General features: G+C 73.0%; 50 protein-coding genes and 2 pseudogenes (1 of these 52 only partly in view). 24 read left to right on the forward strand and 28 right to left on the reverse strand.

From position 1 onward, the window contains the following. Positions 1–247: 247 nt before the first annotated feature. Positions 248–898 carry a DNA-3-methyladenine glycosylase gene (locus tag LG395_RS09255; RefSeq protein WP_171157667.1) on the reverse strand — a complete coding sequence of 217 codons (651 nt, stop codon included), beginning with the start codon at positions 896–898 and terminating at the stop codon, positions 248–250. A gap of 100 nt (positions 899–998) precedes the next feature. Here LG395_RS09255 and LG395_RS09260 point away from each other — a divergent pair, with 100 nt between their 5' ends. The 3 genes from LG395_RS09260 (at position 999) to LG395_RS09270 (ending at position 3,041) form a co-directional block, all read left to right on the forward strand. Further along, the gene (locus LG395_RS09260; protein ID WP_171157665.1) at positions 999–1,781 is read left to right on the forward strand and encodes a sporulation protein; all 783 of its coding nucleotides are present in this window, start codon (positions 999–1,001) and stop codon (positions 1,779–1,781) included. Between the two features lie 45 nt (positions 1,782–1,826). Further along, the gene (locus LG395_RS09265; protein WP_171157663.1) at positions 1,827–2,366 is read left to right on the forward strand and encodes a YbhB/YbcL family Raf kinase inhibitor-like protein; all 540 of its coding nucleotides are present in this window, start codon (positions 1,827–1,829) and stop codon (positions 2,364–2,366) included. A 168-nt stretch (positions 2,367–2,534) separates the two neighbouring features. Next, on the forward strand, positions 2,535–3,041 hold the full coding sequence (locus tag LG395_RS09270; protein WP_225809056.1) for an HNH endonuclease: 507 nt from the start codon (positions 2,535–2,537) through the stop codon (positions 3,039–3,041). A 118-nt stretch (positions 3,042–3,159) separates the two neighbouring features. Here the strand turns inward: LG395_RS09270 and LG395_RS09275 are convergent, their stop codons facing one another. The 3 genes and pseudogenes from LG395_RS09275 to LG395_RS09285 form a co-directional block, all read right to left on the reverse strand. Continuing rightward, the gene (locus tag LG395_RS09275) at positions 3,160–4,119 is read right to left on the reverse strand and encodes an SPFH domain-containing protein (RefSeq protein WP_171157659.1); all 960 of its coding nucleotides are present in this window, start codon (positions 4,117–4,119) and stop codon (positions 3,160–3,162) included. 121 nt (positions 4,120–4,240) lie between these two features. After that, positions 4,241–4,672 carry an NfeD family protein gene (locus LG395_RS09280; RefSeq protein ID WP_225809057.1) on the reverse strand — a complete coding sequence of 144 codons (432 nt, stop codon included), beginning with the start codon at positions 4,670–4,672 and terminating at the stop codon, positions 4,241–4,243. Between the two features lie 327 nt (positions 4,673–4,999). Then, positions 5,000–5,530: pseudogene (locus LG395_RS09285) on the reverse strand (ABC transporter ATP-binding protein); the annotation flags it as partial. A gap of 151 nt (positions 5,531–5,681) precedes the next feature. Here LG395_RS09285 and LG395_RS09290 point away from each other — a divergent pair. Next, complete coding sequence (locus LG395_RS09290; protein WP_225809058.1) at positions 5,682–6,470, forward strand: Rv1486c family protein; 789 nt, start codon at positions 5,682–5,684, stop codon at positions 6,468–6,470. 202 nt (positions 6,471–6,672) lie between these two features. Here the strand turns inward: LG395_RS09290 and LG395_RS09295 are convergent, their stop codons facing one another. The 3 genes from LG395_RS09295 to LG395_RS09305 all read right to left on the reverse strand — a co-directional run bounded on the left by LG395_RS09295 (position 6,673) and on the right by LG395_RS09305 (position 8,871). Beyond that, a complete protein-coding gene (locus tag LG395_RS09295) occupies positions 6,673–6,918 on the reverse strand; it encodes a chaplin (protein WP_171160112.1) in 246 nt (81 codons plus the stop codon). Between the two features lie 173 nt (positions 6,919–7,091). Further along, a complete protein-coding gene (locus LG395_RS09300; RefSeq protein ID WP_225809059.1) occupies positions 7,092–7,733 on the reverse strand; it encodes a response regulator in 642 nt (213 codons plus the stop codon). After that, on the reverse strand, positions 7,726–8,871 hold the full coding sequence (locus LG395_RS09305; protein WP_171157650.1) for a GAF domain-containing sensor histidine kinase: 1,146 nt from the start codon (positions 8,869–8,871) through the stop codon (positions 7,726–7,728). Before LG395_RS09305 ends, LG395_RS09300 begins: the two co-directional genes overlap by 8 nt. Before the next feature lie 252 nt (positions 8,872–9,123). On the opposite strand from LG395_RS09305, the pseudogene LG395_RS09310 reads away from it, so the two are divergent. From LG395_RS09310 to LG395_RS09320, 3 genes and pseudogenes are all read left to right on the forward strand, one after another. After that, positions 9,124–9,225 (forward strand): annotated as a pseudogene (locus tag LG395_RS09310) (short-chain dehydrogenase); the annotation flags it as partial. Between the two features lie 153 nt (positions 9,226–9,378). Beyond that, positions 9,379–10,389, forward strand: coding sequence for an S-adenosylmethionine:tRNA ribosyltransferase-isomerase (locus LG395_RS09315; RefSeq protein ID WP_308071229.1), 1,011 nt, complete (start codon positions 9,379–9,381; stop codon positions 10,387–10,389). Positions 10,390–10,689: 300 nt separating this feature from the next. After that, a complete protein-coding gene (locus LG395_RS09320) occupies positions 10,690–11,439 on the forward strand; it encodes a transglycosylase SLT domain-containing protein (RefSeq protein WP_171157648.1) in 750 nt (249 codons plus the stop codon). 103 nt (positions 11,440–11,542) lie between these two features. Here the strand turns inward: LG395_RS09320 and LG395_RS09325 are convergent, their stop codons facing one another. Next, positions 11,543–14,137, reverse strand: a complete 2,595-nt coding sequence (locus LG395_RS09325) for an ABC transporter ATP-binding protein/permease (RefSeq protein WP_225809060.1) — start codon at positions 14,135–14,137, stop codon at positions 11,543–11,545. A gap of 596 nt (positions 14,138–14,733) precedes the next feature. On the opposite strand from LG395_RS09325, the gene serB reads away from it, so the two are divergent. Beyond that, on the forward strand, positions 14,734–15,945 hold the full coding sequence (serB, locus tag LG395_RS09330) for a phosphoserine phosphatase SerB (protein ID WP_225809061.1): 1,212 nt from the start codon (positions 14,734–14,736) through the stop codon (positions 15,943–15,945). Positions 15,946–16,063: 118 nt separating this feature from the next. On the opposite strand, the gene LG395_RS09335 is transcribed toward serB, so the two are convergent. The 4 genes from LG395_RS09335 to LG395_RS09345 form a co-directional block, all read right to left on the reverse strand. Continuing rightward, positions 16,064–16,582 (reverse strand): SixA phosphatase family protein, encoded by a 519-nt coding sequence (locus tag LG395_RS09335; protein ID WP_171157642.1) that lies wholly within the window; start codon positions 16,580–16,582, stop codon positions 16,064–16,066. A gap of 78 nt (positions 16,583–16,660) precedes the next feature. After that, on the reverse strand, positions 16,661–16,867 hold the full coding sequence (locus LG395_RS09340; RefSeq protein ID WP_225809062.1) for a hypothetical protein: 207 nt from the start codon (positions 16,865–16,867) through the stop codon (positions 16,661–16,663). Positions 16,868–17,145: 278 nt separating this feature from the next. Then, on the reverse strand, positions 17,146–17,265 hold the full coding sequence (locus tag LG395_RS41130) for an SGM_5486 family transporter-associated protein (protein WP_263982356.1): 120 nt from the start codon (positions 17,263–17,265) through the stop codon (positions 17,146–17,148). 56 nt (positions 17,266–17,321) lie between these two features. Then, complete coding sequence (locus LG395_RS09345) at positions 17,322–18,590, reverse strand: CynX/NimT family MFS transporter (protein WP_171160110.1); 1,269 nt, start codon at positions 18,588–18,590, stop codon at positions 17,322–17,324. Positions 18,591–18,722: 132 nt separating this feature from the next. Between LG395_RS09345 and LG395_RS09350 the strand changes: the two genes are divergently transcribed. Continuing rightward, positions 18,723–19,415: a FadR/GntR family transcriptional regulator gene (locus tag LG395_RS09350; RefSeq protein WP_225809063.1), complete on the forward strand. Its 693-nt coding sequence runs from the start codon at positions 18,723–18,725 to the stop codon at positions 19,413–19,415. On the opposite strand, the gene LG395_RS09355 is transcribed toward LG395_RS09350, so the two are convergent. From LG395_RS09355 to LG395_RS09375, 5 genes are all read right to left on the reverse strand, one after another. Further along, positions 19,393–19,743, reverse strand: coding sequence for a hypothetical protein (locus tag LG395_RS09355; protein ID WP_171157636.1), 351 nt, complete (start codon positions 19,741–19,743; stop codon positions 19,393–19,395). The genes LG395_RS09350 and LG395_RS09355 overlap by 23 nt on opposite strands. A 177-nt stretch (positions 19,744–19,920) precedes the next feature. Next, the gene (fabI, locus tag LG395_RS09360; protein ID WP_171157634.1) at positions 19,921–20,688 is read right to left on the reverse strand and encodes an enoyl-ACP reductase FabI; all 768 of its coding nucleotides are present in this window, start codon (positions 20,686–20,688) and stop codon (positions 19,921–19,923) included. 5 nt (positions 20,689–20,693) lie between these two features. Next, a complete protein-coding gene (fabG, locus tag LG395_RS09365) occupies positions 20,694–21,413 on the reverse strand; it encodes a 3-oxoacyl-[acyl-carrier-protein] reductase (protein ID WP_171157632.1) in 720 nt (239 codons plus the stop codon). Positions 21,414–21,595: 182 nt separating this feature from the next. Continuing rightward, positions 21,596–23,089, reverse strand: coding sequence for a hypothetical protein (locus tag LG395_RS09370; protein ID WP_225809064.1), 1,494 nt, complete (start codon positions 23,087–23,089; stop codon positions 21,596–21,598). Beyond that, positions 23,076–29,300, reverse strand: a complete 6,225-nt coding sequence (locus tag LG395_RS09375) for a hypothetical protein (protein WP_225809065.1) — start codon at positions 29,298–29,300, stop codon at positions 23,076–23,078. The genes LG395_RS09370 and LG395_RS09375 overlap by 14 nt, the downstream gene beginning before the upstream one ends. 343 nt (positions 29,301–29,643) lie before the next feature. Here LG395_RS09375 and LG395_RS09380 point away from each other — a divergent pair, with 343 nt between their 5' ends. The 3 genes from LG395_RS09380 to tyrS all read left to right on the forward strand — a co-directional run bounded on the left by LG395_RS09380 (position 29,644) and on the right by tyrS (position 33,894). Next, entirely contained in the window at positions 29,644–31,167 is a 1,524-nt protein-coding gene (locus LG395_RS09380; RefSeq protein ID WP_171157627.1) for a TldD/PmbA family protein, read from the forward strand. After that, positions 31,164–32,558, forward strand: a complete 1,395-nt coding sequence (locus LG395_RS09385) for a TldD/PmbA family protein (RefSeq protein WP_171157625.1) — start codon at positions 31,164–31,166, stop codon at positions 32,556–32,558. Before LG395_RS09380 ends, LG395_RS09385 begins: the two co-directional genes overlap by 4 nt. A 67-nt stretch (positions 32,559–32,625) precedes the next feature. Further along, on the forward strand, positions 32,626–33,894 hold the full coding sequence (gene tyrS, locus LG395_RS09390; RefSeq protein WP_225809066.1) for a tyrosine--tRNA ligase: 1,269 nt from the start codon (positions 32,626–32,628) through the stop codon (positions 33,892–33,894). Between the two features lie 78 nt (positions 33,895–33,972). Here the strand turns inward: tyrS and LG395_RS09395 are convergent, their stop codons facing one another. After that, complete coding sequence (locus tag LG395_RS09395) at positions 33,973–34,254, reverse strand: GlsB/YeaQ/YmgE family stress response membrane protein (RefSeq protein ID WP_171157622.1); 282 nt, start codon at positions 34,252–34,254, stop codon at positions 33,973–33,975. Positions 34,255–34,500: 246 nt separating this feature from the next. Here LG395_RS09395 and LG395_RS09400 point away from each other — a divergent pair, with 246 nt between their 5' ends. Further along, positions 34,501–34,920: a DUF3099 domain-containing protein gene (locus tag LG395_RS09400; protein WP_225809067.1), complete on the forward strand. Its 420-nt coding sequence runs from the start codon at positions 34,501–34,503 to the stop codon at positions 34,918–34,920. 234 nt (positions 34,921–35,154) lie between these two features. Further along, the gene (locus LG395_RS09405; protein WP_014671880.1) at positions 35,155–35,373 is read left to right on the forward strand and encodes a hypothetical protein; all 219 of its coding nucleotides are present in this window, start codon (positions 35,155–35,157) and stop codon (positions 35,371–35,373) included. Between the two features lie 9 nt (positions 35,374–35,382). Here LG395_RS09405 and moaA read toward each other — a convergent pair whose 3' ends face one another. The 3 genes from moaA to LG395_RS09420 form a co-directional block, all read right to left on the reverse strand. Continuing rightward, positions 35,383–36,372 carry a GTP 3',8-cyclase MoaA gene (gene moaA / locus LG395_RS09410; RefSeq protein WP_171157618.1) on the reverse strand — a complete coding sequence of 330 codons (990 nt, stop codon included), beginning with the start codon at positions 36,370–36,372 and terminating at the stop codon, positions 35,383–35,385. 186 nt (positions 36,373–36,558) lie between these two features. Beyond that, positions 36,559–38,214, reverse strand: a complete 1,656-nt coding sequence (locus LG395_RS09415; protein WP_171157616.1) for a monocarboxylic acid transporter — start codon at positions 38,212–38,214, stop codon at positions 36,559–36,561. Then, complete coding sequence (locus LG395_RS09420; protein ID WP_171157614.1) at positions 38,211–38,567, reverse strand: DUF485 domain-containing protein; 357 nt, start codon at positions 38,565–38,567, stop codon at positions 38,211–38,213. The genes LG395_RS09415 and LG395_RS09420 overlap by 4 nt, the downstream gene beginning before the upstream one ends. 285 nt (positions 38,568–38,852) lie before the next feature. On the opposite strand from LG395_RS09420, the gene LG395_RS09425 reads away from it, so the two are divergent. The 3 genes from LG395_RS09425 to LG395_RS09435 all read left to right on the forward strand — a co-directional run bounded on the left by LG395_RS09425 (position 38,853) and on the right by LG395_RS09435 (position 43,499). Next, entirely contained in the window at positions 38,853–40,379 is a 1,527-nt protein-coding gene (locus LG395_RS09425; protein ID WP_225809068.1) for a S8 family peptidase, read from the forward strand. 99 nt (positions 40,380–40,478) lie between these two features. Continuing rightward, entirely contained in the window at positions 40,479–41,996 is a 1,518-nt protein-coding gene (locus LG395_RS09430) for a S8 family peptidase (RefSeq protein ID WP_225809069.1), read from the forward strand. Positions 41,997–42,065: 69 nt separating this feature from the next. Beyond that, positions 42,066–43,499, forward strand: a complete 1,434-nt coding sequence (locus tag LG395_RS09435; RefSeq protein ID WP_225809070.1) for a CoA transferase — start codon at positions 42,066–42,068, stop codon at positions 43,497–43,499. 9 nt (positions 43,500–43,508) lie between these two features. Here LG395_RS09435 and LG395_RS09440 read toward each other — a convergent pair whose 3' ends face one another. Together LG395_RS09440 and LG395_RS09445 are read right to left on the reverse strand one after the other, a co-directional pair. Continuing rightward, positions 43,509–44,555 (reverse strand): zinc-dependent alcohol dehydrogenase family protein, encoded by a 1,047-nt coding sequence (locus LG395_RS09440; protein ID WP_225809071.1) that lies wholly within the window; start codon positions 44,553–44,555, stop codon positions 43,509–43,511. Positions 44,556–44,699: 144 nt separating this feature from the next. Beyond that, positions 44,700–45,410 carry a VIT1/CCC1 transporter family protein gene (locus tag LG395_RS09445; RefSeq protein ID WP_225809072.1) on the reverse strand — a complete coding sequence of 237 codons (711 nt, stop codon included), beginning with the start codon at positions 45,408–45,410 and terminating at the stop codon, positions 44,700–44,702. 258 nt (positions 45,411–45,668) lie between these two features. On the opposite strand from LG395_RS09445, the gene LG395_RS09450 reads away from it, so the two are divergent. The 6 genes from LG395_RS09450 to LG395_RS09475 all read left to right on the forward strand — a co-directional run bounded on the left by LG395_RS09450 (position 45,669) and on the right by LG395_RS09475 (position 53,338). Further along, positions 45,669–48,275 carry an MXAN_6230/SCO0854 family RING domain-containing protein gene (locus LG395_RS09450; protein ID WP_225809073.1) on the forward strand — a complete coding sequence of 869 codons (2,607 nt, stop codon included), beginning with the start codon at positions 45,669–45,671 and terminating at the stop codon, positions 48,273–48,275. A gap of 131 nt (positions 48,276–48,406) precedes the next feature. After that, positions 48,407–49,390 carry a DEDDh family exonuclease gene (locus LG395_RS09455; RefSeq protein ID WP_171157601.1) on the forward strand — a complete coding sequence of 328 codons (984 nt, stop codon included), beginning with the start codon at positions 48,407–48,409 and terminating at the stop codon, positions 49,388–49,390. A 99-nt stretch (positions 49,391–49,489) separates the two neighbouring features. Further along, complete coding sequence (locus LG395_RS09460) at positions 49,490–49,723, forward strand: metallothionein (protein ID WP_059248576.1); 234 nt, start codon at positions 49,490–49,492, stop codon at positions 49,721–49,723. 16 nt (positions 49,724–49,739) lie between these two features. Then, the gene (locus LG395_RS09465) at positions 49,740–50,570 is read left to right on the forward strand and encodes an SURF1 family cytochrome oxidase biogenesis protein (protein ID WP_225809074.1); all 831 of its coding nucleotides are present in this window, start codon (positions 49,740–49,742) and stop codon (positions 50,568–50,570) included. 222 nt (positions 50,571–50,792) lie between these two features. Beyond that, positions 50,793–52,577 (forward strand): glycoside hydrolase family 15 protein, encoded by a 1,785-nt coding sequence (locus tag LG395_RS09470; RefSeq protein WP_225809075.1) that lies wholly within the window; start codon positions 50,793–50,795, stop codon positions 52,575–52,577. Positions 52,578–52,582: 5 nt separating this feature from the next. After that, complete coding sequence (locus tag LG395_RS09475; protein ID WP_225809076.1) at positions 52,583–53,338, forward strand: SDR family oxidoreductase; 756 nt, start codon at positions 52,583–52,585, stop codon at positions 53,336–53,338. A gap of 12 nt (positions 53,339–53,350) precedes the next feature. Here LG395_RS09475 and amaP read toward each other — a convergent pair whose 3' ends face one another. The 5 genes from amaP to LG395_RS09500 are packed head-to-tail and all read right to left on the reverse strand — an operon-like array spanning position 53,351 to position 55,691. Then, entirely contained in the window at positions 53,351–53,938 is a 588-nt protein-coding gene (gene amaP / locus LG395_RS09480; protein WP_225809077.1) for an alkaline shock response membrane anchor protein AmaP, read from the reverse strand. Further along, the gene (locus tag LG395_RS09485) at positions 53,935–54,600 is read right to left on the reverse strand and encodes a DUF6286 domain-containing protein (protein ID WP_171157592.1); all 666 of its coding nucleotides are present in this window, start codon (positions 54,598–54,600) and stop codon (positions 53,935–53,937) included. Before LG395_RS09485 ends, amaP begins: the two co-directional genes overlap by 4 nt. Beyond that, positions 54,597–54,983 carry a hypothetical protein gene (locus LG395_RS09490; RefSeq protein WP_372463219.1) on the reverse strand — a complete coding sequence of 129 codons (387 nt, stop codon included), beginning with the start codon at positions 54,981–54,983 and terminating at the stop codon, positions 54,597–54,599. Before LG395_RS09490 ends, LG395_RS09485 begins: the two co-directional genes overlap by 4 nt. Then, positions 54,980–55,174: a hypothetical protein gene (locus tag LG395_RS09495; protein ID WP_225809079.1), complete on the reverse strand. Its 195-nt coding sequence runs from the start codon at positions 55,172–55,174 to the stop codon at positions 54,980–54,982. The genes LG395_RS09490 and LG395_RS09495 overlap by 4 nt, the downstream gene beginning before the upstream one ends. A 46-nt stretch (positions 55,175–55,220) precedes the next feature. Beyond that, positions 55,221–55,691, reverse strand: coding sequence for an Asp23/Gls24 family envelope stress response protein (locus LG395_RS09500; RefSeq protein WP_171157587.1), 471 nt, complete (start codon positions 55,689–55,691; stop codon positions 55,221–55,223). A gap of 102 nt (positions 55,692–55,793) precedes the next feature. Here LG395_RS09500 and LG395_RS09505 point away from each other — a divergent pair, with 102 nt between their 5' ends. Further along, on the forward strand, positions 55,794–56,481 hold the 5' portion of the coding sequence (locus tag LG395_RS09505) for a nucleopolyhedrovirus P10 family protein (protein WP_225809080.1). It continues 38 nt past the right edge of the window; only the first 688 of its 726 coding nucleotides appear in the window; its start codon is at positions 55,794–55,796; its stop codon lies off the right edge, out of view.

Below are 56,481 nucleotides of genomic sequence, written 5' to 3' on the forward strand. Positions count from 1 at the left end.
CCCTGTCGGCGGGGTGTGTCGGGGTTTTCGGCTTTCGCCGTCCGCCCTTTCGACATTCACTACGTTAGCCGATTCCCTCGGGAACTCATAATCGAGTCTCGCGGGTTCGAATTCGGACGCACGGGTGCGCCGAAAACGACCCCGTTGAGGGGCTGGAGCTAGGTAGTGGGTTGGCCGCTCCGGCTGCAGGTGATCACCGTACCCGGTTCAGCGGCTCGGGCTACATTACGCACCTCGGCGGGCCGCGTCAACTTCGACGGCGCTTCGGTACGTGGGCGCGATAGGGGCTCACCGTCGGGTCGTCGGCGATCCAGAAGCGCCACGGGTGGAGGTCGCCGTCGCCTCCCTCGCCGGCGACGCCGGTGCGGGGACCGCTGCGTACCTGGTCGGAGGGGACCGGTGTCCCCGTGAGCATCTTCAGGGGTGCCTCTCCGGAGGCGCACGCGTCGGCGCCGTCCAGGGCCCGGTCGACCTCCAGGGCTGTGGCCAGCCGGGCCGGCCCCTTGGCCAGTTCCTTGTCGTTCCGGGCCGAAACGCGTCGCTTGCGGGCCAGCTCGGCGCCCTCCACCACCTCGCCCGCGCGCAGCAGGACCCCGCTGGCCCGGCCCTCGGGTCCGCAGACCAGGTTCATGCAGTGCCACATGCCGTAGGTGAAGTAGACGTACACGTGTCCGGGCGGGCCGAACATCACCGCGTTGCGGACGGTGGGGCCGCGGTAGGCGTGCGAACCGGGGTCGTTCGGGCCGTCGTACGCCTCCACCTCCGTGAGGCGGAGGGCGATTGGACCGTCGGGGGTCGTCCGGACCAGGACGCGGCCGAGGAGGTCGGGCGCGACCTCCAGTACCGGGCGGTCGAAGAAGGCTCGGGGCAGTGGCGTACGGTCCGGGGGCGCGATCATGCCCTCCGAGGGTAGTCCAGACGGGGCGGCGCGCCGGCGGAACCGGGTGCGGGCGGATCGCGTTTGTACGGGTCGAGGGTCCATTCGTAAAGGGAGAGTCATGGCGTTCAAGAAGCTGCTCGCGAGCCTGGGGGCCGGCGGGGCGTCGGTCGAGACGGTGCTGACCGAGGTCAACGTCGTACCGGGTGGTGTCGTCCAGGGCGAGGTGCGGATCCAGGGCGGATCGGTGAACCAGGCCATCGAGGGGCTGTCCGTCGGTCTGCAGGCCAAGGTCGAGGTCGAGAGCGGCGACCAGGAGTACAAGCAGGACATCGAGTTCACCAAGGTCCGGCTCGGCGGTGCCTTCGAGTTGCAGGCGGGTGCCGTGCACGCGGTGCCGTTCGGGCTGGAGATCCCCTGGGAGACGCCGATCACCATGATCGACGGACAGGCGCTGCGGGGGATGAACATCGGTGTGACCACCGAGCTGGCGATCGCGCGGGCCGTGGACTCCGGGGATCTGGACCCGATCAACGTGCACCCGCTGCCGGCGCAGAAGGCGATCCTGGACGCCTTCATCCAGCTGGGCTTCCGCTTCAAGAGCGCCGACATGGAGCGCGGCCACATCCGGGGTACGCGGCAGAGGCTGCCCTTCTACCAGGAGATCGAGTTCTTCCCGCCGTCGCAGTACCGGGGGCTGAACCAGGTCGAGCTGAGCTTCGTCGCCGACGAGCACGCGATGGACGTCGTGCTGGAGATGGACAAGAAGGCGGGCCTGTTCAGCGAGGGCTCGGACACCTTCCGCTCCTTCCAGGTGGGCCTGAACGACTGGCAGGGGACCGACTGGGCGGCTTACCTCAACCAGTGGCTGTCCGAGGTCGGCAGCAAGCGCAACTGGTTCTAGGCTCGGGAACCGCTGGTTCCAGATCATCGATCAGGAGGTACCGAGGTGACCGAGCTCAAGCGGCGGCCGCTCCCCCACGACTTCCATCCGCCCGTGCCGTCGTTCACGGTGACGAGCGAGGACATCGAGGAGGGTGCGACGCTCAAGAGCGCCCAGGTGCACGCGGAGGGCAACACGTCGCCGCAGCTGCGCTGGGAGGGCTTCCCGCCCGAGACCAAGAGCTTCGCCGTGACCTGCTACGACCCCGACGCGCCGACCGGCAGCGGGTTCTGGCACTGGGTCCTGTTCGACATCCCGGCCTCCGTGACGGAGCTGCCGGCGGGTGCGGGCAGCGGCAAGTTCGAGGGGCTGCCCCCGGGCGCCGTGCACGTGCGCAACGACTACGGCACGAAGGACTTCGGGGGTGCCGCTCCGCCGCCCGGGGACGGCCCGCACCGGTACGTCTTCACGGTGTACGCGGTCGACCAGGAGAAGCTGGGCCCGGACGCGGACGTCTCCCCGGCCGTCGTCGGATTCAACCTGCGCTTCCACACGATCGCGCGTGCCCAGCTCGTCGGTGAGTACGAGAACCCCGCGCAGGGCTGACGTCACCGCAAGGATTCAGCCAAGGGTTCATTGAACGTTTGCCCGCCTCCGGTCTTGGAAGTGATCGGAGGCGGGCATTTTTTATTGCGTTGTCCATCTCGGCGCGCCCGTCCAGAGTTGATCCGAGCCCGCCGGGGGGTGGGCAGGTGCACACGGGAGGTGGGCTGGATGCGTGACACGCTGGTGCTGAACGCGAGCTTCGAGCCGCTGTCGACGGTGACGCTGAACCGTGCGGTCGTCCTGGTGCTCCGGGACAAGGCCGTCGTCGAGCAGGCCCATCCCGAGCTGCGGATGCGGGGTGCCGATGTCGACATACCGGCGCCTCGGGTGATCCGGTTGTGCCGGTATGTCCGGGTGCCGTTCCGAAGACGAGCTCCGTGGTCGCGGCGGGGGGTGCTGGTCAGGGACCGGCACCGGTGCGCGTACTGCGGGCGGCGGGCGACGACCGTGGACCACGTGGTGCCGCGGTCTCAGGGCGGGCAGGACTCCTGGCTGAATACGGTCGCCGCGTGTGCGGAGGACAACCACCGGAAGGCGAACAGGACTCCGGAGGAGGCCGGGATGGCGCTGCTCCGGGAGCCGTTCGAGCCGACGCCGGCGGACGCGATGCTCCTGGCTCTGGGCGCCGAGGACTTCGACGCGCTTCCTGAGTGGCTCGCTCGGGACGCCGCCTAGGCCTCTGCGCGTCTGCCGCGTCCTGTTGGCCGGCGGCCTCCGGTTGTCCGTCGCTTCTCGCGCGGTTCCCCGCGCCCCCGAGGGGGCGCGGGGAGGAACCCGGCGGTTTTCGTGTGCCTCAGTCGATGCTCGGCTTCTCCCGGCGCTCGGAACCGGCGGAGCCGCCGTTGCCCGATGAGCCGTTGTTGCCCGAACCTCCGCCCAGGGGGCCGAAGTTGCCCATCGCTCCGGAGAGGCCCTTGAGGGCGTCGCCGATCTCGCTGGGGACGATCCAGAGCTTGTTGGCGTCACCCTCGGCGATCTTGGGGAGCATCTGGAGGTACTGGTAGGACAGCAGCTTCTGGTCCGGGTCACCGGCGTGGATGGCCTCGAAGACCGTGCGGACGGCCTGGGCCTCGCCCTCGGCGCGCAGGGCCGCCGCCTTGGCCTCACCTTCGGCGCGCAGGATCTGCGACTGCTTCTCGCCCTCGGCGGTGAGGATGGCGGCCTGGCGCGTGCCTTCCGCGGTGAGGATGGCGGCGCGCTTGTCACGGTCGGCGCGCATCTGCTTCTCCATCGAGTCCTGGATGGAGGTCGGGGGCTCGATGGCCTTCAGTTCCACGCGGTTGACGCGGATGCCCCACTTCCCGGTGGCCTCGTCCAGGACCCCGCGCAGGGCCGCGTTGATCTCCTCGCGGGAGGTCAGGGTCCGTTCCAGGTCCATGCCGCCGATGATGTTGCGCAGGGTGGTGACGGTGAGCTGCTCGATCGCCTGGATGTAGCTGGCGACCTCGTAGGTGGCGGCCCGGGCGTCGGTGACCTGGTAGTAGATGACCGTGTCGATGTTCACGACCAGGTTGTCCTGGGTGATCACCGGCTGCGGCGGGAACGGGACGACCTGCTCGCGCAGATCGATGCGGTTGCGGATGGTGTCGATGAACGGGACCACGATGTTGAGGCCCGCGTTCAGCGTCCGCGTGTAACGGCCGAAGCGCTCGACGATGGCCGCGCTGGCCTGTGGGATGACTTGGATCGTCTTGATCAGGGCGATGAAGACCAACACCACCAGGATGATCAGGACGATGATGACCGGTTCCATCGTCGTTCCCCGTACCCTTCCGCCTCGGCGCTTTCGGCAGATCTCATGACTGTTGAAGATCTTGCTGTCGAGTCTGACAGACCCTCGCGCAACTCGTGAGTCGTTCTCGGTGAGTTGGCCCTCAGATGACGATCGCGGTGGCCCCTTCGATGTCCACGACGTCCACCTCCTGGCCCACTTCGTAGGCGCGGCCGGTGTCGAGGGCGCGGGCCGACCACACTTCCCCGGCTAGTTTGATGCGGCCGCCGGACGCGTCGACCCGTTCCAGGACGACGGCCTGCCTGCCCTTCAACGCCTCCACGCCGGTGGCGAGTCGGGGACTGCGCCGGCCGTGCCGGGCGGCTATGGGCCGGACGACGCCGATGAGGGCGACGGAGACGACGACGAACGTCAGGACCTGGATGACCGCGCCGAAGCCGAGGGCGGAGGCGACCGCGGCCGCCACGGCTCCCACCGCGAGCATGCCGAACTCCGGCAACGCGGTGACCACGAGCGGGATTCCGAGTGCCGCCGCGCCGATGAGCCACCACACCCATGCGTCGATGTCGTTCACATGGTCATGGTAGGGCCGCGGTCGGGCGGCGGACAGGGCGCGCGGGGGAGAGCAGAGGGGTCAGGACAGGGGCAGACCCTGGGCGGTCCAGCGGTCGCCGACCTGCTCCACGACGAGCGGGAGGCCGAAGCAGAGGGAGAGGTTGCGGGAGCTGAGTTCGAGCTCGATCGGGCCGGCGGCGAGCACCTTGCCCTGGCGGATCATGAGGACGTGGGTGAAGCCGGGGGCGATCTCCTCGACGTGGTGCGTGACCATGATCATCGAGGGGGCGATGGGGTCGCGGGCGAGCCGGCCGAGGCGGCGTACCAGGTCCTCGCGGCCGCCGAGGTCGAGACCGGCGGCGGGTTCGTCCAGCAGGAGCAGTTCGGGGTCGGTCATCAGGGCGCGGGCGATCAGGGTGCGCTTGCGCTCGCCCTCGGAGAGGGTGCCGAACTTGCGGTCCAGGTAGTCGCTCATGCCGAGGCGGTCGAGGAAGGCGCGGGCGCGCCGCTCGTCGACCTCGTCGTACTCCTCCTGCCAGTGGGCGGTCATGCCGTAGGCGGCCGTCAGGACGGTCTCCAGCACGGTCTGGCGCTTGGGGAGCTTGTCGGCCATGGCCATGCCGGCCATGCCGATGCGGGGGCGCAGCTCGAAGACGTCGGTGCCGGGCTTGCCGAGGGTCTCGCCGAGGATGGTGGCGGTGCCCTTGCTGGGGTAGAGGTAGCTGGAGGCGACGTTCAGGAGGGTGGTCTTGCCGGCACCGTTGGGACCGAGGATGACCCAGCGCTCGCCCTCCTTCACCGACCAGGAGACCTGGTCCACCAGAGCCCGGCCCTCACGGACCACGGATACGTCCTGAAGCTCCAGAACATCGCTCATGAGCGCGTTGTCTCCCCTTGCAGTGTGGCCGGTCTCGGCTGTCGCGTACGCCTGTGGCTCGGGTCCGCCGCGCCCGTGGGCGCAGCCCTTATGAAATCTACGCCACGAGTGCCCCGCTCCATTCCATCGGTCCGGTCCTTAGGGTGGGGGCATGCTCTCGGAACCGCGTTCAGGACGCCTCGCCGCTTGGGGAAACGCCCTTCTGGCCGGACTTGTCTCTCCGGATGACGCCGTACTCGCCGTCGTGGGCGGGGACGCCGTGCACCGGGTGGAGGGGCTGCCCGGTGAGTCCGCGCCGGTCGGGCTGACCCTCGCTCTGGGGCGGCTGCGCACGCTGGGGGTGACCGGACTGCGGGTGGCTCTGCCCGCGCCGGGGCATCCGCTGGGGCTGAGCGGCCCGCCGGAGTTCAACGCGCGTGCGCTGGAGGCCGAGGAGGCGGTGGTCTGTCACGGCGCCGCGTTCGGGCTGGTGCCCGAGGTGTACGAGGCCGGCCCCGAGGGTGATGTACATGCCGAGGTGCTCTGGCACGTGCTGCCGGTGCGGGAGGCGCCGCCCGCCGACGTGCCGTCGCTGGGCGAGGCCGAGCGGGAGCTGGCGGAGGCGCTGCGGGAGGCGACGGAGGTGCTGTCGAAGCTGGACGTCGCCGGGTCGGGGCCGGTGGCGGAGGCGGCGATCGACGCGTACCGGGCGCGGGCCGAGCGGGGCCGGGAGGTGCTGGCGCCGGGTTACCCGTCGCGTGCCGTGCGGGTGCTGGAGCTGGCGCAGCGGGTGGGGCTGCTGGTGTCCCTGGCCTACGGCAACGGCCACGGGGGCGCGGTGAGCGCCTCGGAGATGGCGGCCCGGGGAGCGGCGCTGCGGCCGGTGGAACGGACGGCCCGGCGGGCGCAGGTCGCGGCGTACAACTCGTTCGTGGAGGAGCGCGAGCGCGGGGTGCGGTGAGCCGCGGCGGGGCCGGCGCGGACGTCCGGGAGGCCCTGGTGCGGCGCGGACGCCTTGCGGTCCCGGGGCCGTCGCGGAAAGACGCCGGCGGCGGCCCTGGGCCGTGCGAGCCGGACGCGACGCCCGGCGGACGCTCCTGCGGTGAGGGGACCGACTGACAGGCCCCCGGTGCGCCGGGGGCCTGCGGTCGTCGCCGACGGTCTCAGTGGTTGAGGCCGAGGTTGCCGAAGGCCGGGTTCAGCACCCCGATGACGTTCACGCTGTCGCCGACGGCGTTCACCGGGACGTGCACCGGGACCTGGGCGACGTTGCCCGAGCCGACGCCCGGGGAGCCGGCGGCCTCGCCGGCCGCGTGGGCGCCGCCGTGGGCCGAGGCCAGACCGGCACCGGCCGCCACCAGGCCCCCGGCCACCATCGTCACGGCCGCCGCCTTCTTCAGGTTCTTCACTGTCTTCCCCTCCTGGTCGTTCACCGCGGTGATCACCGCGGCACGCACGGAAGAACGGCGGAGATCACCGCAAGGGTGCGCCATCCGGGTGACATTCCCACGACGGTATGAAATCCGGGTCCGGACCGTGACGCTCCGTGTCGCCGCGGGCCGGGCGTCGGTCAGGAGGCGGGTCAGCCGGTCACGCCGTGGCGTACGGCCCACAGCGCGGCCTGGGTGCGGTCGGCGAGGTCGAGTTTCATCAGGATGTTGGAGACGTGCGTCTTGACGGTCTTCTCGGACAGGACGAGCGCGCGGGCTATCTCGCGGTTGGAGCGGCCGTCCGCGATCAGGCCGAGCACCTCGCGCTCCCGCTCGGTGAGCGAACCTCCCCTGCCCTGCCCGGTGCCGGCCTCGTCCTGGGAGAGCAGGGCGCCGGCCACCTCGGGCTGGAGCAGGACGTGCCCGGCGTGCACGGAGCGGATGGCCCCGGCGAGGGCGTCGGGATCCACGTCCTTGTAGACGTACCCGGCGGCGCCCGCGCGCAGGGCCGGGACGACCGTGCGCTGCTCGGTGAAGCTGGTGACGATGAGCACGCGCGCGGGGTTGTCGAGTTCCCGCAGTCTGCGCAGGGCGTCGATGCCGTCCATGCCCGGCATCTTGACGTCCATGAGGACGACGTCGGGCCGCAGCTCCTCGGCGCGGGCGACTCCCTCGGCGCCGTCGGCGGCCTCGCCGACGACCTCGATGTCGTCCTGTACCTCCAGGAAGGTGCGCAGGCCCCGGCGGACGACCTGGTGGTCGTCGACCAGCAGGACTTTGATCGGTTCACCCACCGGGGACCTCCATCTCGATCGTGGTGCCCTTGCCGGGCGCGGATTCCACGGTCAGCGTGCCGCCGACCCCGCTCGCCCGGTCCCGCATCGAGACCAGGCCGAGGTGGCGGCCGGCGCGGCGGACCGCCGTGGGGTCGAAGCCACCGCCGTCGTCGGTGACGCGCAGGACGGCTCCGTTGCCGCGCCGGTCCACGGTCACCTCGACCCGGTCGGCGCCGGAGTGGCGCAGGGCGTTGTGCAGGGCCTCCTGGGCGACCCGGAGCAGGGCCTCCTCCTGAGCGGCGGGCAGGGCACGGAAGCCGTTGCTGGTGAAGGTCACGCGCGCGGTGTGGGCGCGGTCGAGGACCCGCGTCTGGGTGCGCAGGGTGGCGATCAGGCCGTCCTCGTCCAGCGCGGCGGGGCGCAGCTCCACCACGGCGGCACGCAGTTCGTCGACGGCCTCGGCGGCGAGGGTGGCCACCTGGTGCAGTTCGCCCTTGGCGCGGGCGGGGTCGCGGTCGACGAGGGCGGCTGCCGCCTGGGCGGTCAGGCGCAGGGAGAACAGCTTCTGGCTGACCGCGTCGTGCAGTTCGTGGGCGAGGCGGGAGCGTTCCTCGGCGATGGTCAGTTCGCGGCTGCGCTCGTAGAGGCGGGCGTTGGTGAGGGCGATGGCGGCGTGCTGGGCGAGGATGGAGAGCAGCTCCTCGTCCTCCTGGGTGAAGCCGCAACTCCCCTCGGGTTTGAGGCAGTTCTTGTTGGCGAGGAACAGGGCGCCGATGACCTCGTCGCCGTCGCGGATGGGCAGGCCCAGGAAGTCGGCCAGGTCGGGGTGGGCGGAGGGCCAGCCCTCGAAGCGGGGGTCCTTGCGCACGTCGGCGAGGCGCTCGGCCTTCGCCTCGTGCAGCATCGCGGCGAGGATGCCGTGCTGGCGCGGGAGCGGGCCGATGGCACGCCACTGCTCGTCGCTGACGCCGTCCACGACGAACTGGGCGAAGCCGCCGTGGTCGTCGGGCACGCCGAGTGCGGCGTACTGCGCGTCGAGCAGCTCGCGGGCGGAGGCGACGATCGTCTTGAGGACGTCGCGCATCTCCAGGTGCCTGCTCATGGCCAGCAGCGCGGAACTCACCGCGGCGAGGCCGGACCGGGGGCCTTGACTCATGTTCCTCACGGTACCGGCGGGGTCCGGCGGCGCGGATCGGACCGGTGACGGCGGGCCCCGGTCCGCTGGGCCTAGGCCCGGTGGCGTAGGCCGCGGGTACCGGGGACGGGGGGTGTAGGCCGCCGGTACCGGGGCGGCGGGCGTACGCCGAAGGGCCCCGGCGCGGCCCGCGTCCGAGGTGGGCCGGGGGTGCCGTTCCCAGGTTGGGGTCACCGCCCGAGGGAGGCGGTGGGCGACGACAGGACGGTAGTCATGCCGGTGGCGCTCGTCACGGGGGCCTCGAAGGGCCTCGGGCGGGCGCTCGCCGAGGCGCTGGGCGCACGCGGGTGGGACCTAGGGTCTCTCGTTCGGACCATGCCGGGCTCGCGGGCCCTGGCACGGCGCCCTGATCCGGCCTGATCCGACGGGGGGAGGTCCCGCGGAGCTGTCCGCGCGTGTGCCCCCGAGCAGCGGGGGCCGGGGCTGGGGCGGGACGCCGTACGGCTGCTGGTGTCGCGCGGGACGGAGGTGGCGCAGCACGCGTTCCGGGAGCTGCCGGGGCTGCTGCGGGCCGGGGATGCGCTGGTGGTGAACACCTTGCCGACGCTGGCCGCCGCGGTGGACGGGCGGATCGGGCACGCGCGCGTGGTGGCGCACTTCTCACGCGCGGGGACGACGGCCGGTGGGCGGTCGAGCCGCGGGTACCGGACGGGCGCGGTAGCACGCGCGCGCGTGCGGGCTCGCTCGCGGGGGAAGAGGCGTCGCTGCGGGGCGGGGGGGCGGCTACTGCTGGAGGAGCCGCTGAGCGCGCGGGGTGGTGAGCGGCTGCGGTGGGCACGGGCCGCCGGGGCGGACGTCCGGGAGGTGCCCGGCGGGCGCGGGCGGCCCATCCGCTATGCCTACCCGGAGCGGGACCAGCCGCTGTCCGCCTACCAGACGGTGTTCGCGCCGCCGTCGCCGGACGGGTGCGGCAGTGCCGAGATGCCGAGTGCGGCGCGGCCCTTCACCGCGCGGCTGGTGGCGAAGCTGGTGAGCCGGGGGGTGGGGTTCGCGCCGGTGACGCCGCACACAGGGGTTTCGTCGGCGCAGGCGCACGAGCCGCCGTATCCGGAGCGGTTCTCGGTGCCGGAGGCGTCGGCGCGGCTGGTCAACCAGGTGCGGGCGGGCCGGGAAGGGTTCGAAGCGCTCCCCTGTAGGGGCGGGGCCGCCGGGGTGGGCGGCCGGGTCATCGCGGTGGGGACGACGGCCGTGCGGGCCGTGGGGCCGGATGGCGTGGCGCGGGCGGCCAAAGGGTGGACGGATCCGGCGGTGACGCCCGAGCGCGGAATACGAGTGGCGGACGGGTTGCTGACCGGTTTGCACGAGCCGGAGGCCTCCCGTCTTCTGATGCTGGAGGCCGTCGCCGGGCGGGTGGCGGTGGACCGTGCCTACGAGGAGGCGCTGCGCGGGCGCTGCCTGTGGCACGAGTTCGGCGATGTCCACCTCGTCCTGCCGGTGGAAAGCCCTCACCGAGAGCATTGCGAGGGCAACAAGCTGTGATATGGCATGGCGCTCGGTGTGAGCCCGCGCATAGGGCCCACATCACGTACGAAAGGGCATAGGAGATAAAAGCCCCCGCATGAACGGGACAGATGGTCCTGTCTGTCCCGTTTTGCCCTTCCCTGATCCACTATCGGGCATCGTACGTCACACCTTTGCCTGGGCATTTTGCGCCCGCTAAGAATTGCTTCCGTCGCTCAGCGCCGCGGGCTTTCCGCCCCGCGGCGTTCGTGCGGGAGGAGTCGATTCCCCCGGCGGACGCAGGAGCGACCTCCGCGCTATCGAAGAGGTCCATCAGCCATGCCCAAGAACATCCTCAACCGTGCTTACAGTCGTCAGCTGACCAAGCACCACAAGATCGCCGTCGCCGGTGTCGCCGCACTCGGCACCGCCGCCCTCGCCTTCTCGGCCGCTCCCGGCAACGCCGGCACGGTCACCACCGGCGCCCCCGCCGCGACCGCGCAGGTCGCCGCCACCGGCACCGTCCTGCAGAACGTCAAGGGCACGGTCACGGACCAGCTCGCCGCCAAGAACATCAAGCTCGACACCCTCGCGGCGCAGAAGAAGGCCGCCGACGCCGCCACCGCCAAGCAGGCAGCCGACGCCGCCGCGAAGAAGGCCGCCGTCGCCGCGGCCGTCACGAAGGCCGCGCAGCAGCACGTCGTCACGGCCGCCGCCGACCGTTCCGCCCAGCGCCCGCAGATGCAGCCGGTCGCCGCGAAGACGTACGCCAACAACCTGGACGGCTGGATCCGCAAGTCCCTGGACATCATGAAGGCCAAGCGCATCCCGGGCAGCTACAACGGCCTGCACCGCAACATCATGCGGGAGTCCTCCGGCAACCCCTACGCCATCAACAACTGGGACATCAACGCCGTCAACGGCATCCCGTCCAAGGGTCTGCTCCAGGTGATCCCGCCCACCTTCCAGGCGTACCACGTCCCCGGCACCTCCTGGAACATCTACGACCCGGTCGCCAACATCACCGCCGCCGCCAACTACGCGGCCCACCGGTACGGCTCCATCGACAACGTCAACAGCGCGTACTGAGGCCCTGGCGCGGGACCTCAACGACGTACGGCCGAAGGGCGGCACCCCCAGCGGGGATGCCGCCCTTCGGCGTCGCGGAAGCGGGTGCCGCGGAGGCGAGCGGCTACTTGCGCATGACCTCCGGCTCGTGGCGGCGCAGGAAGCGGGCGACGAAGAAGCCGCAGAGCGCGCCGAGCGCGAGCAGCGCGATCATGTCCATGCTCCACGCGCCGACCGTGTGGTTCCACAACGGGTCGTTGTCGCCGGCGGTCTCCGGCGGGCTGATCCGGTTGAAGTCCAGCGTGGTGCCGGCCGCGGCGACCGCCCAGCGGGACGGCATCAGGTACGAGAACTCGTTCACACCGACCGTGCCGTGCAGGGCGAACAGGCAGCCGGTGAAGACCACCTGGATGATCGCGAACATGACCAGCAGCGGCATGGTCTTCTCGGCCGTCTTCACCAGCGAGGAGATGATCAGGCCGAACATCATCGCGGCGAAGCCGAGCCCCATGATCGGCAGGGACAGCTCCAGCAGCGTGGCGTGCCCGAGGACGAGGCCCCGGTCGGGGATCTCGCGCCTGCCGAAGCCGATGACACCGACCAGCAGCCCCTGGAAGCCGGTGATCACGCCGAGCACGAACACCTTCGACATCAGGTACGCCGACCGGGACAGGCCCGTGGCACGCTCGCGCTCGTAGATCACCCGTTCCTTGATCAGCTCGCGGACGGAGTTGGCGGCTCCGGCGAAGCAGGCGCCCACGGCCAGGATCAGCAGCACGGTGGTGGCGGTGCCGTTGGGCGCGATCTGGCCGGTCTGCGGGTGGGGGTCGTTGGGCAGCAGACCGTGGTCCGGGTGGATCAGCAGGCTGACCGAGCCGATGACGGCCGGCAGGAGCACCATCAGGGCCAGGAAGCCGCGGTCGGAGGCGATCACCGACACGTAGCGCCGCACCAGGGTGACGAACTGGGACAGCCAGCTCTGCGGCTTGGGCGGCCTGATCACCTGCATCGGCGGCATCTGGACCGCCTGCGGGGCGACCGAGTCGACGTCCGCCGCGTACATCTGGTAGTGCTGCGAGCCCTTCCAGCGGCCCGCCCAGTCGTAGTCGCGGTAGTTCTCGAAGGCGGAGAAGACGTCGGCCCAGCTGTCGTAGCCGAAGAAGTTCAGCGCCTCCCCCGGCGGGCCGAAGTAGGCGACCGCGCCGCCCGGCGCCATCACGAGCAGTTTGTCGCACAGCGCCAGCTCGGCCACCGAGTGGGTGACGACGAGCACGGTACGGCCGTCGTCGGCGAGACCGCGCAGCAGCTGCATGACGTCGCGGTCCATGCCCGGGTCGAGGCCGGAGGTCGGCTCGTCCAGGAAGATCAGCGACGGCTTGGTCAGCAGCTCGAGGGCCACCGACACGCGCTTGCGCTGGCCACCGGAGAGCGAGGTGACCTTCTTGTCCTTGTGGATGTCGAGCTTCAGCTCGCGCAGCACCTCGTCGATGCGCGCGTCGCGCTCCTGCGCCGTGGTGTCGGCCGGGAAGCGCAGCTTGGCCGCGTATTTCAGGGCCTTCTTGACAGTCAGCTCCTTGTGCAGGATGTCGTCCTGCGGGACCAGACCGATGCGCTGGCGCAGCTCGGCGAACTGCTTGTACAGGTTCCGGTTGTCGTACAGCACCTCGCCCTGGTTGGCGGGCCGGTAGCCGGTGAGCGCCTTGAGCAGGGTCGACTTGCCGGAACCGGACGGGCCGATCACCGCGATCAGCGACTTCTCGGGGACGCCGAACGAGACGTCCTTGAGGATCTGCTTCCCGCCGTCGACCGTGACGGTCAGGTGACGGGCCGAGAAGGAGACCTCGCCGGTGTCGACGAACTCCTCGAGGCGGTCGCCGACGATCCGGAAGGTGGAGTGGCCGACGCCGACGATGTCGGTCGGGCCGAGCAGCGCCGAGCCGCCCTTGGCGATCGGCTGGCCGTTGACGTACGTGCCGTTGTGCGAGCCGAGGTCGCGGATCTCGAAGCGGCCGTCGGGCGTGGCGTGGAACTCGGCGTGGTTGCGCGAGACCTGGAGGTCGGAGACGACCAGGTCGTTCTCCAGGGCACGGCCGATGCGCATCACGCGGTCGAGCGCGAACTGGTGGAACGTGGTCGGGCTGCGGTCGCCGTAGACCGGCGGCACCTCCGCACCACCACTGGGCGTTTTCTGTGCGTACTGCTCGGCGGGGCCGGCCTGCTGCGGGAACGCGGGCGGCTGCTGCCAGCCGGCCTGGGCGGCCGGGTACTGCTCGGGCGCCTGGTGCGCGGGCGCCTGGTGGGGTACGGCCTGCTGCGGGGCGGGCTGCTGGTGCCCGGGCGGCTGCTGCCAGCCGGGCGCGCCGGCGCCCTGGTCCGGGTACGGCGCCGCTGCCTGCGGCTGCAGGGCCGGGCCGCCGACCGGTGCCGTGGTCGCCGACAGGGTCAGCCGCGGTCCGTCGGTCGCGTTGCCGAGGTGCAGCGACGAGCCGGGGCCGATCTCCATGTGCTGAACCCGCCGGCCCTGCGCGTACGTGCCGTTGGTGCTGCCGTGGTCCTCGATGACCCAGCTACGGCCGTCGAAGCTGACCGTGGCGTGCCGCCAGGACACCCTGGCGTCGTCGAAGACGATGTCCCCCTGCGGGTCACGTCCGAGGATGTATGCCCTGGATGGATCGAGCATCCAGGTACGTCCGTTTGTTTCGAGTACGAGTTCCGGCACTCCATGCCCCACTGAGTTGTCCCCCGAATTACCCCCGTCGCGGGGAGTCTAGGGATGTCGAACATCGTGGGGAACTATTCCAGGCCCGGCCCCTTGACCGAAACCCGGGCCTTGGCAAGGGGCCTGGGGGCGCGCCGACTCGTGAGTCCGCCCTCCGTGCGTCCCCGCGGATCCCCGCAGTTGGGACGGCGCCGGCCGAACTCCTCGCGGGCACGGGCGTGATGGCCCGGAAGGGCCCTGAGCTTCGCGGCGCCCCCGGAGACGTGGCCGGCCTGGGCGAACGGCCGGCCGGTGCCGGACAGGACGCGTGCGGCAGGCCCGGCGATCACCGGGCCTGCCGGCCGGACACGTGCCCGGCCGGTCAGCGCGCCGCGGCCGGACGCCGCCCGGATGGCCGCGGCGGCCGTCGTCTCCGTCTGCCGTTCGGCCCTGATCGTGGGACCCTCGTGGTAGGGCCGGGCGGTACCGCCCGCGCGGGAGCGGCGCCGTCTTCCGGTGGCAAGATCCTCGACACCGGGTCGACACCCATTGTTCCGTGTCCGTCAGGCGGACCTCGACGGCGGGAGGCACTCGGTGCCGGATACGGTGGTGACACCATGAGCGCTTCGCAGACCCCCGAGGTCCCCACCCTCCTCGTCAAGATCTTCGGCAAGGACCGGCCGGGCATCACGGCCGGCCTCTTCGACACCCTCGGCGCCTACCTCGTCGACGTGGTCGACATCGAGCAGGTCGTCACCCGGGGCCGCCTGGTGCTGTGCGTGCTGGTGACCCAGCCGCCGGCCGGCCTGGAGGGCGACCTGCGGGCCACCGTGCACAGCTGGGCCGAGTCGATGAAGATGCAGGCGGAGATCATCTCGGGGCACGGTGACAACCGGCCGCGCGGCCTCGGGCGCTCCCTGGTGACCGTCCTCGGTCATCCGCTCACCGCCGAGTCGACCGCCGCGATCGCCGCCCGGATCGCGAAGGCCGGCGGCAACATCGACCGTATCTTCCGGCTCGCCAAGTACCCGGTGACGGCGGTCGAGTTCGCGGTGTCCGGCGTGGAGACCGAACCGCTGCGCACGGCCCTGGCCTCCGACGCGGCGGCACTGGGTGTCGACATCGCGGTGGTCTCGGCCGGTCTGCACCGGCGCGCCCAGCGGCTGGTGGTCATGGACGTGGACTCCACCCTGATCCAGGACGAGGTCATCGAGCTGTTCGCGGCGCACGCCGGCTGTGAGGACCAGGTCGCCGAGGTGACGGCGGCGGCGATGCGGGGGGAGCTGGACTTCGAGCAGTCGCTGCACGCACGCGTGGCCCTGCTGAAGGGTCTGGACGCCTCGGTGGTGGAGAAGGTGCGCGAGGAGGTCCGGCTGACGCCGGGCGCACGCACCCTGATCCGCACCCTGAAGCGGCTCGGCTACCAGGTGGGGGTCGTCTCCGGTGGCTTCACCCAGGTGACCGATGACCTGAAGGAGCGGCTGGGGCTGGACTTCGCGCAGGCCAACACGCTGGAGATCGTCGACGGGAAGCTGACCGGCCGGGTCACCGGCGAGATCGTGGACCGGGCGGGCAAGGCGCGGCTGCTGCGCCGCTTCGCCGCGGAGGCCGGGGTGCCGCTGGCACAGACGGTGGCGATCGGTGACGGCGCCAACGACCTCGACATGCTGAACGCGGCGGGTCTGGGTGTCGCCTTCAACGCCAAGCCGGTGGTCCGGGAGGCGGCGCACACGGCGGTGAACTTCCCCTTCCTCGACACGGTCCTCTACCTCCTCGGCATCACCCGGGAAGAGGTCGAGGCGGCCGACATGCACGACGACGAGGGCTGAGCGGGGCCCCGCCCGCACGGACGCGCCGTGGACCGGGCCGGCGTCCGGCCGCGGCCGGGCCCGGCACCCCTCGCGGCGCCGGGTCCGTCCTCGTCCGGTGCGCCGGGCACGCGCCGGGTCACTCGGAGGGCGCCCAGTAGTCCACGAGGGTGGCGACGCCGGGCTCGACGCCCTTCCAGGGGCCTTCGAAGGACAGCAGGGCGAAGGCGGCGGCGGGGAAGCCCCGCCGGTCCATCCGCGCACGGGCGTCGTCGTCGGCGGTGCCGGCCAGGATGTCGGCCAGACCGTGCACGGCGGGGTTGTGGCCGATCAGGATCACGTTCCGCACCTCGTCCGGGACCTCGTTGAGCACGGCGATCAGTTCGCCGGGTGAGGCCTCGTAGACCCGCTCCTCGTAGACGGTCTTCGGCCGGTGCGACAGCTCGTGCACGGCGAGCTTCCAGGTCTCGCGGGTGCGGGTCGCCGTGGAGCACAGGGCCAGATCGAGGGTGATGCCGGTGTCGGCCAGCTTGCGTCCGGCGACGGCGGCGTCCGTGCGTCCGCGCTCGGCGAGCGGGCGCTCGTGGTCGGGGACCTGGGGCCAGTCGGCCTTCGCGTGCCGGAAGAGGACGATCCTGCGGGGTTCTGCGACGCTCATGGGTCCCAGCTTCGCATGAAACAGGGCACCCGGCTCAGGGAGTTGACATGCGGATTCGCCGCGCGAGGGGGCTTGCCGTCAGCGCGCGAGGAGCTGCTGGGCGTGCTCCAGGAGCCGCGTGACCGCCGGGTCGCCGGTCGCCGCCTGGGCGTCCGACGGGTTCAGTATCAGCGCGAGCAGCACGAGGAACGCGAGGGCGGGCAGGGCGAGCGCCCACCAGGGGAGCCTGATGTCGACGCCGCCCGTGGTCGCCGGGTGGGGCCGGGAGTGGGTGCGGGCCGCCATGGTCGCCTCCGTGGGTCCTCGAGCTGGTCCGTGACCGCCCCGTGCGGTCACTCCTCGAAGGTACGGAAGCGGGGGCGGCCAACCCATCCGGAGTTCCACCCAGTTGACCCTGACCCTTGCCCCCTAGGGGATGGGGGGGCCAGCCCCACCATCCGCCCGCCGGCCGTGGAGCACCGCGAGGGTCTCGAGAACAGGGAGGACCGGGCGTATCGGGCGGGTCGGGCGGACCGGTGGGGCAGGGCGCGGCCCAGGCGAAGCCGGCAGCCCCTCGGCCGCCGTCACGGGGACGCGAGGGTCGCCACGACGGCGATGATCACGAAGATGGCGAGGAACGAGCCGAAGACGAGCAGCATCTTCTTCTGGCCGTTCTGCGGGTTCGGGTCGAGCACAGGCTGCATGCCCCCAGTCTCGCACCTCGCCCGCCGCGGCACGGCGCCGGGGCCACCCGGCCGGGTCAGCGCGCCGCCTCGTCCTCCACCGTCCGGTCGCGGCCCGCCAGGAAGCCCACCGCCATCTGCGGCACCATGAGGGCCGCCATGAGGGCGAGCGGCAGACCCCAGCCGCCGCTGTGCTGGTAGAGCACGCCGACCAGCAGGGGGCCCGGGATGGAGATCAGGTAGCCGGTGCTCTGGGCGAACGCGGACAGCTGGGCCACGCCCGGACCGCTGTGGGCCCGCATGCCGACCATGGTCAGCGCGAGCGGGAAGGCGCAGTTGGAGACGCCGAGCAGCAGGGCCCAGGCCCAGGCGCCGGCGGCCGGGGCGAGGTACAGCCCGGCGTATCCGGCGAGGCCGCAGGCGCCCAGGACCAGCACGATCGGGCCCTGGTGGGACAGCCGGGTGGCGACCCTCGGGATGACGAAGGCCAGCGGGACGCCCATCACCATGGTGACGGCGAGCAGCACGCCCGCGGTGCCCGCGGGCACCCCGGCGTCCCGGAAGATCTGCGGCATCCAGCCCATGGTGATGTAGGCGGCGGTGGCCTGGAGGCCGAAGAAGACGGCGAGCGCCCAGGCGGTGCGGCTGCGGGTGATGCGCAGGGGCGCGTGCTGCCGCTCCGCTCCGCGCGCGGACTCCCGCGGGGCCGCGGCGGTGCCCCGGTCGCGGACGAGCGGCAGCCAGGGCAGGACGGCGGCGGCGGCGAGGGCCGCCCACACGGCGAGGCCGGACTGCCAGCCGCCGCCCAGGGCGTCGGTCAGCGGGACGGTCACCGCGGCGGCGACGGAGGTGCCGAGCGCGAGGGCCATCGAGTACAGGCCGGTCATGGAGCCGACCCGGTCGGGGAACCAGCGCTTGACGATGACCGGCATCAGGACGTTGCTGACGGCGATGCCCATGAGGGCGAGTGCGCTGGCGGCCAGGAATCCCGCGGTGTTGCCGACGTACGGGCGTATGAGCAGGCCGGCGGTGATGGCGGCCATGCCGGCGCACACCACGGCGGCGGGTCCGAAGCGGCGGGCCAGGCGGGGCGCGGCGACGCCGAACACGGCGAAGCACAGCGGGGGCACGGAGGTGAGCAGTCCGGCCACGCCGCCGCTCATGCCGAGCCCGTCGCGGACCTCCTCCAGGAGGGCGCCGAGGCTGGTGATGGCCGGGCGGAGGTTCAGCGCGGAGAGCACGATCCCGAGGACGACGAGCCGGACCGCCCACGGGCGCGTGCCGCCCGCGCCGGGCGTCGTCTCCTGGAGGGGCGTCGCGGCCCTGCCGCGTCCGGTCGATGACATCGCCGTACGGGTCTCCACTGTCCGGGTTTCCTCACTAGCCATGGGGTCATCATAGAATCATGGGATGATTGGTTGTCCAACCCCGCGGTACCCGTGGCCCGTACGCCCCGGCCCGTCGTGCGAAGGTGTGCCATGCCTTTGAGTCACCCGCGCCGTTCGGCGCTGTCCGAACAGGTGATCGCCGAACTGCGCCACCAGATCACGTCCGGTGAGTGGCCGGTCGGGTCGCGCATCCCGACGGAGCCGGAACTGGTCGAGCAGCTTGGCGTCGCCCGCAACACGGTCCGCGAGGCCGTCCGCGCGCTCGCCCACAACGGCCTGCTGGACATCCGCCAGGGCTCGGGCACGTACGTCGTGGCCACGAGCGAGCTGGCCGGGGTGATGCACCGCCGGTTCGCCGGCGCCGACCCGCGGCACATCGCCGAGCTGCGGTCCACGCTGGAGTCGGCGGCGGCGAAACTGGCCGCCGAGCGGCGCACCGACAAGGACCTGCGGCAGCTGGAGACGCTGCTGGCCCGGCGCGAGGAGGTCTGGGAGAGCGGTGACACGGAGGCCTTCGTGACCGCCGACGCCACCTTCCACATGGCCGTGGTGGCCGCGTCCCACAACGACGTGATGACCGCGATGTACGCCGACCTGGGCGAGGTGCTGCGGGACTGGCTGCGCGCGGACGTCGGGGCGGGACTGACACCGGATACGTACATGGACCACGCGCGCCTGGTGGACGTGATCCGCGCCGGGGACACGGAGGCGGCGGCGAAGGAGGCCGCGAGCTACCCGTTCTTGTGCAACCCGGGGCGGTTCACCGCACCTTCTGGTGACTGATCCACACCGAGCGCACTTCCTTCCAGCACCGGCCGGTCAGCCGTACGGTCATCGCGGGCCCCGCGTCCACCGGGGCGGTGTCGGTGTCGATGTCCCACCAGCGGTCGCACTCGATGTGCAGCCGCACACGATCGGTGTCCACATAGGGGTTGTGGCAGTACGTCTCCACGTGGGAGCCCCGCACGGCCGTGCGGCACGAGGCACCGAACCGGCTCGGCGCGGGCGGCTTGCCGTCGCTCACGCGCGCGTGCGGCAGCGCGTCGTACGGCAGGGACAGGACGAGGGCGAGGGCCACGGTCACCGGGGCCAGGCTGCGGGACGGACGCACAAGGGGACCTCCTCGGCCGGGCGGCGCGGGGACGAGCGAGGGAGGGCGTGATCCAGCGTGCGCCGTCCGCGCGGCGGCGGCCCGGCCGGAGAGCCGAACGGGTGACGGCCGCGAACGGGCGGCGCCCCGTTCCCCGCCGGCGGCGGGGAACGGGGCGCCGGTGCGGTCCCGCGGCGGTCAGGCGCCGATGGCGTGCAGACCGCCGTCGACGTGGATGATCTCGCCGGTGGTCTTCGGGAACCAGTCGCTCAGCAGGGCGACGATGCCGCGGCCGGCCGGCTCCGGGTCCTTCAGGTCCCACTCCAGCGGGGAGCGGCTGTCCCACACGGAGGCCAGCTCGCCGAAGCCCGGGATGGACTTGGCGGCCATGGAGCCGAGCGGGCCCGCCGAGATGAGGTTGCAGCGGATGTTCTGCTTGCCCAGGTCGCGGGCGATGTAGCGGCTGGTCGCCTCCAGGGCGGCCTTGGCCGGGCCCATCCAGTCGTACTGCGGCCAGGCGAACTGCGCGTCGAAGGTCAGGCCGACGACCGAGCCGCCGTTCTGCATCAGCGGCAGGCAGGCCGTCGTCAGCGACTTCAGGGAGTACGCCGAGACGTGCATGGCGGTGGCGACCGACTCGAACGGCGTGTTCAGGAAGTTGCCGCCGAGCGCGTCCTGCGGGGCGAAACCGATGGAGTGGACGACGCCGTCGAGACCGCCCAGCTCCTCGCCGACCACGTCGGCCAGGCGGGCGAGGTGCTCGTCGTTGGTGACGTCCAGCTCGATGACCTTGGTGGGCTTCGGCAGCTTCTTGGCGATGCGCTCGGTCAGGGTGGGCCGCGGGAACGCGGTCAGGATGATCTCGGCGCCCTGCTCCTGGGCCAGCTTGGCAGCGTGGAAGGCGATGGAGGACTCCGTCAGCACACCCGTGATCAGGATGCGCTTGCCTTCGAGGATTCCGCTCATGGTGATCAGTGACCCATTCCCAGTCCGCCGTCAACCGGGATGACGGCTCCAGTGATGTACGAGGCGTCGTCCGAGGCGAGGAACCGCACGGCCGCGGCGATCTCCTCGGGCTGCGCGTAACGGCCGAGCGGCACCTGCGAGACGATGCTCTGGCGCTGCTCGTCGGTGAGCACCTTGGTCATGTCGGTGTCGACGAAGCCGGGCGCGACGACGTTGAAGGTGATGTTGCGCGAGCCCAGCTCCCGGGCGAGGGAACGCGCGAAGCCGACCAGGGCCGCCTTGGACGCGGCGTAGTTCGCCTGGCCCGCCGAGCCGAGCAGGCCGACCACGGACGAGATCAGGACGACGCGGCCCTTCTTGGCGCGCAGCATGGCGCGGTTGGCGCGCTTGACGACGCGGAAGGTGCCGGTGAGGTTGGTGTCGATGACCGAGGTGAAGTCCTCCTCGGACATGCGCATCAGGAGCTGGTCCTTGGTGATGCCGGCGTTGGCGATCAGGACCTCGACCGGACCGTGCTGGTCCTCGATCTCCTTGTAGGCCTGCTCCACCTGCTCGGGGTCGGTGATGTCGCACTTGACGGCCAGGCAGCCCAATCCCGTCAGGGCGGCCGGCGGCTCACCCGAGCGGTACGTGATCGCGACCTTGTCGCCGGAGTCGGCGAACGCGCGGGCGATGGCGAGGCCGATGCCCCGGTTGCCTCCGGTGACGAGAACCGAGCGGCTCAACGGATCACCCTTTCGATAGCGGTTGCACACATCCGCCCGAACACCTGGATGACAGGCGGCTTCATCGAAAACCTATCGGTACCGGAACGCGCACGGGCAAGCGGGCACCGACAGTGGCTCAGGGGAGACCCTGTGGGGTTCCTACAGTCCGCCGCCCCGCCGGTGCCTCTCCGGCCCGCGGACTAGGTGTCGCGTCCCCATCGCAGATCGGCGGTGGTCAGCTTCTCACAGAGGTCGTCGAGACGGTCGTCGGACAGCACCTTGCGGTGGGCCAGCGTGTTGCGTGCCCTGACCACAGTCGCCAACAGCAGCCGCTCGTCCGCCGGGAGCGAGACGTGGCCCCTGAGACAGGCCCGCTCCAGTTCGGACGCCTCCGCGCACAGGAAGGTCCGCTCCGGGCGGGTGGCGTGGTCCTTGAGGCGGTTGCGCACGTGGAGTTCCACCAGTTCCCGGACCGGCCGGTTCGCGTACGACAGCGCCAGCTCCGCGAGCCGTCGGCGCGCCTCCTCGATCCAGGGCATGAGGACACGGGCCTGCGCCTGGCTGACCAGGACGGTGAGCTGGTCCGGGCGCCCTTCCCCGCCGTCGGCGTGCCACACGGCGGGGTGCAGCCTGGGTCTGCCCTCCCAGGCCTGCACGACGCCTCGCGCCCACGCCTCCCGCAGCGCCGACGGCGGCTTGTGGAGCAGGGCCGACCCGCCGCTCACCGGCGGGCAGCCGACGCCCCGGCCGATGGAGCGGGCCGCCAGGCACGCGCGCAGGCACTCGTCGAGGGACCGGTCGCTGCCGTCCCAGCGGTCGAACAGGTCCACCGCGAGGTCGAGGTCCGCTCCGCACAGCTCACCGACCACCTCGCTGCGCAGCGCTCGCAGGACACGGGTCCGCAGGAGCGTGCCGCCCATGGCCGCCCGGTGGCGGTCGGCGCCCCGGAGCCCGTCGAGGAGCGTCGCGCTGTCCAGCCGGCCCACGGTGCCCCACCACCAGTGGACCGAGGTCGTGGCCAGTTCCAGCTCCAGCTCGTCGGGGAGCTGCGGGGGCAGGTCCCGCAGCCGGCCGGTGACCATCACCCGGGGACGCTGTTCCGGCGGCAGACCGGCATCCTTGACGGCGGCGTCCAGGGCGCGCACCAGGCGGGCCACGTCGTGCCCCCGCTCACCCGCGCTCCCGTGCCGGGTGTCCGGCTCAAGCCACGCCCGTATGCCGATGACGGGCCGCCAGTGCGCGCCCGGGGCGGTCAGCTCGTCGACGGCGCGGCCGGGGTCGGCGGAGAGCGCCTTCGCGAGGCGGGTCATCAGCTCCGAGGGCCCGCCGGCATGGGGCGCGGGCGGCGATTCCCGGCGCGGCCCGGGCAGGTCCCAGCCGATGTCGAAGCCGTCGTCGAACCCCTCCAGCAGCGGGACGTCCGCCGTGAGGTGCGCGTACGGGGAGGGCTCCACGGGCACCGGCTCGGCCCGCACGGCACCGGGCTCGGCCACCTGGAGGTGCTCGGGTGAGCGGGCCAGCACCGTGCGGTGCAGCTTCTCGGCGTACCCCGCGACGACCATGTCGTCCGGCAGCAGCCACAGGCAGTTGCGGCCGGCGGCCAGATCGGCGGTGACGCGGTCGAGCTGGCCGCGCACCCCGGGGAGCGAGGCCAGCTCGTCGCCCGTGAGACCACGGACCTCACTCCCCCGCACGTGCCCGTACCGCCCGGAACGTCACCGGGTCGACCGCGATGCCGTCGGGTACGGCGTCGATGAGGCCGAGCCGGTCCAGCCGGGCGAGCCAGGTCTCGGTCTCCGGCTCGGGCAGTTCCACGGCCTCGGCGACCTGGTCGACGGGAACGCCCTGGCCCTCGCTGACGTAGCCGTTCCACAGGGCGAGCAGATCGAGGTCGCGGGTTTCCAGGCCGGCGGCTTCGCAGTGCCGGTCGAGGTTGTCCGGCCGCCGGATGGCCCGTCCGATCTTGTCCAGGGCGCTGTCGAGCGTGGCGCCGTTGACGGTGACCTCGGCGATGGCGGGCTCCACCCAGGTGGCCCAGCCACCGGTGGTCTGGATCAGCCGGGTGCGGTCGGCCTTGGACACGAAGGGGCATTCGGGCCAGGCCCGCAGGCTCTCCACGGACCAGCGTTCCGGACGCAGGAAGCGGACGGGCAGCGGCTCCGCCCCCCGCGCTTCCCGTATCGCCCCGACGGTCAGCGCGTCGGCCACGACGAACACCGAGCGGTGGTTGGCGCGCTTGCGTCCCTCGGCCTGGTGCACGAGGGCGTCCGCTGCCGGTCCCGCGTGGTCCACGCACAGGCGTACGGCGGACAGCAGCGCGTCGGCGTCGGTGCCGCGCAGGTCGAGCGCGAGGACGTAGTTCCTGCGCAGCCGCGAGGCGTCGGTGAGGGCGGCGCGCAGGTCGTCCTGGGCGCCCACCCTGCGCACCTCCACGCCCCGTGCCTCGGCGAAGCGCTCGGTGGCCGTGATCATCAGCTCGGGGCGGTGCAGCCTGGTCGTGCCGATCACGGTGACGCCCGGCTGTGCCGCCTCGTGCAGCTGGCCCTCGGTGAGGGGGCTGTACCGGGTCACGTAGCGGTGCGGGTCGCTTCCCGTGTACCGGCCGAGGAGGCGGCGTGCCGCGCGCGGGTCGTACTCGTAGGGCTGGCTGAACTCGGTTTCCCGCAGCTCCAGGAGGAGGTCGTCGCGTGTGCCGAGCATGTTCACGACGTTGGGGCTGCGGACGGCGAACCGGGACCGGTCGCCGAGCTGCACCAGCAGGCCGAGGCCGACCATTTCCCTGAGGTAGATCTGCACTTGCTTGACGCCGAGCTCGTGGAAACCCTCCTCCCACGCCTCCCGCGCCCACTGCAGCAGGTCCTCGGCGGAGTAGTCGCCGCGGTAGCCGTCCTGGAGGCTGCGCAGGGCGATGACGAGCGTCAGGACGCGGTAGCGGTCCTCCAGGTTGATGGTGAAGCGCAGCCGTTCGGCCAGCCTCGTCCGTACGGTCTCCGAGGCCGCGACCTCCTGGACGTCCGCCTCGGTGATCGGCGTCGGCCGGGCGTGACCCCGCGGGGAGCGGCCCTGGAGGGTGCGCACGAGTTCACTGCAGAAGATCTGCACCAGGTTGGCCTGGTAGTTGGTGATGGCGAGGATCCGCCAGACGAGTTCCGGTCGCTCGAAGACGAAGCCCAGGGCCGCCATGGGCTCGGTGACCAGCCGAACGGCGGCGGTCGGGTTCAGCGGGCCCACCAGGACGTCGGGGCCGCCGTGCGCGGTGGAGACGTTGGACAGCTCGCCGAACCGCTGCACCTGGTGGAGGCCGGCGAAGACCACCTTCAGCCGCCGGTCCGTCTGTTCCATCAGCTGCTGGAACCGCTTGACGTTCTGGAACGTCGACTCCCCTCCGGAACGGAACACCCGGCGGGAGTCGGCGGTGAGGAACGCGTCCGCCTCGTCGGCGAGGATCAGCATCCGGCGGGAGTCGTCGGCGTCCAGCCAGCCGCGGATGGCGTTGGCGACGTGCTCGGGCTGTGCCTGGTCGGACACCTTCTTGGGGTCGATGACCCGCTGCCGTTTCAGGTCGTCGGCGAGCAGTTTCCAGATGCGCTCGGGCGACTCCGCCTGCCCGATCTCGGCCTTGACCAGGTCCAGGTAGACGGCGACGTTGGCCTCGGAGCGGCGCGGGAACAGTTCCGCCACCCTGCGCAGCAGCGCGGACTTGCCGAGCTGCCGCCCGCCGTAGAGGAAGAGACCGCCGTCGGGGTTCATCACCTCCCGGAGCTCCTGGTCACGGCCGTAGAAGACCTCCGGCGGCACGGCTCCGGCGACGAAGGGCGTGTAGGGGTCGTACGACGTCCAGGGCAGCGTCACCCGCTGCAGCGCGCGGAACGCGCCGGGCGCCCGCGCGGCCATCCAGCCCGCCACGGCCGGGTCGACGACGAGCGCCTGCTGGGCCTTGCGGCGCGAGGCCTCCGCGAGGGCCCGCCGCCCCTCCCGGCCCAGCGGGTGCAGGTAGAGGACGATGTTGGCGTCGACGTCGGAGTCCTCGAGGTGGGCGAGGGGGCCGTCGGCCCGCTGCTCCTCCCAGATGAGCAGAACGGTGTACGAGGTGGCGCGCGATCCCAGTGCGGCCACGTACCCGGGCGCCTCGATGACGCTCGCGCGGCCCTTGAACCGGCGCACCCCCTGTCCCATGGGCTCGGCCTGGAAGTGCCCGAGCGGCTTCAGGCCGAGCAGCCGCAGCACGCGCGGCACGTGCTGGCTCCAGTCGCTGTTGCGGCCCCTCTTGGTGCACAGCGCCTTCCACGAGGCGACGCCCTGCTCCGCGTTGGCGGTGATCTTCGTGCCCGAGCCGTAGTGGTCGACCCACCATCCGGCCGGCACACCGTCCCCGCCGGGCGAGGGGGCCCCGGGACCGGTCAGCCCGGCCAGGAACCCGCGGAGTTCGGCGCCCTCGTCGTCAGGGCGGTCCGGCAGGCGCGCGCCGCTCTCCACGAGGGCCAGGAACTCCTGTGCGGTGACCGTGTCGCCCTCGTCGATCAGGCGCAGGATGCGGTCGTGGTCGGGTTCGGCGAGCGGGCGCTCCGGGTCGAGCCTGAGGGAGTCCAGCCGCTGCCGCAGCCGCTTGGTGGACTCCGCGACCTTCTCCGTCAGCTCGGCGACCAGGTCCCGCAGTGCCTGGAGCGCGTACCGGTAGCGGCCGGCCTCGTCACCGTCCGCGAACTCCTGCAGGCGACCGGTGAACTCCCGTTCCGTGTCGGAGGGCATCAGGTTGAGCGTCCTGATCTGGGCCAGGTGGGAGGCGGCCAGGTCGTGGTGTTCGACGATCCTGCGACGCCAGTCCTTCTCCGCCTCCCGGCAACGCCGTACCGCGTCCTCCAGCCAGTCGGCCTGCGCCGCCGGGTCCGCGGCGGGGCCGTCACCGACCGCGCGCACCAGGGCACGGGCCAGGTGGAGGTCACCGCGGGCCACGTACTGCTCCAGCACGAACTCGGCGGACGGCGGGGACAGCAGTCCGGCCAGGGCGGGGGCCGCGCGGGGGTCGTCGAAGTCGGGGCGGCCGTCGGCGTCCCGGGGCAGGTCCGGCAGCAACAGCAGGCAGTCGTCCGAGGGGACGAGCCTGTCGTCCGCGTCGGCCATCGTCGCCGAGTGGCCCACGCTCTCGGCGGACAGCCACCGGCGCAGCAGACCGAGCGCGGCGCCCCCGACGCCCGGCGGCTCCTCGCAGGGCTCCAGTTCCTCGAGCGCGGTCTCCCACTGGGGCGCCTTCGAGCCGGGTACGGCCTCCCTCGCCTGGGCGGCGGCGGCCACCGCGGCGGCCTTCGCCAGCAGCTCCCCCACCGACCGGATCGTCGCGTGCAGCTGGCGCAGCGCGCCCGAGTGGATCGGTTCCCGCGCCTGCTTGGGGGTGCGGAAGCTGCTGTCGGCCTCCTCGATGAGCCGGTCGACGTACTCACCGCGCCCCAGATTCTCGCCGAAGGTCTTGAGGGCGGAGGCGTCGCCGCTGCCGGAGGCCCAGTCGAGCACCGCGCGCAGTGCCTGGTGCAGTTGCCCGGAGGGACCGGTCAGATACCGCAGGACACGCGACGCGCGCTGGTACTTGATCTTCCGGCGGGGGAGGTCCTCCAGCAGGACGCGGGCGGACTGCTCGAGGTCGCCGACCGTGAGGCGGTGTTCCTGCTCGGTGGAGTCCTCGGCCGCGCCGGGCACGAAGACGTGGCACTCCCGTACCGCCTCCTTCAGCGCCATCAGCAGGTGCTGCCACGGCTGGGAAAGACCCGAGGGCATGGTGAAGTCGCTCAGGACGGCGTGCGGCCAGCCGGCCGTGAGGCCGGAGCGCATCGCGGCGGCCAGCGCCACGAGGTGCGCGTCCCGGTCCTCGACGAGGTCGAGGGAGGTGATGTCGTGCGCCATCTGCACCTGGGTGGCCCCATCCGCGTCGGTGCAGGCGAAGGCGGTCGCGAGGAAGGAGAGGGCCTTGGCGCGGTGCGGGTGGTCGTCCGACACCGCGGACATCCAGTAGGCCTGCGGGAGGTCTCCCCGGGTGACCAGCCGTGCCACGGGCGACGGGCCGTCCGGGGCCGTCCAGACGGAGGTGGTGGCGGCCGGCCGCGGGGGTGAACCGGCGTGGGCGACGGAGGAGGAGGGTGCCGTGCCGGCCGGTGCGCCGTGCCGCTGGGGCGGGAGTACGGAGCCGGGTGCGGGCGAAGCGGTGGACGCCTCGGCCGCCGGTTCCAGGGCGGGCACCGGGTCCGCCGGCGACACGGGCTCCGGGGCGGGCACCAGGGCGGGCACCGGGTCCGCCGGCGACACGAGTTCCGGCTCGCGCTTCGGTCGCGGCGGCGCCACGGACCCCTGCTCGGGGATCTCTCGCGCCGGCGCCACGGACCCCTGCTCGGGGTTCGGTCGCGCAGGCGCCGCGGACCCCTGCTCGGGGTTCGGTCGCGCCGGCGCCGCGGGCTCCCGCTCCGGCCGGGGCACCCGTTCCGGTCGCGGTATCGGCTTCCGCTCCGGGCCGGACACGGGTTCCGCCTGCACCAGGGGCTCCCGTTCCGGCCGCGCCACCGGCTCCCGCTTCTGCTCAGGCACCGATTCCAGTCGCGGCACGGGTGTCATCCTGGGCTCCGGTTCAGCCGCCGGTGCCTGGTGGGCCACTGGGGTCCGGTCCTCCCCCTCCGGCGGAGCCACCGCCACCGGCCCGTGTTCTCCCTGGGGCTCCCGTGGGACCTCCTCGGGCCGCGCGGCGGGTCCGGGCGCGGACCGAAGCGGTTCGCGGGGTACGGCGGCCTCGGGTACCGCTTCCGGGTCCGCCGCCTGCCGCGGGGCCGGCGGCACGGCCGGTTCCGCCGCCCTGCCGGTGGTGGTCTCCCGTTCCGCCGCGGTGGTGCCGCCGGACCCGGTGCCGCCGGCCGCCGCCGTCCGCGCGCCGGGCTCGCCGTCCCCGCGCGCGCCCGCCTCCAGGGCCGTGCCCGCCGGTCCCGCGTCCTGCGCCGCACCGGCCTGACCAGGCAGGGCCGCCCGGTCATCACCCAGCACGGAGGCCAGCTCCGTCATCCGGTCGCGGATGCCGTCGAGGGCCATCCGCAGGCCTTCCGCCTCCGCCTCCGCCTCCGCACCCGCGATCAGCTGCTCGTACTGGGCGGCGCGGTGGCGCAGTTTCCGCAGCTGGGCCTGGACCTCCTGGAGCCGGTCGAGCCGGTCGAGTTCCGCCTCCAGTGCGGCGTACCCGGCGTCGGGGGGCCAGTTCCCCTGCTGCGCGGACAGCAGCCCCGCCACCCGCGCGCGCTCGCGGGACCACGTGGTGAGGAGGACGTCGATCCGTTCCCCGGTCGCGGGCGCCCTGCCGTCCCGCACCGCGGCCGCGGCCTCGTCGAGGACACCGGCCGCTTCCGCGCTGGCCGTGCGCAGGCCGGCCACGGCCCGGCGGACGGCGTCGGTCCCCCGCTCCGCGGAGGAGCCTTCCGTACGCCCTCCGGCCGGTGCCCCCGCACGGTCCTCGCCGCTCCGCCCACCGCTCACGTCCGCCCCCTCGGCACCGTCGTACCGCACCTGTGTCTCCCGTCCCTCCGCGGAGTCCCGCCACTGCTCCGCCGTCCCTGGTGCGCGCGCCGGCGCCGGTCCTGTCCGCCGGGCGTGCGGCGGTGGTTCGCGATCGGCCGCGGCCAGGCAGCGTTCCGGGTACGCCTCGGCCACCTCCGCCGCGGCCAGGCGCCCTCTCGCCTCCGGGGCCAGCAGCCCGTACAGCGCGCAGCGGGCCAGCGCCGGGTCCAGGACCTCCAACATGGTGAGCAGGTCCGGTGCGGAGGGCCGCGCCACCACGTCCCGGGAGAAGCCGTGGGTGCCGACGAGCGCGTGGCAGGCCCAGGCGACACCGCACGCGGCGACCGAGTGCAGCACCGGTTCGCTCGCCGTGGTCAGCCACACGCGTACGGACTGGGCCTCGCGGCGAGAGGCCGCCGGCGCGTCCCTCCCGCCCTCCCTGGCCCGCCGATGGTGTCCGCACCGTCTACGGCGCAGGCACTGATGCCATGTCAACAACCCCCGCATGCCGCGCTCGTCGAGCGACAGCAGCCATGCACGGAACTCCCGCCCCCAACCCTGCATGGAGAGATACTGGCACCGCCGCCGACAGCGACACCGCGATACCGGAAAACTCCGCGGACGACGATCGGACCGTGCGGTGTTCACCCCGGGTTCACCCCGGCGGGAGCATGATTCACTGCCTGGAAAGGTCTTCACAGGCGACAGTCCGAAGGGATGCCCACCCGTGCCCCATGACATCGATCAGTCGTTCCTGGCGCTGCCCCTGAGGGCCCTCGCCGACGCCGCGCTCGCACGCGCGCGTGCGCTGGGGGCCGAGCACGCGGACTTCCGGTTCGAGCGGGTGCGCAGCGCGTCCTGGCGGCTGCGGGACGCCAAGCCCGCCGGGTCGGCGGACACCACCGACCTCGGGTACGCGGTCCGGGTGGTGCACGGCGGGACGTGGGGCTTCGCCTCCGGGGTGGACCTGACCATGGACGCCGCCGCCCGGGTGGCCTCGCAGGCGGTGGCCATGGCCAAGCTGTCCGCGCAGGTGATCAGGGCCGCCGGTTCCGACGAGAGGGTCGAGCTGGCCGACGAACCGGTGCACGCCGACAGGACGTGGGTCTCGGCGTACGAGATCGACCCCTTCTCGGTACCGGACGAGGAGAAGTCGGCGCTGCTCGCGGAGTGGAGCAACCGGCTGCTGGCCGCGCCGGGCGTCGACCACGTGGACGCCTCGCTGCTCACCGTGCACGAGAACAAGTTCTACGCCGACACCGCCGGGACCGTGACCACCCAGCAGCGGGTGCGGCTGAACCCGCAGCTGACGGCCGTGTCGGTGGACGAGTCGAGCGGGGAGTTCGACTCCATGCGCACCATCGCGCCGCCGGTGGGGCGCGGCTGGGAGTACCTGACCGGCACCGGCTGGGACTGGGACGGTGAGCTGGAGCGCATCCCGGAGCTGCTCGCCGAGAAGATGCGGGCGCCGAGCGTGGAGCCGGGCCCGTACGACCTGGTGGTCGATCCGTCCAACCTGTGGCTGACCATCCACGAGTCCATCGGCCACGCCACCGAGCTGGACCGCGCCCTCGGCTACGAGGCCGCCTATGCCGGCACCTCCTTCGCCACCTTCGACCAGCTGGGCAAGCTGAAGTACGGCTCCGAGCTGATGAACGTCACCGGCGACCGCACCGCCGAGCACGGCCTCGCGACCATCGGCTACGACGACGAGGGCGTGGCGGCGCAGTCCTGGGACCTGGTGAAGGACGGCACGCTGGTCGGCTACCAGCTGGACCGGCGGATCGCGCGCCTGACCGGGTTCGAGCGGTCCAACGGGTGCGCGTTCGCCGACTCGCCGGCGCACGTGCCGGTGCAGCGCATGGCCAACGTGTCCCTGCGGCCGGACCCGGCCGGGCTGTCCACCGAGGACCTGATCGGCGGGGTCGACCGGGGCATCTACGTCGTCGGCGACCGGTCCTGGTCGATCGACATGCAGCGCTACAACTTCCAGTTCACCGGCCAGCGCTTCTTCAAGATCGAGAACGGGCGGATCACGGGGCAGCTGAAGGACGTCGCCTACCAGGCCACGACCACGGAGTTCTGGGGCTCGATGGCCGCCGTGGGCGGGCCGCAGACGTACGTCCTCGGTGGTGCCTTCAACTGCGGCAAGGCCCAGCCGGGCCAGGTGGCGGCCGTGTCCCACGGGTGCCCGTCCGCCCTCTTCAAGGGCGTCAACATTCTGAACACCACGCAGGAGGCCGGTCGATGAGCGCCCGTACCCACAAGCCGCACGAGGTCGTCGAGCAGGCGCTGGAACTGTCCCGGGCCGACGGCTGCGTCGTCATCGCCGACGAGCACTCCACCGCCAACCTGCGCTGGGCGGGCAACGCCCTCACCACCAACGGCGTGACCCGGGGCCGTACGCTCACCGTGATCGCGACCGTGGACGGCGCGCAGGGCACCGCCTCCGGTGTGGTGTCCCGGTCCGCGGTCACCGCCGACGAGCTGGAGCCGCTGGTGCGGGCCGCGGAGGCCGCCGCGCGCGGTGCCGGGCCCGCCGAGGACGCGCAGCCGCTGGTCGGCGGGGTGCCGCAGTCCCCCGACTTCACGGACGCGCCCGCCGAGACCTCCTCCGCCGTGTTCGCCGACTTCGCCCCGGCGCTCGGCGACGCCTTCGCACGCGCGCGTGCCGGCGGCAGGGAGCTGTACGGCTTCGCCAACCACGAGCTGGTCTCGACGTACCTGGGGACGTCCACCGGGCTGCGCCTCCGGCACGACCAGCCCACCGGCACGCTGGAGCTGAACGCCAAGTCCCCGGACCGCGCGCGCTCGGCGTGGGCCGGCCGGTCCACGCGGGACTTCAAGGACGTCGACCCGGGGGCCATGGACGCCGAGCTGGCCGTACGGCTCGGCTGGGCGGAGCGGCGGGTGGAGCTGCCCGCCGGCCGCTACGAGACGCTGCTGCCGCCGACCGCCGTGGCGGACCTGCTGATCTACCAGCTGTGGTCGGCGTCGGGCCGGGACGCGGCCGAGGGCCGGACGGTGTTCTCCAAGCCCGGCGGGGGCACGCGGGTCGGTGAGAAGCTGAGCGGGCTGCCGCTGACCCTGCGCAGCGACCCGCACGAGCCGGGCCTTCAGTGCCCGCCCTTCGTGGTCGCGCACTCCTCCGGCGGCGACCAGTCGGTGTTCGACAACGGGCTGCCGGCCCGTGCCACCGACTGGATCTCCGGGGGCGTGCTGAGGCACCTGACCACCACCCGGCACAGCGCGGCCCTGACCGGGCTGCCGGTCGCCCCGGTGCTCGGCAACCTGATCCTGGACGGCGGTGACGACCGTTCCCTGGCGGAGATGGTCGCGGACACCGGGCGCGGGCTGCTGCTGACCTGCCTGTGGTACATCCGCGAGGTCGACCCGGCGACGTTGCTGCTGACGGGCCTGACCCGGGACGGCGTCTACCTCGTGGAGAACGGCGAGGTGACCGGGCAGGTGAACAATTTCCGGTTCAACGAGTCCCCGGTGAGCCTGCTGGGCCGGGCCACCGAGGCGGGGCGGACGGAGAAGACGCTGCCGCGCGAGTGGAGCGACTGGTTCACCCGGGCCGCGATGCCCGCGCTGCGCATCCCGGATTTCAACATGAGCTCTGTCAGTCAGGGCGTATAACCTCGTAGGCGTTCGTGGTCGGGTGTGCACCCGGCTGCCGGAAGATCACCAAGGAGACACGAGAACCGTGACGGACATCGTCGACGAGCTGAAGTGGCGGGGGCTCATCGCCCTCTCCACGGACGAGGACGCACTGCGCAAGGCGTTCGCGGACGGCCCCGTCACGTTCTATTGCGGCTTCGACCCGACCGCGCCCAGCCTGCACCTCGGCAACCTCGTGCAGATCCTGACGATGCGCCGCATCCAGGAGGCGGGCAACCGTCCGCTGGCGCTGGTCGGCGGTGCCACGGGTCTCATCGGCGACCCGAAGCCCACGGCCGAGCGCACGCTGAACGCGCCGGAGGTCGTGGCCGGCTGGGTGGAGCGGCTGCGCGCGCAGATCGAGCCGCTGCTCCACTTCGACGGGCCGAACGCCGCGGTGATGGTCAACAACCTGGACTGGACCCAGGGCCTGTCGGCCATCGAGTTCCTGCGGGACATCGGCAAGTACTTCCGGGTCAACAAGATGATCGCCAAGGAGGCCGTCTCCCGCCGGCTCAACTCCGACGCGGGCATCAGCTACACCGAGTTCAGCTACCAGATCCTGCAGGGCATGGACTTCCTGGAGCTGTACCGGCGGCACGGCTGCACCCTCCAGACCGGTGGCAGCGACCAGTGGGGCAACCTCACCTCGGGCACCGACCTGATCCACCGGGTCGAGCCGGAGGCCGTGGTGCACGCGCTGGGCACCCCGCTGATCACCAAGGCGGACGGCACCAAGTTCGGCAAGACCGAGTCCGGCACGGTGTGGCTCGACCCCGAGATGACCACGCCGTACGCGTTCTACCAGTTCTGGGTCAACGCCGACGACCGGGACGTCTCCAAGTTCCTGCGCATCTTCAGCTTCAGGTCGCGTGAGGAGATCGAGGAGCTGGAGCGGCAGACCGCGGAGCGGCCGCAGGCCCGGGCGGCGCAGCGGGCGCTCGCCGAGGAGCTGACGACGCTGGTGCACGGCGCCGACCAGACGGCCGCGGTGATCGCCGCGTCCCGCGCCCTGTTCGGGCAGGGCGAGCTGGCGGAGCTGGACGAGCGGACGCTGGCGGCGGCGCTGTCCGAGGTGCCGAACGCCCGGGTCACCGAGCTGGCTCCGGTGACCGACCTGTTCGCTGAGGTCGGTCTGGTCGCGAGCAAGTCCGCCGCGCGGCGGACCGTGAAGGAGGGCGGGGCCTACGTGAACAACGTCAAGGTCACGGCCGAGGACGCGGTGCCGTCCGCCGGGGATCTGATCCACGGGCGGTGGCTGGTGCTGCGGCGCGGGAAGAGGAATCTGGCGGCCGTGGAGGTCACGGGCGCCTGAGCGTCAGAGGGGCGCGGGGCCCCCGCACGACTGCGGCCACGTGATGGCTGGTCGTGCGGGACCCGCGCCCCTTCCAGGTCACGCCCGCTGCTGCTTCCGTTTGCCCAGCGTCGCCATGTAGAGGGCGTCCACCGCGGCGACGATGATGATCGCGGCCACGAGCTGGAAGATGTGGCGGCTCCAGTCGATGCCGCGGGTCTCCGCCACGCCGACGGCGCGGGCCACCGCGTTGCCCACGATGGCGCCGAGCATGCCGCAGATGGTGGTCAGCCACAGCGGGCTGTGCTGCTTGCCCGGGATGATCGCCTTGGCGATGAGACCCAGCACGAATCCCACGATGATCGCCCACAACCAGCCCATGGCTGCCTCCTCGTACGGCTCGACGTGAGCATTACGGTCAGTGTGGTTCGCTCCGCCGTACGGCGCATGTCGGGTTCCCCCGTACGCGGCGGGGCTCCCGGGCGTCGTCGCAGGCCGGGGGTGACCCGGTCTCGAAGGCGGCGCGGGCGCGGCGTACCGTGGGTTGTGTCCCCGGCCGGTTCCCCGCCGGCGGTGGACGAGGGTGCGGGTCGGGGAGGGTCCGATGCGGGCGGATGGTGGAATGTGATGCGGAAACAGCACGGCGGCGGCGTCCAGGTGTTCCGGATCACCGGTGCCCGGACCGGACTCGCCGAGGACGTACGGGGCCGGCAGCGGCGGTACGTGATCTCGATGGGGATCCGTACGGTGTCGGTGATCCTGGCGGTCTCGTTGTGGAACGTCGAGCGGTACGTCGCGATCGTCGCGCTCGTGCTCGGCGCGGTCCTGCCCTACATCGCGGTGGTGATCGCCAACGCGGGACGGGAGAAGCCGCCGTCCCTGCCGTCCACGTTCGTCACCGCGCCGATGCGGCCGATGATCGCGCCGTCGGAGACCGAGGACGGGCGGGCGGAATCCGGGTGGCAGTCCGTGCGGGAGTCCGCGACGCAGGACGTGCCGACGAATTCGGCGCCCGGAGCGCGCGGTGAGCGAGCCGATCCCGTCTGAGCACGCCGGACGCATGAGAAGCGGAATGCGGCCGTGCGCCAAGCTCAAGAAAAGCTCAGATCAATCCTGTTGTTCCGGTGCCGGGCGGCGGGGTAGCCGTGACATACTGCGTACGCGCTCCGCATCCCCCGTCGGAGCGATGGACCGACGCCGGGCAGCTCCCCCCGTGGCTGCCCGGCGTCGCCTTGTCTGCGCCCCTTGTCCGTGCCCATGAGACGAACCCGAGACGAACCCGTGAGTGACGAGACCCCGATCTGCTCCGCCAAGGGCTGCCGTGCCGCCGCCGTGTGGGTGCTGGCGTGGAACAACCCGAAGGTGCACACGCCGGAGCGGCGCAAGACATGGCTGGCCTGCGAGGAGCACCGCGAGCACCTGTCGCAGTTCCTCGGGGTGCGGGGTTTCCTGAAGGACGTCGTGGCGTTCGACGAGTGGCGGGCGGCCGAAGGGGCCTAGGTCCTAGCCCTAGCCGCCGATCGCCGACATCGGGCGGTCCGGCTGGACGAACGTCGGGTCGTCCAGGCCCGCTCCCGCCTTCTTGCCCCACATGGCGAGCTTCCAGATGCGGGCGATCTCCTCGTCCGGGGCGCCCGAGCGCAGGGCGGCGCGCAGGTCGGTCTCCTCGGTGGCGAACAGGCAGGTGCGTATCTGGCCGTCGGCGGTGAGGCGGGTGCGGTCGCAGGCCGCGCAGAACGGCCGGGTGACCGAGGCGATCACACCGACGCGGTGCGGGCCGCCGTCGACCAGCCAGCGCTCGGCCGGGGCCGAGCCGCGCTCGTCCGCTCCCTCGGGGCTGAGGTCGAAGCGGGTGCGCAGGGAGGCCAGGATGTCCCCGGCGGTGACCATGCCCTCGCGCTTCCAGCCGTGCTGGGCGTCCAGGGGCATCTGCTCGATGAAGCGCAGCTCGTAGTCGTGCTCCACCGCCCAGGCGAGCAGGTCCGGGGCCTCGTCGTCGTTCAGCCCCGGCATCAGGACCGCGTTGACCTTGACGGGGTTCAGCCCGGCTTCGCGGGCGGCCTCCAGGCCCTCCAGCACGTCCCTGTGGCGGTCGCGGCGGGTGAGCGTCTTGAAGACGTCCGGGCGCAGGGTGTCCAGGGAGACGTTGACCCGGTCCAGGCCCGCCGCCTTCAGCGCGGTCGCGGTGCGCCTCAGACCGATGCCGTTGGTGGTGAGGGACATCTGGGGGCGCGGCTCCAGCGCGGCGACGCGCTCGACGATGCCGACCAGGCCCGGGCGCAGCAGCGGTTCACCACCGGTGAAGCGGACCTCCTCGATGCCGAGCGTGCGGACCGCGATGTCGACGAGGCGGACGATCTCGTCGTCCGTGAGCAGGTCGGGCTTGGCCAGCCACTGCAGGCCCTCCTCGGGCATGCAGTAGGTGCAGCGCAGGTTGCACCGGTCGGTCAACGAGACCCTCAGATCGGTGGCCACCCGGCCGTAGGTGTCGATGAGCACGTAGGCCCCCCTCCCTCTCCCGGTCACTCATTCTCGGTCGCGCGTGCGTCGGGCGTCACCTGCGAGCCTACGTGACGCCGCTGACATCGACAGCGGCACGATCCCACGAGGTACGGCGCGACCGCGTCGTAGGACCGTACAGTCCGTGACGACGCGGTCGCCGGTGCGTACTCTGCGTGGCTCGCCTCAGTGCGCTCCGGTGCCGGTCAGGGACCGCACCTCCAGTTCCGCGTACTTGTCCTCGTCCGGGGTCTCCTTCGACAGCAGGGTGCCCACGATCCCGAGCAGGAAGCCGACCGGGATGGAGATGAGCCCGGGGTTCTCCAGCGGGAACCAGTGGAAGTCGACGTCGGGGAACATCGAGGTCGGCTTGCCGGAGACCACCGGGGAGAACAGCACCAGGCCGACCGCGGTGACCAGGCCGCCGTAGATGGACCACAGGGCGCCCGTGGTGGTGAACCGCTTCCAGAACAGGCTGTAGAGGATGGTCGGCAGGTTGGCGGAGGCGGCGACCGCGAAGGCGAGGGCGACCAGGCCGGCCACGTTCAGGTCGCGGGCCAGGGCGCCGAGCACGATGGACACCGCGCCGATGCCGACGGTCGCCCAGCGGGCCGCGCCGATCTCCTGCTTCTCGCCGGCCTGGCCCTTCTTGATGACGTTCGCGTAGATGTCGTGCGCGAACGAGGACGACGAGGCGAGGGTCAGGCCGGCGACGACCGCGAGGATCGTGGCGAAGGCGACGGCGGAGATGGTGGCGAGCAGGATGGCTCCCCAGTCGGAGTCGACGCCGCCCAGGTGCAGGGCCAGCAGCGGTGCCGCGGTGTTGCCCGCCTTGTTGGAGGCGATGATCTCGTCCGGTTTGATCAGCGCGGCGGCGCCGAAGCCGAGGGCGAGGGTCATCAGGTAGAAGGCGCCGATCAGGCCGATCGCCCAGATGACGGACTTGCGGGCGGCCTTGGCGGTGGGGACCGTGTAGAAGCGGATCAGGATGTGCGGCAGGCCGGCGGTGCCCAGGACCAGGGCGATGCCGAGCGAGAGGAAGTCCAGCTTGGTGGTGCCGGTGGCGCCGTACTTCAGACCGGGCTCCAGGAAGGCGCTGCCCTTGCCGCTGTTGTCGGCGGCCTTGCCGAGCAGGTCGGAGATGTTGAAGTCGAACTTCAGCAGGACCAGGAAGGTCAGCAGCAGGGCACCGATGATCAGCAGGACCGCCTTGACCATCTGCACCCAGGTGGTGCCCTTCATGCCGCCGATGGTCACGTACACGATCATCAGCACGCCGACCAGGGCGACGATGCCGATCTTGCCGCCGTCGCTGGTGATGCCGAGCAGGAGCGAGACGAGGACGCCGGCGCCGGCCATCTGGGCGAGCAGGTAGAAGATCGACACGACGATCGTGGAGGCGCCGGCGGCCGTGCGGACGGGACGCTGGCGCATCCGGTAGGCCAGCACGTCGCCCATGGTGTAGCGGCCGGAGTTGCGCAGCGGCTCGGCGACCAGGAGCAGGGCGACGAGCCAGGCGACGAGGAAGCCGATGGAGTACAGGAAGCCGTCGTAGCCGAACAGGGCGATGGCACCGGCGATGCCGAGGAAGGACGCGGCGGACATGTAGTCGCCGGAGACGGCCAGGCCGTTCTGGAAGCCGGTGAACTGCCGTCCGCCGGCGTAGAAGTCCGCGGCGTCCTTGGTCTGCCGGCCGGCCCAGACGGTGATGACGAGGGTCGCGGCGACGAACACCGCGAACAGGGTGATGATCAGCGTCCGGTGCTCACTGGCCTCGCCGGCGGCGAGCAGGGTGTGCGAGGCCCGGCCGGTGGCCGTCAGGGTGTGCTGCGCGGGGCTCATGCGCCGCCCTCCATCCGGGACTTGATGGCCTCGGCCTTCGGGTCGAGCTTGGCCGCGGCGTGCCGGGCGTACCACCAGGCGATGAGGAACGTGGTGAGGAACTGGGCGAGGCCCAGGACGAGGGCCACGTTGATGTTGCCGGCGACCTTGGTGCCCATGAAGCCGCCCGCGTAGTTGGACAGCAGGACGTACAGCAGGTACCAGGCGATGAAGGCGATGGTCAGCGGGAAGGCGAAGGAGCGGTGGGCGCGGCGCAGTTCACCGAACTCCGCGCTCTGCTGCACCTCGGTGAACTCCTCGGTGGAGGGAAGGGAAGCTGGGTGTTTCGCGGGTGGCGGTGTCTCGGTGGCCACGGGCTCTCCTCGCGTGACGGACGTGCGCTGTCTGGCTTCACAGAACCGGGATCACGTTACCTCTAGTCGCGGGGCGACTCCGTTCTGTGATCACGGTACGAGGGGTGCCCGCTTCGACGGGCCCCCCGTCCACGGTCACGGCGGCCCGCCCGGGCCGGTTCAAGTCCGTCGCGCTCTTTCGGAGATCGGGCGCGGAAGATAGCTTCGGCCTGCACCACCCGCCATGTACCTGCCCGAACACGACCGTGTCCGGGCGGTTTCGTATCCGGATGATGTGGAGATCCCATGGCTCATCTGCGCTCCAGACGCCGGCTCGCGCTCGCCGTGCCCGTCGTGCTGTCGCTGACCGCCTCGCTCGGCTTCCTGCCGTCGGCGGCCTCGGCGGCGCCCGCGGCGGGAACGGTGGCGCGGGCGGCGGACGGCCCGACTCTCGCCTATGTGGTCAACACCCGTACGGACGACCGCACGATCGCGTCCGTGCGGCGGGAGATCGCGCGCAACGGCGGCACGGTGGTGGCCGGTTACGACCGGATCGGCGTCGTCGTCGTCCATTCCGCGAACCCGGACTTCGCCGCGCGGATGCGGGCGGTGCGCGGGGTCGACTCCGCGGGTGCCACCCGGACCGCGCCGCTGAGCGCGGCCGGGACGACGGACGAGGGCGCGGTGCAGGTGCTGTCCCGGGCGGAGCGGGCGCGGATCGCGGCGGGCGCGGCGGCGGGCGAGGAGCCGCTGGAGGCGGACCAGTGGGACCTGCGGGCGATCGGCGCCGACCGTGCCGCGAAGGTGGATCCGGGCAGCCGGAACGTCACGGTCGGGGTCATCGACACCGGCGTGGACGACACGCACCCGGACATAGCCCCGAACTTCTCCGCGTCCCAGTCGGCGAGCTGCGTGAGCGGCAAGGCGGACACGACGTACGGCGCGTGGCGGCCGGCGGACGCCGGCCACTACCACGGCACCCATGTGGCCGGTGAGATAGCCGCCGCCCGCAACGGCATCGGCGTGGCCGGTGTGGCGCCGGGCGTGAAGGTCGCGAGCATCACGGTGGCCCAGCCGGACGAGACGTCGCTGTTCTACCCGGAGAGCGTGGTCTGCGCGTTCGTGTTCGCCGCGGACCACGGCATCGAGATCACCAACAACAGCTACTACGTTGATCCGTGGTTGTACAACTGCATGGACGACCCCGATCAACGTGCCATCGTCGACGCGGTCAACAGGGCCCAGCTGTACGCCCAGCGCAAGGGCACGCTCAACGTCGCCTCGGCGGGCAACTCCAACGACGACCTGGACTCCGACGCCGTCGTGGACGACTCCAGCCCCGACGACTCGACGGCCCGGACCCGCACGATCGACCCGCACGCGTGCTTCGACGTGCCGACCCAGCTGCCCGGTGTGGTCACCGTGAGCGCGGTGGGCGTGAAGGGCACCAAGTCGTACTACTCCAGCTACGGCCGGGGCGTGGTCGACGTGGCGGGGCCGGGCGGCGACAAGTACCAGATCCCGGACACGCCGTCGAGGAACGGCCGCGTCCTGTCCACCCTGCCGAACGACCAGTACGGCTTCCTCCAGGGGACCTCGATGGCCTCCCCGCACGTGGCCGCAGTGGCGGCGCTGCTCAAGTCGGCGCACCCGCACGCCACTCCCGCCCAGCTGCGGGCGCTGCTGAAGGCCCAGGCGGACAACCCGGGCTGCCCGGCCGGGCCGTACGACGGCGACGGCGACGGGGTCGTGGACGCGACCTGCGCCGGCGGCAAGCGGGTCAACGGCTTCTACGGCTTCGGTGTCGTCAACGCGCTGCGCGCCGTCGAGTAGCCGGCCGGCGGCCCGCACACCGCCGTCGTCGTCCGACGGCGCTTCACCAGATGTCCCGCACGACGCGCTCGCACCGCGAACGAACTGGAGAGAACAGCCATGACCGCGCCCAAGCCGCGCCACCGCCGCGCCCTCGCCCTCCCCGCCGGGATGGCCCTGGCCACGGCCCTCGCGTTCCTGCCCGGCGTCAACGCGTCCGCCGCCACCGGCACCCCGGCGGCCTCCGCCGACGCGCCCGCGCTCAGCTACGTCGTCAACGTCCGCCCCGGACACGCCGCCTCGGCGCGTGTCCAGAAGGCGATCGCCGAGGCCGGGGGCTCGGTGGTGGTCGCGTACGACCGGATCGGCGTGATCGTCGCCCACTCGTCGACCCCCGGCTTCGCCCAGCGGATCCGCGCCGTACGCGGAGTCGACTCGGCCGGGGCCACGCGCAACGCGCCGCTGCCCGCGCAGTCCACCACCGACATGGGCACGCCGAAGGCACTGACCGCCGAGGAGGCCGCCCGGGTGACGGCGGCCGACGGCCAGGACCCGCTGGAACCGCTCCAGTGGGACCTGCCCGCCATCAAGGCTGACAAGGCGCACGAGAAGACGCTGGGCAGCCGGGACGTCACGGTCGCCGTCATCGACACGGGCGTCGACGACACCCACCCGGACATCGCGCCCAACTTCGACCGCGCCGCGTCCGCCAACTGCGTGTCGGGGAAGCCGGACACGACGGACGGCGCCTGGCGGCCGAGCGCGTCGGAGAGCCCGCACGGCACGCACGTGGCGGGCGAGATCGCCGCCGCGAAGAACGGCGTGGGCGTCACCGGCGTGGCACCGGGCGTCAAGGTCGCCGGCATCAAGGTCGCCAACCCGGACGGCTACTTCTACACCGAGGCCGTGGTCTGCGGTTTCGTGTGGGCGGCCGAGCACCACGTCGACGTGACCAACAACAGCTACTACACCGACCCGTGGTACTTCAACTGCACCACCGACCCGGACCAGAAGGCGCTCGTGGACGCCATCACCCGGGCCTCGCGGTACGCGGAGCGCAAGGGCGCGGTCAACGTCGCGGCGGCGGGCAACGAGAGCTACGACCTCGCGTCCGACTCGATCACCGACCCGGTGTCCCCGAACGACGGCACGCCCTCGGACCGGGTGATCGACCCGCACGAGTGCTACGACATACCGACCCAGCTGCCGGGTGTCGTGACGGTGGCGGCCACGGGCGCCAAGGGCCTCAAGTCGTCCTTCTCCAACTACGGTCTCGGCGTCATAGACATCGCCGCGCCGGGCGGCGACTCGACCGCGTACCAGAAGCCGGAGCCGCCGGCGACCAGCGGCCTCATCCTGGGCCCGCTGCCGGGCGGCAAGTGGGGCTACATGGCCGGGACGTCCATGGCGACACCGCATGTCGCCGGCGTTGCCGCGTTGATCAAGTCAACCCATCCGCACGCCTCCGCGGCCCTGGTCAAGGCGCTGCTGTACGCCGAGGCCAACGCCACCCCGTGCACGGACCCGTACGACATCAACGGTGACGGCAAGGTGGACGCGGTCTGCGAGGGGTCGAGGAACTACAACGGCTTCTACGGCCGGGGCACGGCGGACGCGCTGGCCGCGGTGACCCGGTAGCCCCCACCCCGAGGACCGCACGGCGGCACCCTGCACATATTGATTCACTCAATAATGCATAGTGCAGTCATGACGACTATCACGTACGCGTGGTCCGCTCTGGGCGGCGATCCCGCTCGTCTCGCCCGGCTCACCACCGTCGGACGGGAAGGCGCGCTCCCGGCGCGTCTTCCCGTCCGGCAGCTCGCCCGGGCGTGCGTCGGCGCCTGCGCCCTGGCCGCGGCGGAACTGGCGGCCCACCGGGCCGGACGCGCCGAGGTGCCCGGCGTCCTGGTCGACGACGGCGCGGTCGCCACCGCCTTCCACAGCGAGCGGGTCCTCCAGGTGGACGGCCGTGCGCCGACGCTCTTCGCACCGCTGTCGCGGTTCTGGCGCACGGCCGACGGCTCGGTGCGCACCCACGCCAACTACCCGCACCACCGGGTCCGGCTGCTCGGCGCGCTGGGACTGCCGGCGGACGCCTCGGCCGAGGATGTCGCCGGCCGCCTCGCCGAGCGCTCCGCCCGGGAGACCGAGGAAGCCGTGCTCGGCGCCGGTGGCCTCGCCGTGGCCCTGCGCACCCCGCGGGAGTGGCGGGCGCACCCGCAGGCCGCCGAGGTGGCGGCACGGCCCCTCGTCGAGCGCGCCCGGCTGGACTCGGCACCCGCGCGCGTGCTGCCGCCGCTGGACCCGGCCGCCGCCGTCCTGCTGCCCGCCGCCGGGCTGCGCGTCCTGGACCTGACCCGGGTGCTGGCCGGCCCGGTCGCCACCCGCACCCTGGCCCTGCTCGGCGCGGACGTGCTGCGCGTGGACGCACCCTGGCTGCCGGAACTGCCGGACCAGCACGCCGACACGGGCTTCGGCAAGCGGTCCGCCACGCTCGACCTGACCGCCGGCCGGGACACCTTCGAGGAGCTGCTGCGCACCGCCGACGTCGTAGTGACCGGGTACCGCCCGGGCGCGCTCGACCGGTTCGGGCTCGCACCGCGCGCGCTGGCCGAGCGGCACCCCGGCCTGGTCGTGGCCCAGGTGTCGGCGTGGGGCGGCTACGGGCCCTGGGGCGGCCGGCGGGGCTTCGACAGCCTGGTGCAGGTCGCGACCGGCATCGCGGTCACCGAGGGCTCGACGGACCGGCCCGGCGCGCTGCCCGCGCAGGCGCTGGACCACGGAACCGGCTATCTGCTGGCGGCGGCGGTGCTGCGGGCGCTGACCGAGCAGTCGTACGACGGCGGGAGCCGGCTGGTCCGGCTGGCGCTGGCCCGGACCGCCCACTGGCTCACCGAGGGCACGGGGGTCCGTCGTGCGGATCAGGCCCCTGAGCCCGGCGTGATCCAGCCGGGAGGCCCTCGGCCGACGGCGGCCGAGGGGGCGCCGTACGCGGGCCCCGACGCCTGGCTGGCCGAGACGGACGGCCCCCTGGGCCGCCTCCGGCACGCCCGCCCGGCCGTGTCCTTCGCCGGCGGCCCCACCGACTGGGCGCGGCCCCCGGTGCCGTGGGGGTCGGACCCGGCCACGTGGCGCTGACGGGCCGGTTCAGCCGTTGGTCACCAGCACCTTGAGCGCGGTGCGTTCGTCCATGGCCTTGTAGCCGGCGGGCACGTCCTCGATGCCGACGGTCATGTCGAACACCGGCGAGGGGTCGATCGTGCCGTCGAGCACGTCCGGCAGCAGGTCGGGGATGTAGGCGCGGACCGGCGCGACACCGCCGCGCAGGGCGAGGTTCCGGTCGAACATCACCCCGAGGTCCAGGCCGGTGCCGCTGCCGTGGGGCACGCCGACGAAGCCGATGGCGCCGCCGTCGCGGGTGATGCCGACGGCCGTCCGCATGGACTGCTCGGTGCCCACCGCCTCCACGACGGCGTGGGCACCCTGGCCGCGGGTCAGCTCGCGGACGGCCTCGACCGCCGCGTCCCCGCGTTCGGCGACGACGTCGGTGGCGCCGAACCGGCGCGCGATGTCGGTGCGCACCTCGTGCCGGCCGAGCGCGATGATCCGCTCGGCGCCGAGCCGCCTGGCGGCCAGGACGGCGCACAGGCCGACCGCGCCGTCACCGACGACGGCGACCGTGGCGCCGGGCCGCGCACCCGCGCCGAGGGCCGCGTGGTGACCGGTGCCGAGGACGTCGGAGAGGGTCAGCAGGGCCGACAGCAGGTGGTCGTCGGAGGCCGCGTCCTTGGGGAGCCGGACGAGGGTGCCGTCCGCGAACGGCACGCGGACGGCCTCGCCCTGGCCGCCGTCGTAGCCGACGGAACCCCAGAAGCCGCCGTGCTGGCAGGACGTCGTCAGGCCCTCGCGGCAGTAGTCGCAGACGCCGTCGGACCACATGAAGGGCGCGACCACCAGGTCACCGCGCCGGACGGTGCTCACCTCGGAGCCGGTCTCCTCCACGACGCCGAGGAACTCGTGCCCGATGCGCTGACCCGGCTGCCGGGCCGCCTCGCCCCGGTAGGCCCACAGGTCGCTGCCGCAGATGCAGGCCCGCAGCACCCGCACCACGGCGTCGGTGGGCAGCTGCACCACGGGCTCGGGCACGTCCTCCACGCGCAGCTCGAACGGGGCGTGGATGGTGGTGGCGCGCATGGCGGGGATCCTTCTCGTGGAGGTCGTACGGGAGTGTGCGGGGTGGCACAGGGTCTTACGGTCATCGAGCCCGGGGTGCCGGGCCCACTTCACCGTACGCCGGGGCCACCGCCGGCCGCGCGGCCAGGGGGGTGGCCCGCGCGGTCACGCCCCCACCGCCCCCAGCAGACTTCCCGCCACGTACGTCACCGCCATCGCCAGGGCGCCGCCCGCCGCGTTCCGCAGGACCGCGCGTCGCGGGGCCGCCGCGCCGAGGCGGGCACTGCTCCAGCCGGTGAGGGTCAGGGCGGCCAGGACCGAGACGACGGTGACGGCGAGCCGCCAGCCGGCCGGGGGCAGGACGATGGCCAGCAGGGGCAGCAGCGCGCCCACGGTGAACGACAGGAAGCTCGCCCAGGCCGCGTGCCAGGGGTTGGTCAGCGCGTCCGGGTCGATGCCCAGCTCCACGCGCGCGTGGGCCCGCAGCGCGTCCCGCGCGGTGAGCTGTTCGGCGGCCTCGCGGGCCACCTCGCGGGACAGGCCGCGCTGCTCCAGCAGCTCGGTCAGCTCCCGCAGTTCGGCCTCCGGCTGCTCGCGCAGCTCCTGTTTCTCCACGGCCAGCGCCGCCATCTCGGAGTCACGCTGGGTGGAGACGGAGACGTACTCGCCGGCCGCCATGGACATCGAGCCGGCGAGCAGGCCGGCCAGCCCGGCGGTGAGCAGGGCGCTGCGGCTGCCGGTCGCGCCGGCCACCCCGACGACCAGTCCTGCGGTGGACACGATGCCGTCGTTCGCGCCGAGCACGGCGGCCCGGAGCCAGTTCAGCCGGACACCGAGCGTGCCGCCGTGGGGCTCGTCATGGGTGGGTTCCGTCACACCAGGGAGGATCGCATCCCGCGCTCACGCCCGCCGCACCGACGCCCCGCGCGCGGGCAGCGGGCCGCTCGCGCCGGCCGCCGGCACCCGCCGGTGCCGCCCCGGAAATTCGCTGGCGCCCGAACTGCCGTACGCCTACCGTTCCTGAGCGCGGGGGCGGCTCCGCCGGCGTGCTTCCTTCTCTTCACCCTTGGAATCCACAGCGCGCCCACTCTCCGCCCCCGCCCCACCTTCTTCTCCGCACCCGGGGGATTCCGCTTGTCCGAACTGGCGTCCGTGCTGCTCCGCCGTCTCCGTACCGTCTACGTCGACCAGGCCGGACCACGCCCGGGCGACCCGTCGACGGCGGAGGGGCTCACCGCCCTGGAGGGCGAACTGCTCGACCGGGGCTTCGCGCCGACGGCGCGGCTGCGCGCGGCCCTCGCCTGGCTGGGCCCCGCCGGGCTCGCGGACGCCGGCCGGCGGCTGATCCGGCACCTGGACGCCGAACTGGGCGCGGACCGCACCCACATGCCGCTGTTCCGCTCCTTCCCCGTCTCCGTGCCGGACGACACCTTCGGGCTGTACGTCGACCGGGTCTTCGCCCTGCTGCTGCAGTGGCCCGCCCAGCCGTGCGTGCTGTGCGGCACGGTGGGCACCGTGCACCCGGTGGCGCCGTGCGCCCATCTGGTGTGCCGCGCGTGCTGGGACGGCGCGGACTACACCGGCTGCCCGCTGTGCCGCCGCCGGATCGACCCCGCCGACCCGTTCCTGGTGCCGGGCGAGCCGCGCCGCCCCCGGAAGGTGCCCACCGGCCCGCTGAAGCCGCTCGCGCTCGGCACGGACGTCCGCGCGGACACGGTCCACGCGCTGCGCACGCTGCTGGCCCGGCGCACTCCCCTGCCCGCGCAGGACCGCGCCGACCTGACGGTGCTGCTGGCGCACGCGCCCGCGGACCTCGGCTGGTTCCCGGCGGACATCCCGGTGCGGGAGACGAAGGCGCTCGTGCTCGGCAGCCTGCTGCGCGACCGGCACACGCGCGTGGCGGCCACCGCCCTGCTCGGCACGCACCTGACGACCGCGACGGACGTGCTGCGGCTGCTGTGCGTGTGGTCCGGCGGCGCGGCGGACCTCATGGCGCCGCCCCGGCTGCGCTCGCTGCCCCGCGCGCTGCGCCGCCGGCTGCTCGGCCTGCTCGACTCCTTCGCCGTGCCCTCGCTGGTGGAGGACGTCCTGCGGCACCCGGCCGCGTGGAAGCGGGCTGCCGAGACGCTGCACCCCTTCGAGCACCACGCCCGGCATCCCGGGGCCGTCCTCGCCTTCGCCGTGCTGCGCGGCACGGCCGTCGTGCCCGGCAGCGCCCTGGGCGAGGCCCTGCTGCGCACGGCCGCCGCGCACCCGGAGGCCGTCCGGGTCGCGGACGGCCGGATCCGGGCGGCCACCTGGCGCGCGCGTACGGAACAGGCGCTGGCCGGGCGGGACACCGGCGCCGCGCTCGACCTCCTTCGGCAGCGGCCGGGCGAGCTGCTGCGCCGCCTCGACCACCTGCTGCGGCTGCGCGAACTCGACGTACTGCCCGAGGAGTTCGACGAGGTGCTGCGGCGGGCACTGCCCGGGGCCGGTCCCGGCCCGCTGCTGGCCGCGCTGGGCCGGCTGCGCGTGCGTCATCTGCCCGGCGGCCGGCGGGTGTTCTTCCCGCGCGGTCGGGTCACGCACGCGTACACGGCCGACGACACGCGCCCGCCGTTCACCGAGGCGGTCACCACACGCGTGTGCGCGCTGCTGGAGGCGGAGGCGCTGCGCCGCCTGGGCGCAGGATCTCGGTTCGACCTGGCGGTGCTGGACTCGGCGCTCGCGGGGCTCGCGGTGCCGTCCGCCGAGCGTGCCGCCGCCAAGGCGCTGGTGTCGGTGCCGCGCGGCAGCGCCCAGCCGCTGCCCGCCGGGGAGGTGCTGCGCCTGTTCCTGCACTGGACGGAGCCCGCGGGGACCCGGGTGGACCTGGACCTGTCGGTGGCGCTGTACGACGAGGACTGGGAGTTCGCCGGCCTGTGCGACTACACGAACCTCGTGTACGGCGACCGGTGGGCCGTCCACTCCGGCGACCTGACGTCGGCTCCGGCTCCGGACGGCGCCACCGAGTACGTCGACCTGGACCTCGGCGCGCTCGGCGGGCGGGGCGTGCGGTACGCGGTGCCGGTCGTCCTCAGCTTCAACGACATCCCGTTCGAGGAACTGCCCGACGCCTTCGCGGGTTTCATGGCGCTGCCGTCGGCGGCGCAGGAGGCGCGCGGCGCCGGGTACCACCCGCGCGCGGTGCGGCAGCGCTACGACCTGGAGGGCGACTCGCGCATCCACGTGCCGATGCTGGTCGACCTGCGCCGGCGCACGTTCCTGTGGACGGACCTGCATCTGCCGTCGGCCGAGGGCTACCACGACGTGACCCGGCACCGGGAGGACCTGGGCCGTATCGCCCGGGACCTGTCCGGGTACTTCGCCCGCGGCCGTACGACGCTGTGGGACCTCGCGGTGTGGCACGCGGCGGCGCGGGGCGACGAGGTACTGGTCGTGCGGCGCGCGCCCGTCGAGGGCACCGTTGACGAGCTGTGGCACTACCGGCGCCGGGACGGGGAGGCGGACGCCGCGTTCGCCGCGCGGATCCGGGTCCTTGAGGCGCCGGAGCGGCGGGAGCCGGCGGGCAGCGCCGCGGACGCCGACGCACGCGCGGGTGAAGCGGCGGCGAACAAGCGCGTGTTGCTGGCCCTGGTGCACGGCGGGGTGGCACCGCAGGGCGCGACCGGGGAGGTGTACCGGCTGCTGCCCGGCCCCGCCGACGGCTGCGGGCTCGTGCCGCTGACGGCGGGGGACCTGGTGGCGGCGCTGGGGTGAGCGCCGGGCGGCGGTGAATCCGCCGCCGCTCGGGCACGGGTGTGCGGTGGCCGAGCGGGAGGGCGAGCCCGGGCGTGCGAACGGGACCTGAGGGACCGTGCTGTCAGTCGTGGCCCGTATCCTCAGTGACCATGCTCGAAGACCGTGCGCCCGCAGTGTCCTCCGCCACCGAGTGGCCGGCCGCGTATCCGCTGGGATACGCGGTCGTTGACGTGGAGACCACCGGCCTGGCCCGGGACGACCGGATCATCTCCGCGGCCGTCTACCGGCTGGACGCGCGCGGTGAGGTCGAGGACCACTGGTACACGCTGGTCAATCCGGAGCGGGACCCGGGCCCCGTGTGGATACACGGTCTGACGAGCGAGACGCTGGCCGGCGCGCCGCTGTTCGCGGACATCGCCGAGGAGTTCGCCGCCCGGCTGGAGGGCCGGGTCCTCGTCGCGCACAACGCCGTCTTCGACTGGCAGATGATCGCGCGGGAGTACGCGCGCGTGCGGCGCGAGGCGCCGGTGCGGCAGCGGCTGTGCACCATCGCCCTGTCGAAGGAGCTGGGGCTGCCGCTGCCCAACCACAAGCTGGAGTCCCTGGCGGCGCACTTCGGGGTGGTGCAGCAGCGGGCGCACCACGCGCTGGACGACGCGCGCGTGCTGGCGGAGGCGTTCCGGCCGAGCCTGCGGGCCGCGGCGGCGGGCGGCGTACGGCTGCCGCTGCTGGAGTGCCGGCCGCTGACGGAGTGGTCGGACCGGCCCGTGCCCCGGCAGGCCTCGGGTGGCTACGGCGGCTACCGGACCGGCGGTTGGCGTCCTTCGCGCAAAAGGCCCGCTTGCCCCTATCCCAACCCGGGTCGTTACGAAGACGGCAAACGTCTCAAACAGGGCATGCGGGTGGCCTTCTCCGGCGACACCTCGACCGAGCGCGAGCTGCTGGAGGACCGGGCCGTGGAGGCCGGGCTGCACGTCGCCACCAGCATCTCCCGGCTGACCAGCCTGCTGGTGACCAACGACCCCGACTCGGGCACGTCGAAGACGGTGAGGGCCCGGCAGTACGGCACGCCGATCGTGGACGAGGCCGCGTTCGGGCAGCTGCTGGGGGACGTCGAGCCCGCCGACGGGTGAACGCGCCGCGTGTCGGGTCGTCGTACGATCGGGTGATTGCCGGACGACTCACCCGGCGCCCGCTCGCCGGGGCTCCGGCGACGGCTCACCCTGTGGCGCATGGCGACATGTGAAGTGTGCGGCAACGACTACGGCATGACCTTCGAGGTGCACGCGCAGGGCGCGGTGCACGTCTTCGACTGCTTCTCCTGTGCGATCCACCGCATGGCCCCGATCTGCGAGCACTGCCGGGTGCAGATCATCGGCCAGGGCGTGGAGGTGGAGGGCCACTGGTACTGCGGCGCGCACTGCGCCCGCCAGGAGGGGAGGACGGGGATCGTCGACCGGGTCTGACCCGGTACCCGCCTGAATGCGCCCCGCGGCTCGGAGGTACCGTCGTGGGGTGCACCGCTACCGCTTCCTGTTGTCCCGCCAGTGGGTGATCCTCACCCTCGTCGCGATCGCGCTGATCCCGACGATGATAAGGCTGGGCTTCTGGCAGCAGCACCGCTACGAGGAGCGCACCGCCCGCAACGACCTGGTCTCCGCCGCGCTGCACGCCGAGCCGGTCCCGGTCGAGCGGCTGACCTCCCCCGGGCACGCTGTGACCCGCGCCGAGAAGTACCGCACGGTCACCGCGACCGGCACCTTCGAGACCGCGAAGGAGGTCGTGGTCCGGCGCCGGACGAACGCCGACGGCGAGGTCGGCTTCCACGTCCTCACCCCGTTCGTCCTCGACGACGGCAAGGTGCTGCTCGTCAACCGCGGCTGGGTCCCGGCGGACGGCGCGCAGACCGCGTTCCCGAAGATCCCCGCCCCGCCGGCCGGCCGGACCACCGTCACCGGGCGGCTGATGGCCGACGAGACGACCTCGGCGAGCGGGATCAAGAACGTCGAGGGCCTCCCCGACCGGCAGATCATGCTGATCAACAGCGAGGAGGAGGCCCGGCGACTCGGCGTGCGCGTGCTCGGCGGCTACATCCAGCAGACGGCGCCCGACCCCAAGGGCGGCTCCCCGGAGCAGATCTCCGACCCGGGCAGCGAGGACGCGCCGCTGAACTACGCGTACATGATCCAGTGGTGGCTGTTCGCGGCGGCCGTGCCCGTCGGCTGGTGGTTCCTGGTCCGACGGGAGATCCGCGACCAGGAGGAGGCCGCGGCCCAGCAACAGCCGGAGGAGCCCGAACCGGCCACGGTGTGAACGGGGGCTTCCCGGCAGACCGCCACCGTGCCAGCGGCCGGGCCTCCGGACGCGCCGTCTGGATTCAAGCCAGCCGCGCCTCCCGGCAACCCGCCCGGGTCCGAGCGGGCCACGCGTCCCGGCCCTCCGGTCGCCGTGTCCTGTGCCGCCCACCGGCCGTGTGCGTCACTCCCCTGGCGTTCCAGCTGATTGGCCTCCTGGTCGCCCGGGAAACCGCATCCCGTGAAGGCGCGCATCGAGGACTACGCCCTCATCGGCGACGAACAGACCGCGGCCCTGGTCGGCAAGGACGGCTCGATCGACTGGCTGTGCCTGCCGCGCTTCGACTCCGGTTCCTGCTTCGCCCGGCTGCTGGGCGACGAGGACCACGGCCACTGGCGGATCGCGCCGAAGGGGGCGGACGTCTGCACCCGCCGCGCCTACCGAAGCGACACCCTGGTGCTCGACACCGAGTGGGAGACCGCCGACGGCGTGGTGCGCGTCACCGACCTGATGCCCCAGCGCGACCGCGCCCCCGACGTCGTGCGGATCGTGGAGGGCGTCAGCGGCCGCGTCACCGTCCGCAGCACGCTGCGCCTGCGCTTCGACTACGGCTCGGTCATGCCGTGGGTGCGCCGCTCGGACGGCCACCGGGTGGCCGTCGCCGGGCCGGACTCCGTCTGGCTGCGCGCCGAGCCGTCCGTGCGCACCTGGGGCGAGGACTACGGCACCCACGCCGAGTTCACCGTCGCGGAAGGCGAGCGGGTCGCGTTCGTGCTCACCTGGCACCCCTCGCACGAGAGACGCCCGCCGCTCATCGACCCGTACGAGGCACTGGAGAGCAGCGTCACCGACTGGCGGCGCTGGGCCCGCCAGTGCCGGTACGACGGACCGTACCGGGACGCGGTCGTACGGTCCCTCATCACCCTCAAGGCCCTCACCTACGCCCCGACCGGCGGGATCGTCGCCGCGGCCACCACCTCACTGCCCGAACAGCCGGGCGGCGTGCGCAACTGGGACTACCGCTACTGCTGGCTGCGCGACTCCACCCTCACCCTCGGCGCGCTGCTCGCGGCCGGCTTCCAGCAGGAGGCCGAGGCCTGGCGCGACTGGCTGCTGCGCGCGGTCGCCGGCGACCCGGCCGAGCTGCAGATCATGTACGGCGTCGCGGGCGAGCGGCGGCTGCGGGAGACCGAGCTGCCCTGGCTGCCCGGCTTCGCCGGCTCCTCCCCCGTACGCATCGGCAACGGCGCCGTCGACCAGCTCCAGCTGGACGTGTACGGCGAGGTGATGGACTCGCTGTCGCTGGCCCGCTCCTCCGGCCTGCCCACGAAGCCGCACATGTGGGCCATGCAACGCTCGCTGATGACGTTCCTGGAGTCGGCGTGGCGCCAGCCGGACGAGGGCCTGTGGGAGGTGCGCGGCGGGCGTCGCCGATTCGTGCACTCCAAGGTGATGGTGTGGGTGGCCGCCGACCGGGCCGTGCGGACCCTGGAGCGGTACTCGCAGCTGCGGGGCGACCTGGAGGGCTGGCGCCGGCTGCGCGACGAGGTGCACCGGGAGGTCTGCGAGAAGGGGTTCGACCGGGAGCGCAACACGTTCACCCAGTACTACGGCTCCCGGGAGCTCGACGCCTCCCTGCTGCTCATCCCGCGCGTCGGGTTCCTGCCGCCGGACGACCCGCGGGTGGTCGGCACGGTCGACGCGGTCCGCGACGCTCTCGCCCACGACGGCTTCCTGCGCCGCTACGACACCGGGGACTCGGTGATCGACGGTCTGCCGGGCGGCGAGGGCGCCTTCCTGGCCTGCTCGTTCTGGCTGGCCGACGCGCTGCACCTGACCGGCCGGACGAAGGACGCGCGGGAGCTGTTCGACCGGCTGGTGGGCCTGTGCAACGACGTGGGCCTGCTGGCCGAGGAGTACGACCCGGTGGACGGCTGCCAGCTGGGCAACTTCCCGCAGGCTTTCAGCCACGTCGGCCTGGTGAACACCGCGCTGATCCTCCACGCGGACGACGGGGCAGGATAGGGACCATGGATCTTGGACTGAAGGACCGGGTGTACGTGGTCACCGGAGCGACGCGCGGGCTGGGCAACGCCACCGCGCGGGAACTCGTCGCCGACGGGGCGAAGGTGGTCGTCACCGGCCGGGACGAGCAGCGGGTCGCCGAGGCGGCCGCCGAACTGGGCCCGAACGCGGTGGGCGTGGCCGTGGACAACGCCGCCCCCGAGGCTCCCGAGCGGCTGATCGCCGCCGCCCGGGAGAACTTCGGCGGCTTCCACGGCGTACTGGTGAGCGTGGGCGGGCCGCCGCCGGGGTTCGTCGCCGACAACACCGACGAGCAGTGGCGCGCCGCGTTCGAGTCGGTGTTCCTCGGCGCGGTACGGCTCGCCCGGGCGGCGGCGGCCGAGCTTCAGGAGGGCGGTGTCATCGGGTTCGTGCTGTCGGGCTCGGTGTACGAGCCGATCCCGGGGCTGACCGTGTCCAACGGGCTGCGGCCCGGACTGGCCGGGTTCGCCAAGTCGATCGCCGACGAGCTGGGGCCGCGCGGGATCCGTGTGGTGGGCCTGCTGCCGGGACGCATCGCCACCGATCGCATGCGGGAGCTGGACGGGCTGTCCGCGGACCCGGAGGCCACCCGGGCCGCGAACGAGTCCCGCATCCCGTTGCGCAGGTACGGGACGCCCGAGGAGTTCGGACGGACGGCGGCGTTCCTGCTGTCCCCGGCGGCCTCCTACGTGACGGGGGTCATGGTGCCGGTGGACGGCGGAACGCGGCACGGGTTCTAGGAACCACGGCCCTCACGTCACCCTCTCCGCGCGGTGTCCGACCTCGCCCAGCCGGACCTCCGCCGGAAGTGACGCCAGACCCGCCGACTCGCGCGCGTGGGCCAGCGTTCCGGTGGCGAACGCGGTCAGGGCCCCGGCCGGTGCCGCGTCCGCTTCCAGCCGGAGCCGGGCCCGCACCATCGGAGCCCTGCGACGGCCGCCCAGGAGGACGCGCGCCCGCGCCACGCCCGGCTGGGCCGCCGCTTCGGCCGCCATGGCGCTCTGCAGTGCCGTGCCCCGCAGGTAGGCGTCCGCGCCGTCGCCGGTGTCGACCAGCAGCCCGGTCAGCCGGCGGCGGCGCAGCGCCGCCGTGAGCCACGCCAGGGCGAGCAGGACGAGGACGGTCAGGGCGGCGATGACCGCCGGCCACCACCAGGGGGCGTCCCGGTAGTGGGTGCGTTCGGCCCTGCTGAGCAGGACGTCGTGCGGACCGGTGTGCGGCCACCAGGAGGGAAACCGCACGCCCAGGCCGACGGCCAGGACCGCGCCGCCGAGCGCGAGCAGCAGCAGACCGGCGAGGGCCAGCAGGACGCGGTTGAGTCCGCCGCGCACCGCGCTCATCCCTTCCGTCCGGGCCGGGCCACGCGCACGGCCGCTCTGGGCGGGCGGGCCAGGGCGAGGTCCCGGATCGCCTCGGCGAGCACGGTGTCCAGGTCGGCGCGTACGTCGTCCAGGTCCCGGAAGTGCGAGACCACCCGGACGTCGGCCCTGCGGCGGCCCATCCGCACGCGTACCGCGCGCACGCCGGACACCTCCATGACCCGGTCGCGCACGAACAGTGCCGCCGCGCCGCGCCGGATCGCGGCCCGGACGCCGGGGTGCGGGCGCCGCATCGGCAGCAGGTCGCGCAGGCCGGGGGTGACCGCGAGGACGATCAGCCACAGGCCGAGCGCGGCGGAGACACCCGCGCCGACGCGTACCCAGGTGTCGTCCAGAGGGCGTTCGGCGAGCTGGCGGGCGAGGGCGCGGCGCCAGTGCATCGCGGGGCGGTGGGCGCGTACGGCGGCGACGTCGTACAGCAGGAGGCCGGCACCGGCTGCCAGCAGGGCGGCGACGAGCGCGGCGGGGACGCGGCGCGGCGACCAGAACCGGCCGCTGCCCTTGCCGGCGGGCGGTGCGACACCGGGCGGCTCGGCGACCGCCGGGCTGCCCGGCGTCCCGCTCACCGGCCCGTCCCTCGACGCGTCGTGCTCTTCGGCCGGTCCCTGTCCCGTCATGCTCATCGGCCGGCCCCCTGGCCCGTCGTCGGATGCAGTCGTTCCACCTCTACGGCGACCTCCGGCACCTTCAGGTCCGTCAAGGCTCCGACACGCGAGGTGACACGACTGCGCACGGCGGCGCACCGGGCGCCGATGTCACCGGGGTAGCCGAGTTCCACACGGACGCGGACCCGGGCCGTCTGCTGGGCCACGAGGACCGTGGCGTGCGGCGCGGCTGCGGCACCGGGCAGCGGTGCGAGGGCCTCGCGGGCGGCCTGCGCGGCGATCTTGGCCACGACCCGGTCGGCGATCCGGGTGGCGCCGCGCTCGGCCGGCGGCACGGGGGGCGGCGAGGGACGCGGTGTGCCGGTGGCGGCTGCGCCGGTGCCGGCTCTCACCGGGGTCACCGCCGCCGGTCCCGCCGCTCGTCGCGGGTGCGGAACACGTCCCCGAGTTCCAGGTCGCCGTCGGCGAACCGGCCGGCGAGGAAGCCGACGGCGCCCAGCGCGGCGACCAGGATGAATGCGCCGAAGCCGCCGAAGTAGCCGGCGAACCCCAGCGCCATTCCGGCGATCATGCCGGCCACGGCCATGCTCATGCGGCGCTCCTCAGCTCGTCGGGCGTACGGTTCCGGGTGCCGGGTGTCACTGGATCCGCAGCTCCTCTTCCTCTTCCTCCTCCTCGGGCAGCTTGACGTCGCTGACCGCGATGTTGACCTCGACCACCTCCAGGCCGGTCATGCGTTCCACGGCGGCGACCACGTTCTCCCGCACGGCGCGGGCGACGTCGGCGATGGCGACGCCGTAGTCCACGACGATCTCCAGGTCCAGCGCGGTCTGCACCTCGCCGACCTCGGCCTTGACGCCCCGGGTCACCGACTTGCCGCCGCCGGGCACCCGGTCGCGTACGGCGCCGAAGGTGCGGGCGAGGCCGCTGCCCATGGCGTGGACGCCGACCACGTCCCGGGCGGCCAGGCCGGCGATCTTCTCCACGACGCCGTCGGCGATGGTGGTGCGGCCCCGGGTCGCCGGGTCGCCGCCGCCGCGCCGGGTGGCCCTACGGGCCGGCGCCTGCGGTTCGTGGCCGCCTTCAGGGGTCATCGTCGTGTCGGTCATGGCCGTACGTCCCTCTCGGTCGTCGCCCGCTCGGTCGTCTCCCTTCGACCACGGTATGCAAGGTTGCGCCGTCGCGCGCCGTGGATACGGCAGGCTGGTGGAATGACGGTGGACCGGTGGGCACAGGCGGTGCGGCATCAGGTGGGGCTGGGCAGGCTGTTGCCGCTCGGTGGCCCGCGCGACGGCGCGTGGATCACGGAGCAGGCGGCCGGGGCGGTGCTGCGGCGCGCGGCGGCGGACGGGGCGCCGGGCGTGCGTCTGGGCGCGCTGCGGATCGCGCTCGCCGATCCGCGGGACCTGCCGGAGCCCGTCGTACCGGCGCCGCCGAGCGCCCTGCCGCCGGGCCCGCTGCGGGTGACGGCGGACTTCGCCGCGACGGCCGCCGAGCCGTTGCCGACGACGGCGTCCCGGCTGCGGCTCGTCCTGGCGGGGGCCGCGACGGAACGGCTCGGCCTCGCGGTGACGGAGATCGACCTGCGGGCGACGGAGCTGCTGGAGCCGGACGCCCCGCCCGCCCCGGCGGCCGGCGTCCCGCAACCGCCGCCGGCCCAGGAGCCGGTGGGCACGGACGCGACCACGGTGGCGGAGGCGGCCCTGGCCGTCCCCGGGGTGCTCCGGCTGACGGGGTCCCTCGGCGGTGTGGGCCGGGCGGTGCGCATCGAGGAGCACGCCGACGCGACGGCCCTGCCGCGCCGTCACGTCCGCGTGGAACTGGCCACCGGCGCGAGCCGGCGAGCCGTGGACGTGGCCCGGCAGGTCCGCGTGGCCGTACGGGACGCCCTGCCGGACC

Origin of the sequence: Streptomyces spinosus (assembly GCF_020400655.1) — a bacterium.
GTDB classification, from domain to species: Bacteria; Actinomycetota; Actinomycetes; order Streptomycetales; family Streptomycetaceae; genus Streptomyces; species Streptomyces argyrophylli.

Excerpts from the sequence above, each read along its gene's own strand:
- LG395_RS09255 (WP_171157667.1), bottom strand. The coding sequence starts at position 898 with ATGATCGCGCCCCCGGACCGTACGCCACTGCCCCGAGCCTTCTTCGAC.
- LG395_RS09260 (WP_171157665.1), top strand. The coding sequence starts at position 999 with ATGGCGTTCAAGAAGCTGCTCGCGAGCCTGGGGGCCGGCGGGGCGTCG.
- LG395_RS09270 (WP_225809056.1), top strand. The coding sequence starts at position 2,535 with ATGCGTGACACGCTGGTGCTGAACGCGAGCTTCGAGCCGCTGTCGACG.
- LG395_RS09275 (WP_171157659.1), bottom strand. The coding sequence starts at position 4,119 with ATGGAACCGGTCATCATCGTCCTGATCATCCTGGTGGTGTTGGTCTTC.
- LG395_RS09290 (WP_225809058.1), top strand. The coding sequence starts at position 5,682 with ATGCTCTCGGAACCGCGTTCAGGACGCCTCGCCGCTTGGGGAAACGCC.
- LG395_RS09305 (WP_171157650.1), bottom strand. The coding sequence starts at position 8,871 with ATGAGTCAAGGCCCCCGGTCCGGCCTCGCCGCGGTGAGTTCCGCGCTG.
- LG395_RS09320 (WP_171157648.1), top strand. The coding sequence starts at position 10,690 with ATGCCCAAGAACATCCTCAACCGTGCTTACAGTCGTCAGCTGACCAAG.
- serB (WP_225809061.1), top strand. The coding sequence starts at position 14,734 with ATGAGCGCTTCGCAGACCCCCGAGGTCCCCACCCTCCTCGTCAAGATC.
- LG395_RS09335 (WP_171157642.1), bottom strand. The coding sequence starts at position 16,582 with ATGAGCGTCGCAGAACCCCGCAGGATCGTCCTCTTCCGGCACGCGAAG.
- LG395_RS09340 (WP_225809062.1), bottom strand. The coding sequence starts at position 16,867 with ATGGCGGCCCGCACCCACTCCCGGCCCCACCCGGCGACCACGGGCGGC.
- LG395_RS41130 (WP_263982356.1), bottom strand. The coding sequence starts at position 17,265 with ATGCAGCCTGTGCTCGACCCGAACCCGCAGAACGGCCAGAAGAAGATG.
- LG395_RS09345 (WP_171160110.1), bottom strand. The coding sequence starts at position 18,590 with ATGTCATCGACCGGACGCGGCAGGGCCGCGACGCCCCTCCAGGAGACG.
- LG395_RS09350 (WP_225809063.1), top strand. The coding sequence starts at position 18,723 with ATGCCTTTGAGTCACCCGCGCCGTTCGGCGCTGTCCGAACAGGTGATC.
- fabI (WP_171157634.1), bottom strand. The coding sequence starts at position 20,688 with ATGAGCGGAATCCTCGAAGGCAAGCGCATCCTGATCACGGGTGTGCTG.
- LG395_RS09385 (WP_171157625.1), top strand. The coding sequence starts at position 31,164 with ATGAGCGCCCGTACCCACAAGCCGCACGAGGTCGTCGAGCAGGCGCTG.
- LG395_RS09395 (WP_171157622.1), bottom strand. The coding sequence starts at position 34,254 with ATGGGCTGGTTGTGGGCGATCATCGTGGGATTCGTGCTGGGTCTCATC.
- LG395_RS09400 (WP_225809067.1), top strand. The coding sequence starts at position 34,501 with ATGCGGAAACAGCACGGCGGCGGCGTCCAGGTGTTCCGGATCACCGGT.
- LG395_RS09415 (WP_171157616.1), bottom strand. The coding sequence starts at position 38,214 with ATGAGCCCCGCGCAGCACACCCTGACGGCCACCGGCCGGGCCTCGCAC.
- LG395_RS09425 (WP_225809068.1), top strand. The coding sequence starts at position 38,853 with ATGGCTCATCTGCGCTCCAGACGCCGGCTCGCGCTCGCCGTGCCCGTC.
- LG395_RS09430 (WP_225809069.1), top strand. The coding sequence starts at position 40,479 with ATGACCGCGCCCAAGCCGCGCCACCGCCGCGCCCTCGCCCTCCCCGCC.
- LG395_RS09435 (WP_225809070.1), top strand. The coding sequence starts at position 42,066 with ATGACGACTATCACGTACGCGTGGTCCGCTCTGGGCGGCGATCCCGCT.
- LG395_RS09440 (WP_225809071.1), bottom strand. The coding sequence starts at position 44,555 with ATGCGCGCCACCACCATCCACGCCCCGTTCGAGCTGCGCGTGGAGGAC.
- LG395_RS09455 (WP_171157601.1), top strand. The coding sequence starts at position 48,407 with ATGCTCGAAGACCGTGCGCCCGCAGTGTCCTCCGCCACCGAGTGGCCG.
- LG395_RS09460 (WP_059248576.1), top strand. The coding sequence starts at position 49,490 with ATGGCGACATGTGAAGTGTGCGGCAACGACTACGGCATGACCTTCGAG.
- LG395_RS09465 (WP_225809074.1), top strand. The coding sequence starts at position 49,740 with ATGCGCCCCGCGGCTCGGAGGTACCGTCGTGGGGTGCACCGCTACCGC.
- LG395_RS09475 (WP_225809076.1), top strand. The coding sequence starts at position 52,583 with ATGGATCTTGGACTGAAGGACCGGGTGTACGTGGTCACCGGAGCGACG.
- amaP (WP_225809077.1), bottom strand. The coding sequence starts at position 53,938 with ATGAGCGCGGTGCGCGGCGGACTCAACCGCGTCCTGCTGGCCCTCGCC.
- LG395_RS09485 (WP_171157592.1), bottom strand. The coding sequence starts at position 54,600 with ATGAGCATGACGGGACAGGGACCGGCCGAAGAGCACGACGCGTCGAGG.
- LG395_RS09495 (WP_225809079.1), bottom strand. The coding sequence starts at position 55,174 with ATGAGCATGGCCGTGGCCGGCATGATCGCCGGAATGGCGCTGGGGTTC.
- LG395_RS09500 (WP_171157587.1), bottom strand. The coding sequence starts at position 55,691 with ATGACCGACACGACGATGACCCCTGAAGGCGGCCACGAACCGCAGGCG.